Genomic DNA, 57346 nt, shown 5'->3' with positions numbered 1-57346 from the left:
AGTCCCTGTTTCTTTACAGAACGGTTCAAAATTAGTTTTACGCGATCTTTTAAGTTAATTGATTCTAACATCTCTAAATAGAGTTGATTTAATCTTAAAACGGAAACATCGTTTTGCGTTACTAGTATGATCTCATCTGCTAAATCAAGGAATCGGAGATGAAATTCTGAAATGTGTACCGGCATATCAATTAAGACAATATCGAATAGTTTCTTTGCTTCGTTGACGGCTGCTTTCATATGATCCTCTGAAATTCCTTCAAAGAACTCTGGACGGGGAGGAGCGGCAAGAATCGAGACATTGCCCTCAACAGCGGTCATATATTGGTTGATTGAATATTGTTCGCGGCCATATCCTTCCTTTACCCATTCATAAATCGTTTTTTTCGGTTTTATATTATAATACATGGCCACCTCACCAAATTGGAGGTTTCCATCAATTACAGCAACTTTTTTCCCCATTTTTGCGAACGCTACAGCTAGATTAACGGTTACAATTGTCCTGCCCACGCCGCCCTTTGGATTGGTAACGGCAATCACTTTACTTTTTTCTTTTATTAAATTGACAAAGCCTTGGTCCTTCTTTGCTCGATGCTGCATATATTTCTTTGCATGCTCAATTGCATCATTCAGTTCTTCCTGAGTGTACGACGAACGCAAGGAATCCGAAGCCCCCATCAGCATTGCTTTTTTTAGGTTTTCTAAGTTATCAGGTACAATTAAGATGATATAAACATGCGGGTAAAGAACGGATATTTCCTGACAAAAATCAAATACATTGTAAAGTGTATGAGATTTTATAAATAATACAGATTGATTATTCTCAATTAAAAGGGATCGGAGTCTATCAATCTCGTTGGTCGCAGTTAATCGAAACTGCTTCTTTTCTAAAAGTGATTTTATTTCTCCTGGAGGCGTATTCGTATCAGAAAAATAAACCCAGTTTATGTTCATTTCGATTTAATCCCCCTCTTTGATTACTTCTCTAGTTTGCTTAAGGCCGACTTTTCCTATATCTGTGTCCTCTGTATTTCTAAGCATTAAATAGAACCCATCCTTATCTTTGGCCGCTAAACTAAGCATCACGCCTTCTTTTGGAGTAACCTCTAATGTAACGGTTTCATAATGGAGGGCTTCTTCCTTGTTGTCACTGGATTTACCGGAAGATAAGACTTTTACATTTTCAAGGACAAGCACAGCTGATCTATATTCTTTTTTCGTTTTATCATCTTTTTTCGTTCCGTAGGCAATTACATCAACTTTGGAATTCGGGGCAATATACCCTGAAACCCCTTGAGCTGGGTCAACATTGATCGAGATTGCCCTTTTGCCATTACTTACATCGACGAGCGGATTAGTGAATTCCCTTTTTAGCGCTTCTTCTTTTTTCGCTTGTTCCTCATCTGTTTTTTTCTCATCGTTATTCTGAGCAACCGCTACAGTTGTTGTTGTTGGGACTTTCCCCTTTGAGAATACCGATAGATATGCAATACCTGCTACCCCAATCCCCAAGAGTAATGAAATAATCCATATTTTTTTTGTGTTCATAATGTCCTCCCCTATTTCAACGACTTTCCAGTATTACTCTACAAGCTTGACGCCTTTTAAATAATTGTAGCCACCGGATTCACCTTTTTCCCCCGTAGTGACGGAACTAATAAATTGTCCTACGATGCTTTTGTTTTTACCTTGACTCTCATATTCCTTGACCCAAAAGGGAGCAAAACCTATTATTTCAACTTGTTTTTTACCATTTATACCTTCCCAGGAATCAATAATAGGGATATAAATTACTCGTTTACAAGTATTATCAGCTGTAGCTGCAGACTGACACCACTCTTTGTCTTTGTCGCTATTAATTAAAGAGTCAGAGTCAGTTTCAACTGCCTTTTTAATGGGTCCATTCATATCACCTGTTTCTGTAAAAACTTTTTCACCTATTGAAACAATCTTTTGGCTGCCATTTTTAATTCCATCTTCCACATATGGCGCTCCGTTTCCATCTATACTAAGAAACCCGCAATTTCCAGGGCTATTTTTTCCCGATTCATTTTCTACATTGCCACAAGTGATGTTTGTTTGATCTGGAACTGCGCTTTTCTCTACTGCAATCGGGGCGATTCCTTTAGCGGATTTTAAGGGAGTAACAACCGCTTTTGCTGTAGCACTAACATCTGCATTATTTATTCCCAATACACTCGTAAAAGTAAGTGGAACATTAATTTGCTTAATCGCCTTAATAGAATCATTTGTTAAGGTTAAATTGTCTTTTTTTAGTGGATAGCCATTTTTTTGTGAAACATCTTCAGCATTTTCGATTGCCCGCGCCTGATTTGTTGTTAATCCCTGAGCTCCTGCTAGAACAGCCGCATCAACAGCCTTTTTTAACTTGCTCTTCTCTAAATAAAGCCTACCGCCATCTATCACTAAAGCAGTGAAACCTAGAAGAGCAACCATTGAAATAGCCACTATTACTAAGGACGTACCGCTTTCATCTCGCAATTTTAACAAGCTTAAAAATCTTTTCATTTATTCCACCCTCATTACAGTGGTATCTGTTAATGTTATTGGTCCAACAATATCTCCAATAACAGGAGTAAGAAATGTAATAGGATAATTAATTGTTATACTTACATTTGATCCAGATGCCTTTGTTCCGGAAGGAGTAACTCCTACTTTATCTGCTGTTAGGCCAATGCTTGATGCATCGGAAACAGCTGTACTTTTGATTGTACTATCATCTTTACCAATACTTGCTGCACGTGCTGCTTCTCTTCCCGCATGATCCATGGTCAAATACACATGAAATACCCTTGCAAAGTCAATAATTCCGAATAACAATAACACTAAAATAGGCAGAATCAGTGCAAATTCTACCAGAGATTGACCTTTTTCTGATTTCATTAAAATCCACCCCAGACAAGCGTACATAAAGTGCCTAACACAATGGGCACCCCATAAGGAAAGGAGATAATACTTTCTTTATCTTTTGCAATAATCATCGATCCAAGATCATTTCTGAAAAAAACTACATTGAATAATGTGGATTTAATTATGTTGATAAAACCTTTTTTCTTAATAATTAGTACGAGTGCAATAGCTCCTCCGATTAAGGCGGTGTATATAAATGAGTAAAAAACAAAGATAGTTCCCATTAGGGACCCAATTGCTGCCAGTAGTTTTACGTCACCCGCTCCCATACCACCTAATAAATAAGGAATGATAAGTAATCCCAGTCCAACAAGAAATCCTTTTCCACTAAATAGAAGTCCACCAAACCCATTTGAAATTAAATGATAAAGGAAAGCAATTAATATTGAAGGTAAAGTGACACTATTTAAGATTTTTCTATTTTTTATATCCGTAATAAGTGAAATTAATAACATGATCACTAAAACTATTATTATCATCATAATTTACCTCAATTTTTAAGGGATAAGCCCTACTTATACAAGCAGGGCTTCAGTTGAAATTTAATGATTGCTGGTTTTTATTACTTTTTTATGATGCTGCTTTTCCACCTATTGCCGTAACAATACTATTAAATACAGTTTTGATTTGAGTTCCTAGTACAGTCACTGCACCAATAACAACAACTGCAACTAAACCAATAATCAATCCATACTCTGATAATGCTTGTCCTTCTTCTTGTACTACTAGATTTTTAATTTTTTTCAACATGTTTCATTCCTCCTATATATTTTGTTAGTTTTTAAGATTAGTTCACTGTATCGAACAATACCTCCAACCTATTTGTTCTATATCTTCCTGTTGTTTGTTCTTTTTAATGAACAACTCTTGAGTTAATAATAGTACCATTGTCCCAAAATGTAAATAGTTTTTCCTATTTTTTGTTCTAAATAAAAAACGACATCATTCAACATTTTTCATTATTGAGAACAAATTATTCTTATTGTATATTCAATATATCGAACAAATTGAATGATAGGAGAGTATAAAATGGAGCCATTAATTAAAACCATCCCTTTTTCTATTAAGCTTGCAGATTCTTTTTTTGCTAGACTAAAAGGATTAATGTTTCGAAAAGAACAGTTAATTGAGGAAGGATTATGGATTTCCCCTTGTAATTCAATCCATATGTGTTTCATGCATTTTGAAATCGATGCCGTATTTCTAAGCTATAAAGGAGAAATTGTAAAAGTGGTTGAAAGATTAAAACCTTGGAGTTTTGTAAAGCCCATCAAGGAAGCCTACTCCGTTATTGAACTTCCAGCAGGGGCAATTTCACAATTAGGCCTAAAGCAGGGAGATATCCTATCACTTTAAAGAGACAGATGCTGTCTCTTTTTTTTTGCCTCTAAAACGAAAATATAAATTTAAATCATGGACAGACAAAATCCCCCTCTCCATAACATACATTTTCATATGTGAAAATTTCCATAAACTAATGGAGGTGAAGGCTGATGTCAGGTGGTCTTAAAGCCCTGCTATACATTTTGTCCTTTTTCATTCCTGTCGTTGGTATTATTTTAGGAATCATATGGTTGAATGATCAGGGACCTGATAAGAAACAAGTTGGAAAAACTTGCTTGATCGTCGGAATTGTCTCCATTGTCTTAAGTTGTATTTGCTGGTTTGCTGCATCCGCGCTCTCAATTAGTCCTGCCTTTATGTCCGGATATTAAATCATTTTAGAACCTAATTCACCTTGTGGATTGGGTTTTTCTTTAGGAGTGGGTAACAATAATGGTTCAAGAATTATTTCATTTTTTAGGAAGAGCGATTTGTCATCAGCTTGAGGAACGTTCACTCCATGCTTCCGGTGAAACACTGTCTGTTTGTGCCCGAGATACAGGAATCTATATCGGGATCTTTTCATCCCTTATTTATTTGCATTTTACTAAGAGGAAAAAAAGCTTAACCATCCCTTCTGTAAAAACAAGCTTTTTACTTTTGTTGTTTCTCGTTCCATTGATGATTGACGGGTTGGGGTCCTATTTGCATTTATTTGAATCAAGCAATATCCGAAGACTACTAACAGGTATTTGCTTTGGGCTGATTTTGCCTTACTTTCTCTATCCCCTGCTTTCTGTAAAATGCCTTGAGGAGACCAGTGAGGCTGTTATCATGAAAAGCAAGGATCTGTATTGGCCAATTATGATTAGTGTCATTTTAGGCGTGGCGTTTTTTGGGGGAGTAATGCCCTATTATTTGTTGGACGGGTTCATCATTGTGACAGTGGTTATTTGGTTTAGTTTATGCGCATCATTTTTATTTTCACGAACGGGCTCCAAGTATTTAAGATGGTTTTTTTCGGTATTTGCAAGTTTAACCTTTCTATCCATCCTATCCATCCTGCATTCATGGATTTTAACGATAACTTAAAAAAGGGCTTGAAACTTAAAAGTTTCAGCCCTTTTTCATTAAAAGTTTTTATGTTTGTCGCCTGATTTCGATTTTTGCAAAATGACACCTTCTGCTTTTTCATAAATAGCAAGCAGTTTGTTTAAGATAGAAAGCTTCGGAGCAATCAAGTAAACAAACAAAGCAGAAATGATTCCAATAAGAGCACCTGTCAATACATCCAGAGGATAGTGCACGCCAACCATTACACGGGAGATGGCTACACAACAGGCCAGAATAATCCATAACCAGCCTTCTTTTTTACGAACCAACAGGATTGAAAAACAAATCGAAAAGAAGATAATCGAGTGGTCACTCGGAAACGCATTATCTACAGCATGGCTTACAAGCTTATTAACATGCGGCAGCTCGGCAAACGGCTGATAATGCGAATAAAGCTTACCGGCAATTTTTCCGATGACCTCAGCCACTACTACAGAAATAACGGACAGGATAATCATCATTCTGTTTTTATCAGTTCTAGTAAACCAATAAACTAACATTCCTAAAATTAAAAAATATAGCATGTATTCCGCAAGAAAAACGGCAATTGGATCTAAAAACAAATGGTCTCTTCCGAGATTATTAATCGCTCGAAACGCTTCAATATTTAATTGAGACATTTTCCTACTCCCAACCTAAAGTTATTTAATAAAACAGTTTTCCACCAAAATAGTATACCTTCCTGGACATAAAATGGCAAAACATTTTATGAGTGGGCTTCTTTTTGCTTCATCATCCAATTTAAACGTGGCAAAATAACTGGCTTGAATAGATTGAGAATAAACTTTCTTGTCAGCAGCCAGCAGACAATTGAAGCAAATAGGATGGCTCCCAAAATGACAAATCCTTTATGGCTGACAAGCTGCTCTGGTGCTATTACACGGTATACTCGGACAATATTTGTATGAATCAAATAAATAAACAAGGAATTTACTCCGAGTTTATTAAAGAAAACGAGTTTCTTTTCCTTTGGAACAAGCAGCATAAGTGATATGGAAAGGACGACAACAACTCCATAGTAAGCTAGATGAATAACTGCTCCCTTTAAGATTGACCAAGTAAAATAGCTGTAGGAGCTTCGTAAAAATAAAAATTCTGTTCCTGATGGCAATTGGTTAAAAAAGATCATAAAAACAAGGAATACGGCCACGATCGATAAGGCTCCCCAACGTAGTGGTATTTTCCAAATTTTTTCCCTTTGGCTAAGGCTGATGAGAACATTTTTCTTCGCAAGGCTATAGCCAATTAAGAAGAATGGATAGAAATTCACTAACTTTCTCATTGAGAACCAGGTTGGGACATGGTCAACATAACTAATGGCTACAGCAAAAATAAGCGATATGATGATAGGGTACCTCAAGCGCAGGAAGTATGGTGTTACAATACTCCAAACGACGATTCCAAGTAAGTACCAGAGCGTCCAGTAAGGGTCAAAGATATCTAAAATTCGCCCATCAGGCGATAAGTTGACTAGCGTATGATCTTGGATTAATTTTTGCAAAAAGCCATTGGCAATTTGCCAAACTAAATACACTGAAATTAATTGTATAATCCGTTCAAATTTTTGCGGACGAAAGAAATACCCACTCACCATAATGAATAATGGCATATGAAAAAAGTAAATTACATTGTAAAGATATAGAATGATTCCCGGATGTGAATGATTTCGATATGATTCAATAAAATGCCCAAACACTACTAAAAATATTAAGAGGCCTTTTACGTTATCGAACCATGGTATACGTTGTTTTATCATATATACCTCCTTCAATAACTTTTTTCGACACTTCTCGACATTTATTAATTATAACGAACCCCAAAATATCCTTCAATAGAACAAAAGGGCAAAATTCGAGGAAATATAGGAGGATATTCCCTCAACGAATGACCTGATTTATAAAGTTAGGACAAATAATGAAAGAAAGGAATTTCTAAATTCGGATGATTTTCCAAGACTGTAAGATAGTTGAAAATTTGTAGCTTTAGTATTAACATAAAATAGAACGTATGTTTCTATTTTTTTAGAAGGGGTGCACCACAATGGAAGGTTGGGAAGCTGCTTATATTGCTGGCATAATTGATGGTGAAGGTTCTATTTCGTTAACCAGAATGCATGAAAATGAATATAGAAGACCATGTATTTCAATTGCTTCAACAGATAAAGAACTATTAATTTATGTTCAGACTTTAACTCGTGGAATACTCAATACCAAAAAGAACTATAATCCAGAACGGCATAAAAATTCCTTCACATTAAATATAAAGAATAAAGATGATGTTTTATCGATATTAAGACAAATCTCTCCTTATTTAAGAGTAGATAAAAAACGAAAAAGAGCACTTTGGATACTCAAGAATTATGAAAAGGTGACTCCTAGGAATGGAAAGTACAATACAGAATTATTAGGTAAGAAAATAGACTTTGAGGAAAAATTTTTTGAAATATAAAAAAGACCAGCATTATTTATGCTAGTCTTGTATCCACCTATGTATGGTGGAGACGGCGGGACGTGCGTTTCCATGCTTTCGTCATGGCACTGACTATATCTTGAACCTGCAATCTTACAGGTCCTCCGGCGTCTTATGCGAACCATAAATTTACCTTTTAGGTGAGGATTCGCATCCTAGTACTACCACTCTCATCATGGCAGCCTATAAGTCGATACACGGCTGTTAGATTACTCCACATACCGCTCGGCATTGCCTTATCGCATTTATGCGACTTAGGTTTCACCGATAAAGCCGGATTATCACTTGTGTGTTACCACACAAGGCGACTAATTACTAATCGAACCCGCGTCCAAAGATATCGGCACTTAAGCTTCTACGAGTGTAGTCGACATATTGGCGCTTCGCTAATCCATATGCCTGTCGACAGGCGTCCGGTCAGCTAGCCTGGTTGTTCTCTTCCTTCATCCTCAGGCGGTGGAATCCGGCGTAGCCCACTTAGAGTGAGTCCCTTACCCTACCACATGGGCAATGGAGGGAGGAACCGCTATGCAGTATTAAGCTGCGAAAGCGAGGTTGTTGTTAGTTTTGCCAGTTATGGCTTTGACGTTTTAACGAGGCCGATCCCCTCGACTCGCAACCTAAGCTCAAACTACCCCTGTCGAATCCGTAGCGTCCCCATTATAAAATGAGCTTAAAATCTAATGAAAGATTTTAGCAGACGTTCGGGTGCTCAAGAATTAGTTAAGAGCAAAAGTTTTCGTCGCTCCTTAGCGACAAACTTATTATAACACACTGAGAGAAAAATTCAATTGTAAGTATTTGTAAACTACATCTTTTGACGTTCGCGGAAGGCACGCTCAATTTCACGCTTTGCTTCTTTTTGTTTCAGAGACTCACGCTTATCATAATTTTTCTTACCCTTTGCAAGGCCAATTAAAACCTTACAAAAGCCATTTTTCAAATAAAGCTTTAATGGTACTAATGCATAGCCCACTTCTTTCGTTTCTCCAAGAAGCTTGTTAATTTCCTTTTTATGAAGCAGAAGCTTCCGTGTTCTTAACGGGTCATGATTGAAACGATTTCCTTGCTCATATGGGCTTACATGCATCCCAAACAATACGGCTTCACCATTCTGAATTCTTGCGTAAGCATCTTTTAAGTTTACTTTACCAGCGCGGATCGATTTGATTTCCGTTCCCTGCAAAACAATTCCGGCTTCGTAGGTTTCTTCGATAAAATAGTCATGATATGCTTTTTTGTTTTGTGCAACAACTTTTCCTTCACCTTTTGGCATAGTTTCACCTCTTTTTCCTTTAAATTGTAGCAGAATTTGGAGGGCTGTACAATTGAAACGAGTATTTGACGTGGTTTTAAAAACCTTTTGGAAATTTATCTGCGGTATTAGCACTTTTATCTGCGAACCTGGTTTATTCAAAACTTGTATTCAAAAAGGCCGTCTAAAAAGTCGTTGAATTGACCTTTTACGACAGCCTCCACAAAAAATTATCTTCTCTTTTTCCGCTTTGTACTTTTGTTTTTCGGCACATTTTCGTAGAATTTTCGCTTCTTTTTCGACTTCGAACCGTTGCCGCCCTGGCCGCCTTCACCTGACTTTTGATTGCGGTCGCCCTGCTGCTTGTTTCTACGAGGTTTATTGGTATCACTGCCGGTCTTAAAGACCTTCGGTGCCTCTGATCGTTCGCGGCGTGGTGTTCCCTTCATCCCGACGATTTCAAAATCAATCGAGCGCTCCTCTTTATTCACCTTCACAACTCGAACCGTGATTTCATCACCTATACGGAACACATTACCCGTACGTTCGCCAATCATCGCGTAATGGCGTTCGTCAAAACGGTAATAATCATCCGTCATATAGCTGACATGAACAAGTCCCTCGATGGTATTTGGAAGCTCAACAAACATCCCAAAATTGGTGACCGAGCTGATGATTCCATCATACTCAACCCCGATCTTGTCCTCCATGTACTCCGCTTTCTTCAATTCATCCGTTTCCCGCTCTGCATCAACGGCACGGCGCTCCATCCTTGATGAATGGGCTGCAATTTCCGGAAGCTGGGCATTCCATTTTTCCCTTGTCGCTTCATCCAGCTTACCTTCAATCAAATACGTGCGAATTAAGCGATGGACAATCGTATCCGGATAACGGCGGATTGGTGAGGTGAAATGGGTATAAAATTCCGTTGAAAGACCAAAGTGCCCTAAGCTTTCCGGGTCATACTTCGCTTGTTGCATTGAGCGCAGCATCACCGTTGAAATAACCATTTCCTCAGGCTTTCCCTGAACCTCTTCAATAATTTCTTGAAGGGCCCTCGGGTGCACTTCATTTGCTGTACCTTTTACAATATAGCCAAAATTGGTGATAAACTCGAAAAATTTCCGTAGCTTATCTTCCTTCGGATCTTCATGGATACGGTAAATGAATGGAACTTCCATCCAATGAAAATGTTCCGCAACTGTTTCATTTGCCGCTAGCATAAATTCTTCAATCAATCTCTCGGCAACGGAACGTTCTCGGAGAACCACATCTGTTGGATTTCCTTCCTCGTCGACTAATACCTTCGATTCTTTAAAATCAAAATCGATGGCGCCCCGTTTCATTCTTTTATCGCGTAAAATCGCAGCCAGTTCTTCCATTAACTCAAACATTGGAACTAGCGGTTCATAACGTTTTCTTGTTTCCTCATCTTTATCAATCAAAATTCGGTTAACATCATAATAAGTCATCCGCTCTGTTGTCTTGATGACACTTTGAAAAATTTCATGATCCACCACTTGGCCTTCAGAGGTAATTTCCATATTACAAGAAAGAACTAAGCGGTCCACTTTTGGATTCAACGAGCAAATTCCATTTGAAAGCCGGTGAGGGATCATCGGGATTACTCGGTCTACTAAATAAACACTTGTTGCCCGGTCCTCAGCTTCTACATCAATCGGTGATCCTTCTTTCACATAATAACTGACATCCGCAATATGTACACCAAGCTTATAGTTTCCATTTTCAAGTTTCGTAACAGTTACGGCATCATCGAGGTCCTTTGCATCTGCACCGTCAATCGTGACTATGGTTTCGTTCCGTAAATCACGTCGGTTCTCCAGTTCACTCTCGTCAATCGTATCCGGTGTTTCATTTGCCTGCTCCAGGACATCCTCCGGAAAGGCCATTGGTAAGCCATGCTTGTGGATAATCGAGAGAATATCTACTCCCGGGTCATTTTTATGTCCAAGAATTTCAATGACTTCCCCTTCGGCACTTTTGCGTCCCTCTGGATAGGTAGTTAATTTTACCACTACCTTATGTCCTTCCACTGCTCCCTTTGAAGCAGCTTTCGGGATAAAAATATCACTAGCAAACTTTTTATCATCCGGAATCACGAAACCAAAACTTTTACTTTCCACATAGGTTCCGACCATTCGCTGAATTCCTCGTTCAATGATCCGGATAATACTGCCCTCTCGGCGCTGACCGGAGCTCTCTGATGACACGCGGGCTAATACCGTATCGCCGTGCATGGCCGTGTTCGTTTCGTTTGGAGGAATAAAAATATCGTCCATTCCCGGCTCATCCGGAATCACAAAGGCAAAGCCCTTTGCATGGCCTGTTAATTTTCCACGGATTAGGTTCATTTTTTCCGGCAAGCCGTATCGGTTACTGCGAGTCCGGACCACTAATCCTTTTTCCTCCATTTGGACTAATGCCTTAACGAATTCCTTAAAGTCACTGGAGTCCTGAATTCCAAATGCTGCTTCTAACTCTTGTACAGTCAGCGGTTTATAGGCTTCGTCTTTCATATAATGCAAAAGTTTGTCAATATGCTTTTGAATAGTATCTTCCAAGCAAATCCCTCCTTTTCGGGTGCTTTAATCGTTCCATTCCAATGTTTCTAAAAAGGCATATACATCTTCATGAAGCTGTTCCTTCTCTTTATCTAGAGTAATCACATGTCCGGAATCTTCGAACCATTTGATTTGTTTTTGAACAGATTCGATATTGTTGTAAATAATGTTGGCGCTATCCGTGTTGATCATGTTGTCATGGCGAGCTTGAACCACAAAGGTTGGAGCATAAATTAAATCAACGTGGTCCCGAACATCTGCGATTTGCTCCTGAAGAGCGCGTAAGGTTTGCATGGGAGTTTTCGCAAACTCGTTCATTTCCAATTCGATTTGTTCCTCTGTTTTTCCTTCTCGTTTTTTAAATTCGCGGGCATATTCTAAAACTCCTTGGTACATAACCTCTTCACTTTTAATATACATAGGCGCACACATGGTTACGATGCCTTTTATAGGTACAGTGTAACCCAATTTTAAAGAAAATACCCCGCCAAGGGAAAGACCGGCAACCGCAATTTCTTCGTGCCCTTTATTTTTCAAAAATTCATAGCCATTCAGTACGTCTTGCCACCAATCCTTAGGACCGGTATGAACAAGCTCCTCTGGTGGGACTCCGTGTCCTTTATAATGTGGGGCATGGCAAGTATAGCCCTTTTTTTCAAGAAAACGGCCCAGCATCCGCACATCGGAGGAATTTCCGGTGAAACCATGAAGCAGGAGAACGGCTCTTTTTCCTCCTTCAAAGGTAAATGGCTTTGGTAATGTAATTCTCATATGTAAAAACTCCTTCTTAATCTCTAGCTTATCTTAGTTTAAGCAATGGGATGGGGAACATTCCAGAAAAAAGGCTTACAGTGAGCTTGGAAAAGCGTTATTTTTGCGATATCAACAATTTTCAGCCGGATATCAACACTTTTTGGAGGGATATCGACACTTTTTGAGATATATCAACACTTTTTGGAGGGATATCGACACTTTTTAAGATATATCAACACTTTTTGATCAGATATCGACACTTTTAAGATATCAACACTTATTGACCAGATATCGACACTTTTTCAATCGATATCAACAATTCTTCCCAAAGCACAAAAAAACCTGGCCGGCAGCCAGGTTTAGACTTTAAAGTAGGTTACAGCAACAGCTAGTACAAAAAACAACACCGATAAAACAACGGTAATACGATGTAGGATTAGATCGATACCGCGTGCTTTTTGCTTACCGAATAGTGATTCAGCACCACCTGATATGGCACCGGATAAACCAGCGCTTTTTCCTGATTGAAGTAAAACAACAGCGATAAGTCCGATACTTACGATTACTAATAAGATTACGACTAATGTATGCATAAGGCCACCTCCAGTTACACGTGCATCACAGTATCTTAAATTTACCATATTATTTCCCTTTTCACAATAGAGTTGTTATGACAGCTTTTGGGAGATTATACATGCAATCATTTAAAAGGTATATTAAATTAAAAATACTTCAAAAAAAGAAGCTCCCACAGAGAAAAAACGGCTTAAACATAAGTTTAGGCCGTTTTTTTGATCAAATTAATCTACCGGACGATCATCAAAATCATAATCAACCGTGCCTGGAGCCACGTGTGCATTTACCAAAGCCGGTGTATCTGGACGAGCAATTTGATAAGCTGCAGCTCCCACGATTGAAGCAGCTTGCTGAAGCTTTTCCTTGCTAATTTTATCAAGTGTATCAGTCGGTTGGTGATACCAAGGCTCAACCGGTGAGTGGATAAATAGTGCTGAAGGAATTCCAAGCTCATGGAATGGTTGGTGATCACTTCGACCTAATTGTCCATATGGTATCGCTACATCCATCGTTCTTGCACCAGCAGAGGATCCTAAGTCCGTAACAAGATTTTTCTTACCGTCGATTGTATACATGATTAGGCCGCCTGCGGGATTATCTTCCCCTGCATCACGCCCGCCAATCATATCCATTTGGAAGTGGGCAACCATACGATCCACATCACTCTTTGGTAGCTGTGCAGCATAGAATGAGGAGCCAACCAAACCTCTTTCCTCTGAACCAAAGGTAAGGAATCGAACTTCTGTGTCAATCGGAGTTTTAGAAAATATTCTTGCTAATTCTAGGACAGCGGACACCCCTGAGGCATCATCATTAGCTCCCGGACCGCCTTTAACAGAGTCATGGTGTGCCCCAATGGTGAAACTTTTATATTCGATCTACTCCGAAATATCTACACTTCGACAAAATTTAGTCTAGTAGTATCAACTACTCGACATCTACCTACAAAATACAGGTGGATATAAAAAAACTCCTATAAATGTGAGGTTTTATCACATTTATAGGAGTTTTCAATTCAAAAAGAACTATATTATTTACTCAAGTTATAGAAAGACTTAATTCCGTTAAACTTAGATGTTTCGCCTAATTGGTCTTCAATGCGAAGCAATTGGTTATATTTCGCTACACGGTCTGTACGTGATGGCGCACCAGTTTTGATTTGACCTGCATTTGTTGCTACTGCAATGTCAGCAATTGTGCTGTCTTCTGTTTCACCAGAACGGTGAGAAATAACAGCAGTATAGCCCGCGCGTTTTGCCATTTCAATCGCATCAAAAGTTTCAGTAAGAGTTCCGATTTGGTTAACTTTAATTAGGATTGAGTTACCAATTCCTTTTTCAATACCTTCAGCAAGCTTCTTCGTATTAGTTACGAATAAGTCATCACCAACTAATTGAACTTTTTTGCCAAGACGCTCTGTTAAAAGCTTGTGACCTTCCCAGTCGTTTTCGTCTAAGCCATCTTCGATTGAAATAATTGGATATTTAGAAGAAAGCTCTTCGTACCAATCTACCATTTCTGCAGATGTTTTCACAACGCCTTCACCTGCAAGATGGTATTTTCCATCTTCTTTGTTGTAGAATTCAGAAGATGCAGCATCCATAGCTAACATTACTTCTTCGCCTGGTTTGTAACCAGCTTTTTCGATTGCTTCCACGATCGTTTGAAGTGCTTCTTCGTTAGAACCAAGGTTTGGAGCAAATCCACCTTCGTCACCAACAGCTGTGTTAAGGCCTTTGCCTTTTAGAACTGCTTTTAAGCTATGGAAAATTTCTGCGCCCATGCGTAATGCTTCTTTAAAGTTTGGCGCACCAACAGGCATAACCATGAATTCTTGAATATCAACGTTATTATCAGCATGCTCTCCGCCGTTTACGATGTTCATCATCGGTACTGGAAGCTGCTTAGAGTTGAATCCACCAAGGTATTGGTATAAAGGAACATCTAAGTAATCCGCTGCAGCATGGGCAACGGCCATAGAGACACCAAGAATCGCGTTTGCTCCTAATTTACCTTTATTTTCAGTTCCGTCTAACTCGATTAAAGCTTGGTCAACACCAACTTGATCAAGAACGCTGAACTCTTCTCCAACTAAGAATGGAGCAATAATTTCATTCACGTTTTCAACGGCTTTTAAAACACCTTTACCAAGGTAACGACCTTTGTCACCGTCACGAAGCTCAACTGCTTCGTACTCACCTGTAGAAGCACCGCTTGGTACTAATGCGCGGCCGAATGCGCCTGATTCAGTGAAAACTTCCACTTCAACAGTAGGGTTACCGCGGGAGTCTAAAACTTCACGTGCATAAACATCAACAATAAATGGCATTTGTATCTCTCCTAAAAATAAATTTAATTATTTAACTAATGATGTTCCTGTCATCTCAGCTGGTTTTTTTACACCTAATAAATCTAACATGGTTGGGGCTAAATCGCCAAGTATTCCATCTTCACGTAATTCTACACCTGGTTTTGTTACAATCACAGGTACCGGATTTGTTGTGTGGGCCGTCATTGGCTCACCTTCTAGCGTGATGACTTCATCGGCATTTCCGTGATCAGCGGTAATAATCGCTTTTCCACCTTTTTCAAGTATAAGATCAACAATTTTTCCTAAACACTCGTCAACCGTTTCAATCGCCTTAACCGTTGGCTCTAGCATTCCTGAATGGCCAACCATATCAGGGTTAGCAAAGTTTAGTAAAATGGCATCAAATTTATCTGCCTGGATTTCTTTTAACAGTGCGTCCGTTACTTCATAGGCACTCATTTCAGGCTTCAAATCATAAGTGGCTACTTTAGGAGAATTAATTAAGATCCGTTCTTCCCCTGGAAACTTATCCTCACGACCGCCGCTCATAAAGAATGTCACGTGTGGATATTTTTCCGTTTCGGCAATTCGCAATTGCTTTAATCCATTTTGCGATAAGACCTCACCAAGGGTATTATCAAGGTTTGATGGTTTAAAAGCAACATATCCATCAACCGATTCACTAAAATGTGTCAAACAAACAAAGAATAAATCCTTTGGATGCTTAGGACCACGGTCAAAAGCACGGAAATCTTCGTTCGTGAACGTATTTGAAATTTGGATGGCACGGTCTGGTCGGAAATTATAGAAAATCACGGCATCATTGTCCTGAATCGTTGCCACAGGTTGTCCATCTTCTTTTGTAATCACAGATGGAATAACGAACTCATCGAAAATGCCATGTTCATACGAATCCTTGACAACCTCCAATGGATTTGTGTACGAAGGACCTTCTCCGTAAACCATTGCACGGTAGGATTTTTCAACCCGCTCCCAGCGTTTATCACGATCCATTGAATAGTATCTTCCAGAGATGGTAGCAAATTCACCGACACCATACTCCTTCATTTTGTCCAGCGTCTGCTGAATATATGTTTCCGCTGTTTTCGGCCCAACATCACGGCCATCAAGGAAGGCATGAATATATACTTTTTCAACGCCCTCATCCTTTGCAAGCTTCAATAAAGCAAACATATGGTTGATATGACTGTGAACCCCTCCATCTGAAAGTAATCCAAACAAATGAAGACTTGTTCCATGTTTTTTTACATGTTCCATTGCTCCGGTGAAGGTTTCATTTTTTTCAAATTCTCCTTCACGGATTGCAATATTTACACGAGTTAAGCTTTGATAGACAATCCGGCCGGCACCGATATTCAAATGCCCGACTTCAGAGTTTCCCATTTGTCCCTCAGGAAGACCTACTGCTTCACCAGAAGCCGTTAAATGGGAATGAGGGAAGGTTTCCCAATAACGATCAAAATTCGGTTTTTTTGCATGATAAACAGCATTCCCTTTCTGTTCATCACGGCATCCAAAGCCGTCTAAAATAATGAGCGCAACAGGAGATTTACTCATTGCTTCCTGCCTCCAATAGCTGCAGGAATGATTGTGCTTCAAGGCTGGCACCGCCTACTAAAGCACCATCGATATCAGGTTGCGCCATGTATTCTTTAATATTGCCAGGTTTCACACTTCCGCCGTATTGAATTCTTACCGCGTTCGCAACATCCTCCGAAAATTGCTTTGCAACCACCTGACGAATATGTGCACACACTTCGTTTGCATCTTCTGAAGTAGAGGATTTACCTGTGCCAATTGCCCAAATTGGTTCATAAGCAATAACGGTTTGTTTTACTTGATCAACTGTTAAACCAGCTAGCGCCTTTTCAATTTGACCTTCGACAAAGTTCATTGTTTCGCCGTTTTCACGCTGTTCAAGTGTTTCACCACAGCAAACGATTGGAGTTAAATTGTAATGGAAGGCTGCAAGAACTTTTTTGTTTACAGACTCATCCGTTTCATTAAACATTTCACGACGTTCCGAATGCCCGATAATTACATATTGCACTCCTAAATCAGCAAGAGCTTTGGGACTAATTTCTCCAGTAAAGGCTCCGCTTTCTTCAAAATGCATGTTTTGAGCACCAATTTTTACATCGCTGCCTTTAACTGTTTCCACTAAGCTTTGTAAAAATAACGCAGGTGCGCAGATGACGGATTCAATTTTGTCTTGTGCAGGAACTAATGTTTTTACTTCTTCTGCAAAGCTTTTTGCTTCTGAAAGTGTTTTGTGCATTTTCCAGTTGCCTGCAATGATTGGTTTACGCATGCTGACCCATCCTTTCTATCGTTAAAAAAATTATTTATCGTTCAATGCCACGACTCCAGGTAATGCTTTACCTTCCATAAACTCAAGAGAAGCACCGCCGCCTGTTGAGATGTGGCTCATTTTATCTGCTAAATGGAATTTTTCTACAGCCGCTGCAGAGTCTCCACCGCCAATAACGGAATACGTTCCTTCTGCTTCCGCAAGTGCTTCGGCAACTGCTTTTGTTCCGCCTGCAAATTTATCCATTTCGAATACACCCATCGGTCCATTCCAAATGACTAATTTTGATTTTTTGATTACTTCACGGTAGATCTCAGCGGTTTTAGGGCCTATATCAAGTGCCTGCCAATCAGCAGGAATCGCTTCAATTGAAACAACTTGTGTATTCGCATCCGCTGAGAATTCATCTGCGATAACGGCATCCACCGGCATGTAAAAATTAACGCCTTTTTCCTTTGCTTTTTCGATAAAAGACTTAGCTAAGTCAATTTTATCTTCTTCCAGCAGCGATTGACCGATTTCATGTCCTTGTGCTTTTACAAATGTATAAGCAAGGCCGCCTCCGATGATTAGATTATCTACTTTTTCTAAAAGATTCTCGATTACACCAATTTTATCTTTAACTTTTGCACCGCCAATAATCGCTGTAAAAGGACGCTCAGGATTAGAAATTGCTTTTCCTAAAACCTCTAATTCTTTTTCCATTAAGAATCCGGCAACAGCTGGAAGATGGCGGGCAACACCTTCTGTTGAAGCATGTCCTCTATGTGCTGCACCAAATGCATCATTCACATACACATCCGCAAGTTCTGCAAATGCCTTTGCGAGCTCTGGATCGTTCTTTTCTTCACCTGGATAAAAACGAACGTTTTCGAGAAGAAGAACATCCCCATCATTCATCGTTTCAATCAAGACTTTTACAGATTCGCCATGTGCTTCATTGGCAATTTTAACTTCTTTGCCAAGCAAATCCGCAAGACGTCTGCCAACAGGCGCTAACCGCATTTCTTCTACTACTTGTCCTTTTGGACGGCCAAAGTGACTCGCTAAAATAACCTTTGCCCCTTGTTCCCTTAAATACTGAATGGTTGGCAATGCAGCTCGAATCCGCGTCTCATCGGTAATTTTTCCATCTTGCATTGGAACATTAAAATCCACTCGGCAAAAAACGCGTTTCCCCTTAACATCCACATCTTTTAATGATTTCTTGTTCATGAAAGGACCTCCTAATATGTACTTCGGATAACGATCAATGGTACATCCATTTACATTAAAAAAAGGAGGGGGAATCTTCCCCACTCCCCTTTGTCACACCATTTACCATTATAGACTGCCCTTGGCGTTTTTGCCAATCCCGTCCAAACGGAAATGTTCTATGATTAAAGTCCTTTTTGAGCGATGTAATCTACTAAGTCAACAACACGGTTAGAGTATCCAACTTCGTTATCGTACCAAGAAAGTACTTTAACCATATTTCCTTCAAGAACCATTGTTGATAAAGCATCAATAGTAGATGAAACAGTTGCGCCATTATAGTCGCTAGAAACCAATGGAAGTTCACTGTAAGCCAAGATTCCTTTTAATGGACCTTCAGCAGCTTCTTTTAACGCTGTATTCACTTCATCAACTGTTACATCTTTTTCTAATTCTGCAACAAGGTCAACAACAGAAACGTTTGGAGTTGGAACACGCATAGCCATACCATTTAATTTTCCTTTAAGCTCTGGTAAAACTAGAGAAACGGCTTTGGCAGCACCAGTAGATGTTGGAATCATATTTTCAGCAGCTGCACGGGCACGACGGTAGTCCTTATGTGGTAAATCAAGGATTTGTTGGTCATTTGTATATGAGTGAACAGTTGTCATCATACCGCGTTTGATGCCAAATGTATCGTTTAATACCTTTGCAAATGGTGCAAGGCAGTTTGTTGTACATGATGCATTAGAAAGTACGTGATGGTTAGCGGCATCATATTTATCTTCGTTAACGCCCATTACAATTGTAATATCTTCGTTTGTTGCTGGAGCAGAGATGATTACTTTCTTAGCACCTGCTTCAAGGTGTTTAGCAGCATCTTCGCGTTTTGTAAAGCGGCCAGTAGATTCAACCACTACTTCAACACCAAGATCTCCCCAGCCAAGTTGTGCAGGGTCGCGCTCAGCGATAACTTTCACTTTATGTCCGCCTACTACTAAATATTCACCATCAACTGTTACATCCTCAGTAAGAGTTCCGTGAACAGTATCATATTTTAAAAGATGTGCTAACATGTTAGCATCTGTTAAGTCATTGATTGCTACGATTTCGATATTTGAATTGTTTAATGCCGCACGGAAAACATTCCGTCCAATACGACCAAACCCGTTAATTCCTACTTTTACTGTCATGATAATTTCCTCCTTTAATTGGTTAAGGATTTATATTCAAAGGATTACCCTTTTAATAACTTCTTTGCTGCACCTTCATCCGTTATTAAAATCGTGGATGCGGGTGCTTGCTTCATATAGGCTCGAATGGCCTTAGCCTTTGATGCACCGCCTGCTACTGAAATGATTTCCGGAATGCGGGCCAAATCACTGAGTTGAATACCAATGGTAAATACCTTGTGTACAATATCACCCAGCTCGTTAAAATAATAACCGAATGCCTCCCCAACAGCATTCCCCTCTTCAATTTTCTCGAGGATTTCGGAGCTTGATTTTCTACGTTCAGCCATTGTCATAGCGTCCCCAATCCCATGGAGAACCATGCTCGCCGATTTGATTAACTCTAAAACCTCATGAATCCCAGGTTCTTTAATAAGTGAATCATAAATCTCTGGGCTAACCTGATCGGGCACATAAAAAACACGATGCTTCGCTTTCATGTTTGCCGCCATAATCGAGCAAATGGTATTGGCTTGATTATGAACATCCTCACCGACACCACCCCGCGCTGGAACAAATAAAATCTCTTTTTGGTCCGTTTCCGGAGAAAGCTCATCTGCAATAGCCGCCATTGTGGAACCACCGGTCACAGCAATAATATTTTTCCCTCCAAGATGTTTTTTCATGTAAGAGGCACTTGCCTTACCAAGGTCCTTTTTCACCATCGGAGAGTCTTCACTATCACCCGGGACAATAATGACGTTTTTAATACCCAAACGATGCTTTAATTCTAATTCCATCACATCAATGCCCTTAAGTTCACGCATGAGTCCTTCCAAATCTTCAAGTAAATTTTTTCCATCAGATGTTAGACTCATTCCCACACTATTGGTGAATATTAAGTTTTGATCCTTCAAAAAATCCACTTCACTTCGGAGAATTCTCTCCGTATACCCAAGGCTTACGGCTAAGCTTCTTCTTCCTACCGGCTGCATAAACCCGATGTATCTCAGAATATGATGTCTTTTCTGCAGCATCTGTAGAATATCAGGAACTAGCCTTTTTTGAATGTCGATGATTGATTGCATGAGCATAAGCTCCTTTTATATTATGTAGTTGGCCATAAAATGTCCACCCGTGACATATTATGTCCCGCTACAGCTAAAAAAAATCACTCCTTTATTGTAGCAGGAGTGAAATGTAATTTCAACAATTAAAATTCAGATTTTTCTTGCAAACGGTTACTTATATCAAATTTATCAACATAACCAAATCCAACTTCTTCTCCATCAATATGAACAACTGGAATCATTAAGCCATAACGTTCCGTTAGTTCATCACTTACCTCTATATCAATTTCTTCCAGAGAAAAATTCCAGGTTTCTTTAAGTTCCATTAAAGCATTCTTTGCTTTATCACATAATGGACAGCGTGTTCTGGTATATAAGGTAACAAGAATTGGTCCCATGTTTTACTCCTTTAATTAAACCGCTTTCTTTTGGATGAAGAAGGAATTCCTAATTGTTCACGATATTTCGCAATGGTTCGTCTCGACACGACCATCCCTTCGGCATCTTTTAACTGTTCTACAATTTCTTGATCAGAAAGTGGCTTTTGCTTATCTTCTTTTTCAATCATAGAGGAAATTGCTTTTTTTACTAATGTTGATGAAGTATTTTCGTTAGATGTAGTCTGAATGGTACTCGTGAAAAATGATTTTAACGGGAAAGTACCAACTGGTGTTTGCACAAACTTTTCACGAACAGCACGGCTGACTGTCGATTCATGAATTTCCAGTTCACTCGCAATATCCTTCATTGTCATCGGCGATAAATAGTTTGGTCCCTTTTGGAAAAAGATTACCTGCTTTTCTAATATTTTTGCCACTACTTTTGTTAATGTTTCTTTCCTTTGTTCAATGCTTTTCAATATCCACTGATAATCTTGCATTTTCTCCTGTAAAAATCGCGTAACACTCGGATCCTGCCCTTGATTACCAGAAAATTTCTTGTAGTACCCATCATTAAATGAAAGTCTTGGCAGGGAGTCATCACACATCCGAATCGTATACTCGTCCCCATTCCGTTCGACTATGACATCAGGAATAACATAAGTAGTAGAATCCCCAAGGCCTAATTGCGCTCCCGGCTTAGGATCGAGCAGTTGAATAAGATCAAATACATCTTGAATATCCTTTAGTGATACCTGCAGCTCTTTTGCTATCTGTTTCCACTTCTTATCTGCAAAGGGAACAAAGTAATCGGAAATAATTTTATGAGCCAATTCTTCATCAGGATATTCCCATTCTATTTGAATCAATAAACACTCTTGTAGATTCCGGGCACCAATTCCGACCGGCTCAAGTGTTTGAATGATGAGTAAGCATTCGCGGGCAAGCTCTTCCGGCACTTTTAACGCTTTAGCCATATCAGTCAGATCGCCAAACAAGTAACCGTTTTCATCGAGATTGTGAATAAGATGACGGATTATCCTTAATTGCTCAGGTGTAAGAGTTTTTAAGTTTAATTGAGAAATTAATTGATTCTCAAGTGAATTGCTATTCTTTCCGGCAATCTGTTCAATCCAGTCTTTTTCTGCCTTTTGGGATTTTTTCCGGTTTCGGTCAATCAACGGATTCATCGGTTGAACATTCCCATTTTCAATCTGCATTAGGGGATTTTCAAGCGCTTTATTTTCCAAAAAAGCAGTTAGTTCCTGAGCATTGTATTGCAATAGCGCAATAGCCTGCGAGAGCTCCTGCGTCATGGTTAATTTTAACGTTTGCTGTTGCCATAAACCAGCCTTTAAGTTCATTCCAATCCCCCCATAGTTCTATTTTACATGATTGAAGGGATTTGGTGTATGGCAAGAAATTGGTATATGGAATGTTTTTTCAATTGAATTGCGATTGGATTGCGAAGAATACAGGATTTATAAGGGTTTTAAAGGGCTTGGATATTTTTTCGAAGGTTAAATTATTTCAGATATTTTAAAAAAAGTGTCGAGATTCCAGATAAATAAAAACCCCCTGTCGTTTATAGAACAGGAGGCTTTTATGACGCCCTCGGCAGGAATCGAACCCACATCTCAAGAACCGGAATCTTACGTGCTATCCGTTGCACCACCATTTGATGCTTTCGAGGGTAAACGCTTATACATTAAATTCACGGCAGTTTTACATTTCCACTGCGCAGTATTTCGTACAAAACCGAACGATTACGGTAATATCATAGTAAACGATACTAATAGACTTGTCAACGCCAAATTTACGAGAGGCAGTCGAAAACGAAGACGGTATTTGTATAAACGCAAGCCTTCTTATTCATTATGATTTACGATTAATGTCTTAAATTCACGAATACTCTTCGCTAGGTCTTCGAGTAATTCTATATCATAACCATAAATCGCCTGAATACCGTAACGGTAAATAATTTCTCCTGTTGCTTTAAAAGTTTCTTCATTAATATTTCCATCTTCTTCGAAGGTTAGCCCGCATTCGATATTATCGCCTATTTTTTGCTTTAAAAAGATAAAGAGCTCTTCCGCTAATCTGTAATTATGATAAAGAACGTAAAAATCCACGTATGTATTTGGGCAATGATTTTCGTCATATTCTTTCATTAAATCTTTTACGAATTCTTTTACTTCATTCGGTTGGCTTGGGACTATGAATTTTATAATATCATTAGCAGCATGTCCGCCTCCTTGACAACTATTCATTGTAACAAAGTCGTCTATTTCGTTAATCGCATCTACTACTTCCTTTATTCCCTCGTCTATTTCTGCACCTTCAAGAAAAAATTTCTTGTCTTCCTCATTAAACATTGTTACATATTTAAAAAAATTCTTTTTTCTTGTATTCATATTTACTATCTCCTTTCGATGTTTAACAATAATTGTTTTGCTTAATTAAAGCATTCCACGCCCAAGTTTTCGTTTATACATGAGTAAGATTTCGTTATTGACTTCATTCCTAATATATTCAAGAGCGCCGAAGCGCCCTACTTTCATTTATAACATAGACTTTCTTCCATGTTCTTCGATTGATTATACCCTTAATACTTCGTAGTGAGATTTCATACTCGGCTGCAAGTGCTTGCAGTGTTACTTTGTCTTCCAGATACTTGGCACGAATTGCCCTAACTTCGTCCGCTTTTAGTTTGGAGTGTTTCTCCCCTTTTGGAGCATTTAAAAGCCCTAGCTCTTTTGCGTGCCGTAAGTTCTCCGCCATACTGATACATTCCAGGTTAACCGCTCGGTTATTGCGTTTGTCTCCATCGATATGATTAACCGTTTGATTGAGTAAGTCGTATTCCTCAAAGAAAGCGACTAGCTCATGAACCCTGTAACTGTACGCTTTGCCCTTATGATATAGCTTTATTTTCTCGTAACCATTAACTAAGTATGGTCTCATTGGCTTTCCTTTGGTGCTTATAACCGTTCCTGTAGCGGTATCTACGCAATACTTGCCGTGACCCACAATTTCCAATAACCTAATTAGTCTTCTTACGTTCATTTCGATTACCCCCGTTTTAATTTATTTGTCTTTCGACGGGGATATAGGCGCCGCCCTCTCGCATACTTGGCATAAAAGAGCAAAAAAAAAGAGACGCAGCTATTAAGCCTGCGCCTTTTTATCGAAGTATGCCTTCGGGTTGTTGACATACTCGTACGCATTCATACTGATTTCCTTAAGCATATCTTGGACATAACCTGTTACGTACCATGCGCCCTTTAAGCCATTGATTGTTTCAAGCTGCCCTCTCGCTTCGTCCGCTCCCTCTACTTGCGCCCTTCCGTCTAGCTCCTGATACATTGAGTTTAGGCGGTATTTTATGGCTGCCTTATCGTTACCGACTACTTGGGCTAGCACTGCTTGGGCTAGCGGTAAGAACTTTTCTTTTGCTTGTTCCGCTAGGGCAGGCTCGCTAGCTGCTTGTACTAGCTCTTCTAATGCGCCCATAGCTTGGTTGTCGTTTAGCGCAAACGTTATTTTTCCTTCTGCGCCTTTTAGTGTCTTATCGAAAAGCTTCTGCTGCGTTTCGTCTACTGGCGGAAGTGCTGCGGTAAGTACCTTCTGAGCTTCGTTCTCGCTTTCGTCTAAAAGTGTATTAATCATTTCGTCTGCTTTAAGCATGTTACCTAAGAAAATCTTTTCGTATTGTTCTTTTAATTTCTGCTCTTCTACCTGCTTCCCTTGGTAGGTAAGAAGTTGATTTTCTTGTAATCTTGCTTTTTTCTCTCGGAACTCTTCACGTACTTGTAGCATATATTTAGGAACGTTCCCTCTAATTTCCCTTACACTTTGGATATTTTCGTTAAAATTTCCCATGTTTGTTTTCTCTCCTGTCGTTTAATAATTTTATATTTCGCTAAGTATGCTTTCTTTTCGTTTCTGTGCGTCCTTGGCTAGTGCATACAGTTCCTTGTTATCCCGTTTTAGTGGGCTATTGCTAGCGTATACCTTTAGGCGCTTCTCTTCGATAACGTCCTTAATAGGTGAGTAGCTTAATAGATACGCATGTGTGCCTATAAACTCGCCTGTTAGTGATACTGTGCTATTTTCGGGTATCTCTCGCAATAATTGCGCTATCCCTTGCTTAGTCGCCTGTAGTCTAGTCTTTTCATAAATGTAAAGGCTGCCTACTTTGATTAATACGCTTGGAAGGCTCGTTCGATAGATATTAGCGCCCATTCCGTAGCTGCGTCCTGCTTCGAATGCTACCGTTTTTATCGTAATAGAAAAGTGCTGCTTCGTTCCCATACTGCCGCACTCCTTAAAGGTTCGCTTGCTTGCGCATTTTTTCCGCTAGCTGCTTGCGCTGCTCACTAATGAATATCTCTGTGATTTCGGCGGTAGTCTCTTCGGTCAAGCCTAAAACTTCTTTAATGCGTTTTTCTGCGCTCGGCTTCGGCTTTTGAAGGTTATTTTCCCACCGTGTAACGCTTAGCTGCGTAGAATTTACTAGTATAGCTAGTTCAGTTTGCGTTAGCCCATGTACATGCCTTGCGTAGCGAATAATCTTTCCTTGCATTCGTTTTCCCCCTTCGGTTCGTGGTCTTCGATATATTCGTATCGCTTATAATTAAAATAAAAAAGAGCTATGCCAACGCCTTAACATAACTCCGTGTAATGTATCCCGTACGTAGTAAAGGAAGAGACGAAAGCTTCCTTATCTCTAGGTACTTCAAACGCCCCGATACTTGTATATATTTATATACTTTTACTTGCTGCGCTTCGTGCCGTTCCTCGCATTTTCTTCGTTTATAACTAGAGTTGCTTCTATTTGCGCTTCGTATGTGTTTATTGGCTTCGCTCCCTTTCGTTTAGGTCGCTTCGGCTGCGGTATCGGTCGCACATCTTCGTTAATGACTAACTTTAACTCTATTCCGTCTTCGAATATCATAGCTAGCGCTCCTTTCGTTTAGTCTAGGTTGGCGCAATACTTACTAATATAGCCCTGCGCCCGTGGCTTAGTGTGCGGCTGCTTGGGACGTAGATAATATCTTTCTTTTGCTATCGCCTTTATCGCTTCTTTCGTTTCTTTACCCTATCGCTATCTTTCATAGTTATATATGCGTATGTTTTTAAAGAAAAAGGAATAGTTTATAATTCTCGTTAGTAACGCTAGTTCTTAAAGCTAGTTTACCTGTAGCTATTACCGTACTCATCTAACCGTATTACTGTATCCGTCTAACCTTATTACCCTACTTGTCTAACCGTATTACCGTACTCATTAACTACCACTCCATACTACTATAGAGGTCTTCCCAATCATTCGGGTCATTCTTCGGCAGTCTGCCCAAGTCGCTCGCTGCAAGACGTTCTTTGTCCTGTATTACCTTCTCGTATCTCTCGGCAGCTTCGGGATACTTTGCGAATAACTCTTCTTTAGAAAGCGGCTTTAACGGCTTGTAGTGGTTTACTCTCCCTCTGCCGTTACTTACTACTTCGATTAGTCCTACCCTCTTTAGTACCTTTAAATGCTGTACTACTGTCTTCTCTGCCTTGCCGTAGTATGCTGCAAGCGTGTACTGGCTTGGAAATGCGTAGCCCTTTTTGGCGTTGTAGTAGTCTACTATTAGCGCATAAAGGTAGTTCATTTCCGTTTTGTACCCATCCATAAAAACGTAGTGTCGAATATCCGTCGGCAGCCTAAAAAAGTGCCCCTCCTGTTTAGTCTTGTCGTATACCTTTTGCATTTCTGCGCCCTCCTATTTTGCTTCGAAAGTACGGTAATTCCTACCGTCTATCTTATAAGGCGCAGCAGGTTCGAAAGTTTGGTATAGTATCGCAAAAAGCCTATAGCGGTGCAGTTTTCGCCCCTAATGACAATTTTTCTATTCTATGCGTGCGAAAAAAAGAGCCGCTAGCCTACGAAAGACTAACGACTATGAAACGAAACTGCTTTAATATAATAGGAGGGTATCCGTTCCAGTTATCACAATTGAAAACGGCTTGCAGCATATTTCCGTACTCTACAAAGAGATAGGCGCAGCAACTTCGAATAGTTGGTATAAAAAAAGCCCCTACGCTTTAATGCGTAAAGACTATCGTATAACCTTATAGTATCTCTGCGTAAGTTCTGCCGTCTAAGATACCGAATTCAATTTTCGAAGGAAGCAGCTTAATACCTTGCATGCTCATAAGCATAGTGTTTTCTACCCATCCATTAAGCCCCTCAGGTAGTACATACGCTACGGACTTACCGCCTTCCTTTACGGTAGCTATTGGCGTTCTTGTACCGCCGTGCATACCTACTGAAAGCACTTCGTAAACTGCGCCCTCTGCTTGCTGCGTAAGAAGAGTTGGTATAGGTAGAGTTTTATGCTTGGTAATATCACTGAATATTTTTGCGCCTGCTTTGTTTACTACGTAGTCTGCCATTATTAACGCTCCTTTTCATAGTTTCCTACCAATATATTACACTATTCCACATAATTTGTCTCGTACATCTGTTCGCTTAATTAAGACTTCCACGCAAATGTAAGTCTATAGGTATATCCCTTTTGTAGGTCTAAAGAAGGTATACAACTACCTTAAGTCGAATTTAAATAAGGCAAAAGGGAGGGATATCTTTGAACAAGAGTATCGAAGTAGCAGTAGCTGAATTATTACAGAGACTAAACGAAGAACGGAGACTCAAAAGGATAAAAGTAAAGCGGATAAAATCTCATAGTGGAGTACCATCCGGAATACACCGTCCCTATAAACATCAACTACTACTAGATAGAATTGGAAATGTAGAAGTAAGAATATGGAATAATGACCATCCACCACCACATTTTCACGCTATTAGTAGAGGTCATTTTGATGTGAGGGTATCTATTGAAACTTCTACTATACTGACTGTAAAAAATGGCAAGATACGTAATAAAGACGCAAGGGTTATCGAGTCTTGGGCGGAGGATAATAAAGAACTACTGCGAGAAAGATGGAAAGAAAGTCGCCCAACCGAGGTTTATGCAACCATATAATTAGTCTCGTAGAATGAAAAGGTATTGAGATTAAAAAATATACTCGCAATTTCTGAACAGCAGAAGCGGCAGCGGCAGCGTGGGGGCTTGGGGTCGCTGCTTTTCGTCCTGCTAGACGCATTAGAAGACTGCTCTCGCTTGCGCAGCTCGTTCTTAGCGCTTTGCCTTTCGCTACTCTTAACGAAGCTTTACGGCTTTCTTTGTGCGTTCTTTGAGCGATTGCACTTACTCTTTGATAGCGATAGTTTAAAGTAGCCGCTTTCGCCGCTCTTAATGATAGCGATTGATAGCTAATACTTTTGTTACGAAGAAGACACGGCAGCAGCGCCCCGTATAGCCCGTGTATGCGCCTGTTATCTTTTCGAATGAGATACGCACGCAGCGAGTTCTAATCACATTACGGCGCATTTGTAAATCACCCCTATTTAATGCGATTATAGAGCAATTTCTAGGCGTTCTAGCAGCCGCATATAGTAAGCCTATAACGTATGTAGACATAGCCCTATGCCGCCGTATGTGCCACCCTGTAGCCGTGTGTATGCGCCTACGTAAGCCCCAAAAAAGAGCGCTCTATGCGCCCTAATTTTACTTAACTTTTCTTTCGTTTGGGCGTTGTATCTCGATATATTCGCCCGTCCATTCGCTATCGTCGATACCTACTCCCCCATTAGGAAGCTCGCTATCTTTCTCCCATTTTTCGTGAATTGTAAGCGGCTCTTGTTCTTCGTTCTTCTTCCGCAAAATACGCCCCCTATAAAACAAAGTCTATGCTTTCGTCTATTTCGTCCTGTGTGATTCCAATATAACGCTTAGTAATGCTAGGCGCTGCATGAGAGAATATCTCCTGTAGTATTGCTATATCCTTATTACGTTTGTAGTGGTGATAGCCGAACGTCTTACGCATTGTGTGCGTTCCTATGTCTGTACGGTCTATGCCTTCGCCTGCCTTCACTAGCGCCCTGTATGCCTGCGTTTCGCTTATTGGCTTGTTACCCTTGCGACTTGGGAATAAATAGTCTTCGTCGCTCATTCCTTTTGTATAATTGTCGATTTCAGGCGCAAGCTGCTTTAAAGAAATGCGTCTAGGCTTGCCGTTCTTCTGCTGTACTACGTTTACATGCGTCTTGCCCCGTATGTCTCCGACTTTAAGCGGCAGTATGTCCGATACTCGCAGCCCTGTATTAATACCGAATACGAAAAGAAAGTAATCTCTCTCGCTACAATGTCTGCGCAAGCTCCATTTCATTTCTTCGATTTCTTCTTTCGTTCTAAGCGGTTGTACGTCGTATGTAGTTTCCTTATTCTGCTTCATAAGTTCGCCCTCGCTTTTTAGTGCGCTGCCCTTTTCTTCGTCCATATGAGCAGCAAGCCTTTTGATAGGCTTTTCATACATTTAATGTACGAAAACATCATATAAAAACGAGTATAAACCCAAAAACTAGTAAAGTCAACGATTTCAATGTAAGAAAAGATATATTTTCATACATTCATATAGAAGCGACGCCTATTTCTTGAATATAAATTTTCAAAAATGCGTCCTAACCCCGTGAGTTTTGGCGACTGTCTCCGGCAGGAAAAGGCAGCGTATGAATAACGGTATGTTTCATATATTTGTAAACGAATGTAATGCGAAAACACTGATACACCAACGCTTTATCACACTAATGATGGTTTACATTAGTTAACGCTGTATCATTCGAAAAATACGCCTCCCATATAAGCAAGCTACGAGCCTTCAATTCCAATCCTTTTTATTTCTCTCGCTAACTTAATCAATGATTGTAAATTTTCCATTTTAATGCGCTTTTCGTCTTCTGTGCGTGATTGTCCGAAAATATCGGTTAAATGTTCTTCAACATTCCCGAATTCATTATGACGTTCTTCCACGCATAAACCCTCCTTTATTTATATATTTAAATTGATAATCCTTAAACCACCCTACCTTGTATTTTCCCCTCCTCGTCAATATAGAACTCTATACTCATTGAGTCTGAACCATCACAAAATATTAATGTTATCGAATAATCTTCGATATTGTACGACACTACTTCATTGCCATCTTTAATTAGCATATAAAGGCTTTCCTGAGTAAGTATTCGCTTTGCTGATTGATAATTTTGCCTAGCTAACTCATAATCTTCATTCAATTACTAAACACTCCTTTAAAATCGATTTATTTAAAAGCATGTCCTGCCCTAATTTTCGTTTATACATGCGCAGCTAGACGTTTTTAGTTTAGTAATATTCGTTTTTTCAATCGTAAAGCCTTCGTAGTCCTTTCCACGCCAAAAAGAGCGCTACGTTATATAGCGCCCCTTTATAGTTGTTGAACTTGAATTATGTTTCAATCTAGTTTGAAATCACGAATAGCTTGTTTTTCTTCTTCATTCAATTTAAATAATGACATTACATATTCATCAATTTCAAAATCTAGTTGGTCCATTTGTTCTTTAATTTCCTTTGTTACTTCAGGAGAAGCATTAAGTTGTAGATGTTTTTCAACTAGTTCATTTAAATATTTCTTCTCTTCTTCATTTGCATTAGGAATTGGTAATTCTTTTATCTGATACAAACGCAATTGAGGGAAAGTTTTCCGTTGAAGAAAATCATACTTATGAATAGCAAAGTAACTAACAACCTTTGAATTTAATACACCTAGTGCAAAGTATGGTTCAATTTTAAGGTTACGAATTGAAATTAAGCTACGTTCATGCATGATTAGCTTATCAGTGTACATTACAGTTAAAGAATAAGCAGCTTTCCTAGGAATTTGCCGAATTAGTAAGCGTTCTCCCATAAACATTTCAGGTGTACGTGGTTCTGCTAGATAACGCCCATATCTTATGTATTCTGTTCCTTTGGAAATTTTATAACGTTCAATGTGTTCACCTTTAATGATTTCCCAATAATTTTCATCCTTTTTATAATCTGAGAACCATTCCCTGTCAGCTTTTAATTTTTTAAACTCTTCTTCATCTTGCGTTTGCTTAGGTTCACCTTTCCCTTTTTGATATACTTTTAAGCCATCTCGGACAATAGCATAATTTGGTTCAAGTGGTTTGGAATTATCCTCCAAGGTTTTAATTATTCCAGAAACCATATTAGGGTTATTTCCTTCTTTAAACGCAGAAAGATTGATAACATTATGCTCCAACAATTGAACGGGAGAAACTTCATTGATTAAGTTAACTTCTTCATTATTCAATTCAGCTAATTGAACTAAAGTTGGTGATGAAATTTTAGCATTTATAATGCAATTATCAACAGATGCATCTTCAAAAATTTTATCCATTGAATTTAGAATAAAGACTTCCCCAGTTCTTTTCAAAATAAATCGACGCATTATTTCGTACTGATTTACAGTTAAAAAAGTATTAGGAATAATCATCGAAACATACCCATTTGGCCGAAGTAATTTAAAGCCTAATTCCAAGAATAAGCCAAAGGAATTCGCCTGATATGTAATAAGACGATAATGCTTTTCAAAATATTTTTTCTCCAAATCACTGAAAAAACCATTCTGAGAATAAATATAAGGAGGATTAGCAATTACCACATCAAATCCAACAAACTTCCCCTCATTATCCAATATTTCAGGGAATTCCATACGCCATTCCAAACCATTTTTGAACAGTGGGTTGGAACGAGCGAATTCTAGTTGTTTTTCTGCATCCTTGATTTTCCCTTCAATTTCTGCGATTTTTTTACGTTGTTCCTGTTCATCCTTTTTAGTTGCAAATAATGAAGTCTGCCCAGCTTTCATTAATTGGACATGCAAGTTCCTCAATCTTCTTACTTCTGGAATATCAAAGCTTGTAAAAATAATCTTCTTAATTTCTTGGAGCTTACTTAATAATTCCTGTTTTATGCGCTTTTCTTTAGTTTCTTTGTATGAAACTACTAAGTCGTAGTATTCTTTAATTCTAAAGATATCCATTCGCTTCTTGTCTAAATCAGTATCAAGAGGAATGTTGTGAAGCAAACTATTTCCAACTTTAATGTTTATGTCGATATTTGGAAGTGTGATTAATTGTTGCGTATTTGATTCTTCATCCAAATAATAGTAGGAATTTTTCAATAGTTCTATCCATAACCGTAAACGACATATATTTACAGAGTTCGGGTTAATATCAACACCAAATAAGCAATTTTCAATTAGTTTACGTTTTTCGTGGAAGATTGTTCTTTGAATACGTTCAGAATTAGAATTACCTCTTGTATAGGTAAAGTTATCACCATTAAAGTCCTGAATAATTAACTCATCATTAACTACTTTACATTTGACGTCATTCATCGAACGACCATCAATATCTATCAATACACGCAATTCACTTTTAATAGCTATAAGTTCATTTAATACTGATACTAGGAAATGCCCGGAACCAACTGCAGGGTCGCAAATTTTAATTGTATCAATTATTGCGCTGATGTCTTTTGCTTCTTCGAGTGATGATATTTTGAACTGCACATCATAAATGTTCTTACAGTTCCATCCTTTAACTTCGTTAATTTTCTGAATAACAGCTTTTCTAATGATATTTTTACTCATATACATAGTAATTCTACCAGGGGTATAGAATGAACCTTCTTTGTAACCGTTAATCTTTTCAAAAATAAGTCCAAGTACTGCAGCGTTAATTAAATTATTTTTATCTTTTTCTTTATGTTTGATTGATGTTGAAAAATCATAAGCATTAAGAAATTCAAATAGATAAGTCAAAAATTCAACACTACCAGTTTTTCGTTTCCCATCATTTCCTTTTAGAGCTGTCTTTGAGAAGAATTGGATTTGTTGTTCACGTAATCGGTCAATCCCCATTCCATTACGTGATAATTCTAATTCTGTTTCTTCAAACAAACTACTATTTAAATAAGGGACTTGGGGAAACTTCTTTTTCATTTCATTACTTCTTTGATGCACTTTTTTAGCTAGTACACCAAAGAACAGGTAATAAATATCGTCGAATGTTGGAAGCAGTTCCTTTGTTAGGAATTTATATTTTGCTTGATTATTAAATGTTACTAACTGACTTTCTAACAGTTTCAGGAATAAAATACGGTTAACCCAAACTACAGTTAGCTGAATAGCTATATCATATTGCAGTTCTTCAGGAACATCATTCATTTGAAGTCTATCAATAACATTTTCTACGAAAGAACCGATTTGACGTTTGCTTTCAGGTAACCGTTTGATTGCTTTCTTGTTTTCAACCTTTACCTCTTCCAATCCCATAAGATATAGCAATTCATCATAAAATCCTTTGTTTAGTTTATTTGAGTCTGTAAGAATTTTTTTGTTCAGAAGGTTTTCAGGTGTGAAAAAACGATATAATTGCGTTACATTGTTGTGCTTTAACTCAATGTTAGCAGCCTTTTTCTGTTTGATAGCATCAGTCAAATTAAAATGCGCAATTTGAATTTCTTTTTCTATAGCTGTATCGATTGCAGGTGCAATAACTTCTGTATATAGAAAGTCAGTTTTAGAAGATGCAAGTTGTCCTAATCTCCACTGGTCGAATTGTTTAACCAGTTTATTATTTTTAACAAAGTATTTTTCAAATTCCGATGCATTAATAACGAACCATGACATTCCATTTGTAATAATACATTTTTTTATTTCAATATTTTTTCCAACTAAACGTTCAATAAGATAATAAGCCACTGTTTCTTGAAACGCTTTAGTATTTAGATGGTTAGTTGTCATCATTTCCGATTTATTAGTAGTACTCTTTACTTCAATTAAGATACCAACGGAACTATCAGGAGAAGCACCATTATAAATGGCTAAGTCAGTCCTACCACTAGTATTGATATAGTTATCAGGAAAAACGGTACGTTGTAGAAAATCTTTCAATAAATTTTTCTGATGTTCCTCCGATTCATTGAATTTTAATCGTAAATTGGTTAGATATTCACTCAGTTGATGTTCAAAAAAGCGCTTATCTTCTTCCTGCGGCATAATCGCTTGAATACTTTTAGTCATACTTCCAACTAAAGTAAGTTGTTTTATTGCCATTATTCTTCCTCCTATGGTTCTTCATTGAAGAATATCCTTAATAAACCATCCAATTCATTCAGTTCCTCTTTATCCAATCCAAAAATCTCTTTTTTGGTTCCATAAGAACTAAAAATTCTTCCTTTTATAAAGATATTTTACCATTCAAATCAAAAATCTTGAAAATCATTTTAAAGTAGGTAGATAAAAGGGAATAAATGGTAATTAAACACTGCACATGTTGCGTGATTAATGCATTGTTCGATTTTAATAAAGGCATCGCAATTTTCGGAAGACAAACCAAGTAAACTATTATAAGGGAGAATATACCTCTTCTTCCTCTTTTTTGAACACAACATTAGTTTACTGACTGTTGAAAAGTGTTACTAGATTGCTTTTTAAAAGGGCAGCTCTTCGTAGTCGGCGCAAGATTTGCGTTTTATAAGATAGCTTTCGAAGTTACCGCATCCCCAACGAACTACCTTACGGTCTTCTATACGGGCTTGTACTATGTTAAAAAAGCGCTCTTCAAAGTTAGTATTTACGTCTAATATAGTGTCTTCGTACTTTTCATTTTGTATATCGTTAAAGAAGTTTAGCGAAGACTTATACAGGTAGCCGTATAAAGAGCCCTTTATTGCGCCCCTTTTGTATTTAAGTATGCAGCCTGCTAACTTATGGCATAGTCTACGTTCTATTTCGTCGTTAATGCGGCATAACTGTTGCAAGGTCATAGTAGCCTTTGCATCTATATCACTGTTACGGTACGCCCATATGATACGTGTCCATATTGCGTTTACCTGTTTGCCTTCGAAGGCAGAAAGACGCATTTGTACCGCTTGCGGTATGTCTTGGAAGACGTATTCCTTTTCTAGCTGTTCCAGTTCATCCACTTTTCGATTATTAAAATCTTTTAAAGAGGTAATACAAGGTAAATTTATGGTAGCGTCCTTTTTTACGTCGTCGTACTTAGTGTCGCAAGCGGTCTCGGCGTTTTCTTCTACGTCATGAAGTACGTCATTTTCTACGACACAAGTAGGCGTAGCTAGTTCTAGAAACTCGCTCCAATGGCTAAAATACTTATGCGCTGTAAACATTACTACGGGATTTTTAACGCTGTTCCCTTTTGGATTACGTCTATATATTATTGCAAGTACGCCCTTTTCTCGTAGCTGCTTAATTACACGCTCAATAGTGCGGCGTGATACTTCTAATTCTTTGCTAAGGCTGTTATAAGAAATGAACGCAAAGCCCCTGTCTGTAGCTAAAAATGCGAGCTTGTCCAAAGCGTCCTTTGTTCCTTGCTTCAAACGGCTGTATAAGTCGCCTAGAGCGCCCTTAACTGCGTCCATTAGTTCACACTTAATAGCCGCCTGTTCTTTACGGTTGCTAGCTGCTGGCTTATACGCTTGCATATATGTAAACTGTTCGCTTGTAAGAATAATACTAGCTGTCATTTTCTCTCTCCTATTGCAGCATAGAGAAGCGAGCGCAGCCTAAAAAGACAATACTTAAGAAGCCTTGCATAATCGATTTTTTTTCGATAGAATGAAGGTAAGTTATGTTTATATTTGTACTGCGTTTGCGGCGCAGTATAATAAGTATTGTCCTGCGTACTTGGTTGCGCAGGCTTTTCTTATGCCTTTCTTTAGTCTTCTAATTCGTTTGCTATCGCTAAAAGTTCGCTACGAAACTGCTTAGATTGCGCAGCCGTTAGTTCTATGTGTTTGTCATTGTCAATTGTGAACCGTAAGGCTTCACCCCTACTGCTAATAACGTTTGCAAGTGAAAGCAGCCCTGCGGCGGTGTATGTGCCGAATACCGCCCTTCCTGCAAGCCCTCGCATTATAAAGCGATTGTCTTCAAAATATCCGTCCACTATTTTAAGTGCATCTAAAGCGCTCATATATGTTCCCCCTCTGTTATTAAAGACCCTCGAACCCTTTTTCTATCGCTGCTTCAAGGTCTTTCGAATATATTTCAACATAGCGGCGCAATATCTCTAGTGATTGATGTCCAGTTAGACGCTGCAAGACGAATATATTCGTGCCTGCCTCCACTTTTAAACGGCAAAATGTGCGCCTAAAAGCGTGCGGGCTAACCTTCACTTCTTTGCCTACTCCCGTTACTACTCCGTATTGGCGTAGTCTGTCTTGGATTGACCTTCCGCTAAGAGAGTGATTTTCAACGTTGATAAATAAAGAGTCATGGTCTAATACACCCCGTTCTTCAATATAAGCACGTAATACCGTTCTAAGACGGGCTGTAAGGGGTATACGTCGTCCGTAACGATTTTTAGCACGTTGTACGTTTATTTCTCCCTTCCCCTCGAAAGATACGTCTTGTACACGCAGCGAGGTTAATTCAGTAAGTCTTATACCGGTATGTGCAAGCGTCAACATTACGGCTAAGTCTCTTAGACCTATAAAAGAAGTTGTGTCTGGTGCGTCTAATAAACGCTTAAGCTGCCGTTTGGTAAAGGTTGCGCCTACTTCGTGTCTTTTTCGAAGCTGCTGCACGTCATCATATGGATTTGCGTTTATATATCCTTTGCGTAAGCAAAAGTTAAAGAACGTACGTCCTGCTCGCAGTCTTGCGTTAATTGTATTTACCGCTCTCCCTAAGTCCTGTAAATACTCGATAAACTTTTCAATATGACTTGTATTCAGTTTACGAACGTCAATAATCGGGGCGTCTATTTCAACGAATGCCCTAACCGTTTGTTTTAGCTCCTTCTGATAAAATTTAATCGTTTCAGATGATAGCCCTTTAATACGGCAGTGCTTTAAAAATTCGGTGGCTGCTTCGTGGTAGTTTATTTTTTTCTTCGAGGGTTTAGAGATGGTATCTAGCTGCTGCGCTAGTTGGTTGGTAACGCCTTTTCTTCGTCGCATAAGAAGACCTCCTTCGATTAGACTCGTAAGGACGGCTTGTACTTGCGTAGGAGTATACGGGGTATTATTCGTAGTATTCTTGCGAAAAAAATATCGGTAAAATAAAAATGCCCCTACGCTTCAAAAAGCGCAGAGGCACCGCAAACTTAACGTATACTATGACGCCCTCGGCAGGAATCGAACCCACATCTCAAGAACCGGAATCTTACGTGCTATCCGTTGCACCACGAGGGCAAATATTAGCGACTTACCTATTATATGCGATATCTGTCCTAAATGCAAGGGGAAAATAGGTTTAAATTTAGGAGAGATGGAAATGATGAAGGAAGGAAAGTTGTCGAACAATTTTACAATCGAAGTGTTTGACCTTTATTGACCATCAGTGTATGATAACAGTACATAAGTTTTAAAATTTCGTACTTAGAGGAGGAAGAAAAATGAATTTGATTCCTACAGTTATTGAACAAACAAACAGAGGGGAAAGAGCATATGACATCTACTCTCGTCTATTAAAAGACCGGATTATTATGCTTGGCAGCGCCATTGATGACAATGTATCAAACTCCATTGTTGCCCAATTATTATTCCTTGAAGCAGAAAATCCTGAAAAGGACATTACCCTTTACATCAACAGCCCTGGCGGAAGTATCACAGCTGGAATGGCAATTTACGATACAATGCAATATATTAAGCCCAATGTATCAACTGTATGTATCGGGATGGCTGCCTCAATGGGCGCATTCTTACTTGCTGCAGGGGAAAAAGGCAAGCGTTTCGCGCTTCCAAATGCAGAAGTTATGATTCACCAGCCACTTGGCGGTGCTCAAGGGCAAGCAACAGAAATTGAAATTGCTGCAAAACGGATTCTATTCCTCCGTGATAAATTGAACGGAATTTTAGCAGAACGCACTGGCCAGCCGCTTGAAGTGATTGCCAAGGATACAGACCGTGATAACTTTATGACAGCTGAAAGAGCAAAAGAATACGGGCTAATCGATAACATTATTACCCGCAATTTATTGGATGAAAAAAATAAAAAGTAATGTTTAAAGCAACCGGTCTTTTGACCGGTTGTTTTTTTAAAAAAAGGTTTGGCTTTTATCCAGCCAAACCCTTTTTTACTTAATGGTGGTGTTCATTTTCGACAAAATCAGTTAAGGTCGTAATGGCATTTTCTTCATCAGTACCATCAGCAATAATATTAATGACCACTCCTGAACCAACAGCAAGACTCATTAACCCCATAATGCTTTTTGCATTCACCTTCTTGCCATCCTTTTCAAGAAAAACATCTGCCGAAAAACGGTTAGCCTCCTGTACGAATAGGGCTGCAGGACGGGCCTGAAGACCGGTTTTCAATTTTACCTCCACTTGTCTTTCTAACATTTCTAGTATCCTCCTCAAAAGTATTATCTATTTTTTACAGCTATTTCACCAAGGCGCAGTTTTTCTGCAATCTCATCAATTTTTCTTAAACGATGATTAATTCCTGATTTGCTGATTGTTCCTCCGGAAACCATTTCACCAAGCTCTTTAAGTGTAACATCTGTATAGTTGATACGGAGCTCCGCAATTTCCCTAAGCTTTTCCGGTAAGATATGAAGTCCAACCGTATGATCAATATAACGTATATTCTCTACCTGGCGGATGGATGCACCAATCGTTTTGTTTAAGTTCGCTGTTTCACAATTGACAAGACGATTAACTGAATTCCTCATATCCCTCACAATTCGGACATCTTCAAAACGTAAAAGGGCATTATGAGCACCGATGATATTTAAAAACTCGGTAATTTTCTCTGCTTCCTTCAGGTACGTAATAAAACCTTTTTTCCGCTCAAGCGTTTTACTGTTTAATCCAAATGTATTCATTAATTCGCATAAAGAATCGTTGTGTTCCTTATAAAGCGAAAAAATTTCCAAATGATAGGAAGACGTCTCCGGATTGTTCACGGATCCCCCCGCAAGAAATGCACCGCGCAAATAAGAACGCTTACAGCATTTCTTTTTGATTAAATCGTTTGAAATATCATGTATAAAGGTGAAGCCCTCACCTAAGATTTTCGTATCCTCTAGAATTTCTTTTGCTTGATCCGCTAACCGGACAATATAAACATTATTTTTTTTCAAACGCATTTTTTTTCGAACGAGCAACTCGACTTGAACATCATAGCTTTTTTTTAACAATGTGTAAATTCTTCTTGCAATTGCCGCATTTTCCGTTTGAATATCGACAACTAACTTCCGGTTTGAAAAGGAAAGGGAACCGTTCATTCGAATTAAAGCAGAAAGCTCTGCCTGAATACAGCACGTTTTCACTTCCAAGTTGGTTAATTCCTTTTTTGTTTCCGAAGCGAAAGACATCCCTTCACCCCCCTCAAATTTCTTGCCTGCTATTATTTACGATGATAACGCTTTTTAGTTTCATCTATAAGCAAATTGTATAAGATGTTTGCTACTTTTTTCGGGTCATGCCTTAATGCCCCGTTTTCCTGAATGGCAATATCAGCATGAACCACTTCTAAACCGAGCTCGTAAAGAAGCGGAAAATCATAGAGAACAGGGTCCGCTAATTCTTCATTATAACGGAGCTGTACTTCCGGTGGAATTTCTTCATTATTGACCAGCACTGTATTAATAAACGCACATTTCATGTGATTGTAAATCGCCTTTACATGATCACTTGCTGTAAAACCGTGCGTTTCCCCTGCTTGCGTCATCAAATTACAGATATACACCTTTTTTGCATGTGCCTTGCATATTTCATCACCAAGCTTTGGAACAAGAAGGTTTGGCAAAATGCTTGTAAAAAGGCTTCCCGGGCCAATGATAATTAGATCAGCCTGGCGTATCGCCTGAATGGATTCAGGTAATGGACGAATATCATCTGGTGTCAAAAAAACCTTTTTTATTTTTTTACCGGAATACGGGATCTTCGATTCACCTGAAACGACAGTCCCATCTTCCATTTCAGCATGCAGAACTACGCTTTGATTGGCAGCGGGTAATACCTTGCCGCGAACATTTAAAACCTTACTCATTTCTTGAATAGCATGCACAAAGTTGCCTGTAATCGATGTCATAGCAGCAAGGATGAGGTTCCCAAGTGAGTGTCCCGATAACTCATTTGAGGTTTTAAAACGATGCTGAAACATTTCCTCGACAAGCGGCTCTACATCCGACATGGCCGCTAACACATTACGAATATCTCCGGGCGGGGGAATATGCAAATCGTCCCGCAATCTCCCTGAACTTCCGCCGTCATCCGCAACGGTAACAATCGCAGTGATGTCAACAGGATATTGCTTCAACCCTCGCAACAAAACAGGCAATCCAGTTCCTCCACCAATGATGACGATTCTTGGCTGTCCGAAATTGCTCATGTAGTTTTTTCCTTTCTCCTTTCAATGTCACGGTGCGAAATACAAGTCTTGTAATCCTTCTCGAAAAACTTCCCAATATATTCCGCAAGTGCTACCGAGCGGTGCTGCCCGCCCGTACAACCAATCGCAATAATCAATTGTGCCTTTCCCTCGCGCTTATAATGAGGAAGCATAAAGGAAAGCAAGTCCGTAACCTTTTCTAAAAACTTTTGGGTTTCACTCCATTTTAAAACATAACTGGAGACTTCCTCATCCATTCCTGTTTTAGGGCGCATATGGTCAATATAATGTGGATTTGGCAAGAAACGCACATCAAATACAAGGTCAGCATCGATTGGAAGCCCATGCTTAAATCCAAATGACATGACATTAACAGTAAAGATATGTTCTTTATTCGCAGTAAATTCCGTTAATATTTTTTCCCGCAATTCGCGCGGTTTCATCTCTGAAGTATTATAAATTAATTGGGCCCGGCCTTTTAATTCCTCTAATAGCTCTCTTTCCAGCTTAATTCCTTCTAACGGAAGCCCTTCATGGGCAAGCGGGTGTGACCGTCTTGTTTCTTTATACCTGCGCACTAAAGTGGAATCATCTGAATCTAAAAATAAAATCCTTGGTGTAACCCATGAGGTTTCGGCTAGGTCATCAAGAGCTTTAAAAAGATGATCAAAAAACTCTCTCCCACGCAAATCCATGACTAAGGCCACTTTATTCATTTTATTCCCTGATTCCTTCATTAGTTCAAGAAACTTTGGTAATAATGTCGGGGGTAAATTATCCACACAGAAGAACCCTAAATCTTCAAAGCTTTGAATGGCAACTGTTTTTCCTGCTCCAGACATTCCTGTAATGATGACCATTTGAGTATCGCCCGTAGACCCGGTACTCATTTTCAATTCCCCCTATAAATTAGCTTGGATCTAATCGATAACTGATTAGTTCAAAATCCTTTGTATACGTGAAAGTGCCGTAAATGATTCCTTTTCCGTGAATCATATAATCGATAATATGATAATCACCCGCTGCCATTGGCAGATTCTTAATCTGATCCAATGTATGCCATTGAAGAATTCCTTCTTCTGACTCCTCGACATCCATGCCATCTGAGTCATTGGCCAAAAATGAAAACATCATCCATTCAGATTCCACACAATCATTTTCTCTGATAATCATCGTAAAAACGCCTTTTAATTGTGGGTTTTTCAAGTAGATTCCCGTTTCTTCACGGTATTCACGAATACAGGAATCTCTGACAGACTCACCCGGCTCCATTTTGCCACCCGGTGCCACCCACCAGCCACGCCGTGGCTTTTGCAGCAGCAAAATTTGATTATCCCTTATTAAAACACAATTGGTGACTCGCTGCACTTTTTTCACCTTCTTTCACAAACGTAACCGCCTAACCCCACGCACTAAAAACTAGCCTCTATCGATGAATTTTTCTTCAAAAAAATTTCCGTGTTAATGATTCATTTCATTATACTATTTTTAATATCCAGTCACAATGAATACAAATTTGATAATTATCTAAAAAATTCCTATTATATTTAAATCCTCAGAAAAAGCAAAAAAATAGCACAGGCTTCAGCCTGTGCGCAAAAAGGTATATTTTTAAAGGGGGTCAATTACTATCTCTATCTTACCCCATCAATATTTCACTACTGTTACAGAAGAATTAAAACAGAGTTACTTTTTTCCATTTTCTTTATTGTTTTTGTTTTAATTCTTCCTTTAGCTCCTCGACATAATGCTGAGCAGCTTGTGCGGCAATACTGCCGTCACCTGTAGCAGTTACGATTTGGCGCAATGTTTTTTCGCGAATATCTCCAGCAGCGAAAATTCCAGGCACTTTTGTTTCCATTTGTTCGTTTGTTTCAATGTAGCCATTTTCATTCGTAATCCCAAGGTTTGTAAATGGTTTCGATAATGGCAGCATTCCGACATAAATAAATACACCATCCGCCTTATATTCCTGCTCCTCACCATCTACCGTAGAAACCAATGTAACACTGCCAACCTTGCCATCCTTTTCGTTAATCGATTTGATGGTGTGATTCCAAATGAAGTCCACTTTCTCATTGGCAAACGCTCGGTCTTGAAGAATTTTTTGAGCGCGAAGCTGATCACGGCGATGAACAATCGTTACCTTTGATGCAAATCTTGTTAAATAAACACCTTCTTCAACAGCAGAGTCACCGCCGCCGATTACAACAAGTTCTTTGTTTTTAAAGAAAGCACCATCACAAACTGCACAATAAGAAACACCACGTCCGCCTAGTTCCTTTTCTCCAGGTGCGCCAACCTTTTTATATTCAGCACCAGTCGTAATAATGACCGAATAGGCTTTATATTGTTTTGATCCAGCATTCACTACTTTATATTCACCATGGTCCACAATTTCTTTAATATCACCATAGGCATATTCTGCACCAAACTTTTTAGCATGCTCAAACATTTTGGTGGATAAATCCGGGCCTAAAATACTTTCAAATCCTGGGTAATTTTCAACATCTTCCGTATTGGCCATCTGCCCGCCCGGCATTCCGCGCTCAATCATAAGTGTTGAAAGGCTAGCACGTGAAGTATATACTGCAGCGGTCATACCAGCTGGGCCGGCACCCGCAATAATGACATCATAAATTTTCTCTCCGGACACTTTTTTCACTCCCTATAAAAAATACGATTAGGTTATATCATTCCCTTTCCCTAATCGTATAAAACAAATAGATTATAGTCCAAAAATATGCTTGTTAAAAGAGCGGAAATCCTTTGTTTCAGTTTAAAAAGTTGTTCACCAATTTTACATATTTTCCGACAGTCGCTGTGGAAAGGCCATACCGTTCTGCAATTTCCTCACGCGTTACTTTTTCGCTGCGAAGCTTGTTCCAAACATATTCAATTGCTCCAGCCCAGGCCTGCTTATTTTTCAATTTGACATCCGACTTCGAGATTTCTACAAATGTCGAAAACCAGATTAAATATAATCCCGATTCAATCGGACCAATTGGTTGATGATTTTGGTATAAAAGTTCGGCAATTTCATGCGCATCAGCCGAAATCGATGGGGCACCGGATTTGATAAACGACATGTATTCTTGTTCCATCGGCGTCAGCTTTTGGTTATCCAAAAATCGTTTGGATGAAAAAATATCTTCCGCTTTATCTGATAAAGCTGTAAGAAATAGTGCAAATAATCGTTCCTCAATATAGTCACTGTCTAATTTTTGAAAAATGGAACTTGGATGGTCCTCAAATCCGTTCCCCTGCACTTTGTCCGTATTCCATGGCTCAAATCCTTCCTTTTCAGGATTGATTTCAAGAACCTTTTTCCAAATATTTTGAGCAAAGGGTTCATTACCGATTTGGTAAGCGGCACTCGAGAGCCAATAGTAGAATGGACCGTCTCCATCAAAGCCATTTTTATATAGCTTTTTAAGCCAAAAGTAGGCAAGTTCATATTCACCTACTAAGGCAAACGTTGCCCCTAATTTAAACTGTTGTTCAACAAGAAGCGGTTTTATTTTTTTCAAGGATTCCATTAATCTTTCAGCGCTCTTATATTGCCCTTGATAATGGGCAAATACCAGCCGGTTGCAAAGGGCATGAAGATTCCCCGGATTTCTCACCAAAACATCCTCTAAAATCGATTCTGCTTTTTCCGTTTTTCCTAAATAAAAATAGGCAAGAGCTAAATTATTATAGGCTGACCAATACTCTGGATATTCTTCGACAACGTCTTTTAATAATTCGATTGCCTTTGGAAAATATCCTGACTCTAGTAAATCTCTGGCTTGTTCTTGTTTTACAATAAGATCATCCTGCTGATAAAGCTCATCTTCAAGATCCTCTTCTTCAAAAAGAAGTAACTCGAGCAGGTCTTCTGTATCTTCAATAAATTCACCGTCGGGCTCAATCTCTATATAAAGTTTTGCATGGTGATAAGCATCTTTAAATAATCCCATATGGGCATAATTATTCGCTAAAAAATAATGGCATTCTACCATTTGTTCATCAAGTTCTTCAAGAATCTGATGCAAAAGTCGATTTGAATTTTCAAATTCACCTAGTTCTGTCGATACAATCGCCAACTGGCAAACAATAATCGGCTCACCCGGTTCAAGCTGCATAGCACGTCCTAGGTATTTCTTTGCTTTGATAAAGTCACGTCGATAGTAGGCCTTTAATCCCTTCTTGAAGTAATATTCCCCTGTTGGGACAAATGAGAGAATTTTTCCCTTTTGAATTCTTGCTTTCGAGTCTTTTCCCATAAAGTCCTCCATCTTTCAGTAAACTTACATAACTAATGTAGTATAACATAATAGGCCCTTGTACGAGAAGAGTCTGGAAAGCAAAGACAGTAGGAATTCGACAAAATTCGGGCGGTGACAGGCACCGCCCGAATTTTGTCGAAAAGAAAAAACCAGCCAACTTACGACCGGTCTTTGTGTCTTTCTTCTAATGTTTTCAATACTTCTTTAAACGGAAGTTCTTGTTCAACCAATAAAACTTGAAGGTGGTAGAGTAGGTCCGAGGCTTCCCACTTTAGTTCTTCGTGGCTTCGATTTTTTGCCGCAATGATGACTTCTGCTGCTTCTTCCCCTACTTTTTTCAAAATCTTATCGACGCCTTTATCAAAAAGGTAGGTCGTATATGCCCCTTCAGGACGTTCCCGCTGCCGGTCTAAAATGACTTTCTCAAGTGTTTGGAGGATTTGATAATCGCCTAAACTTGATCCGCCTTCATATACTCTTTCGGAAAAACAACTGACCGCACCGGTATGGCAGGCAGGGCCTTTCGGATAAACAAGTACTAAGAGCGCATCTTGATCACAGTCATAGTTAATGCTCACAACAGACTGTGTATTCCCGCTCGTTTCCCCCTTATGCCAAAGCTCCTGGCGCGAGCGGCTGTAAAACCATGTTTCTCCTGTTTCCAATGTTTTCTTGAGCGATTCTTCATTCATATAAGCAAGAGTTAATACTTCTTTAGTACCTGCATCTTGGATAATCGCAGGAACAAGTCCCTTTTCATCAAATTTCACCTTCATCGTACCGTCACTCCCTTTTCCCTTAAGTAGCTCTTCACTTCATGTACAGACGTTTCTTTATAGTGAAAAATTGATGCCGCAAGTGCCGCATCCGCTTTTGCTGTTTGAAATGCATCTTCAAAATGGGCTGCATTTCCCGCGCCGCCTGAAGCAATCACCGGAATGGATACTGCATCGCCCACTGCTTTTGTCAGTTTAAGGTCGAAGCCATTTTTCTCGCCATCGCTGTCCATACTCGTTAATAAGATTTCCCCAGCACCAAGGGCAGCTGCTTCCTGTGCCCATTCTACTACTTTTTTATCTGTTGGTGTGCGGCCGCCATGTGTATAAACACGCCACGTCCCGATCTCTTTATCAAATTTTGCATCAATGGCAACAACGATACACTGAGATCCGAAAAAATTAGCGCCTTCTTCAATCAGCTTGGGATTTAAAACGGCAGCTGTATTTAATGATACCTTGTCTGCCCCGGCCCGAAGAATTCGTTTCATATCCTCTAAAGCATTGATTCCCCCACCAACCGTAAAAGGGATTGCAAGTTCCGAGGCAACTGCTTTTACAACCTCAACCATCGTTTTTCTGCCTTCTACCGATGCAGAAATATCAAGAAATACAAGTTCATCAGCACCTTGTTCATCATAAAATCTCGCCAGTTCCACAGGATCACCGGCATCGCGAAGCTCGACGAACTGGATTCCTTTTACAACCCGGCCTTCTTTTACATCCAAACAAGGAATAATTCGTTTTGTTAAGGCCATACTCTCACCTCATCAAGGGCTTCCTTTAAAGTAAACCGTTTTTCATAGAGGGCCTTTCCAACAATGGCACCGCCTACGCCCTGATAGGAAACCGATTTTAAGGCACTGAGATCAGCTAAACTGCTCACGCCTCCGGAAGCAATCACATTTTTGCCCGTCACTTTTGCCAGTTCGCAAACCGCGGCAATATTTGGTCCAGCAAGCGTTCCATCTGTGGCGATATCTGTAAAAATGAACGTCTCGGCACCTGCTTCAGCAAACCGTTTTCCTAAATCAACCGCCTTTACCTTTGATGTATCAAGCCAGCCGTGTGTTGCCACAAAGCCATCCTTGGCATCAATGCCGATTACAATTTGCTCTCGGTATTTTTTAATCATTTCAATTGCAAAATCAGGATTAGAAACAGCAATGCTCCCAATAATCACCCGATTTACCCCATTTTCAAGGTAGTGGGCGATATCTTCTTCAGAGCGAATACCGCCGCCGATTTGAATGTTCACGGACAACTGTTTTGCCGCCTCAATGACAAAACGATCATTAACCCGTTTTCCATCCTTGGCCCCATCAAGATCTACCATGTGGATCCATTCTGCCCCATCTGCCGCAAATTGCTGTGCCATCGCAAAAGGGGAATCCCCATAAATCGTTTCTTTATCGTAATCTCCCTGCAGAAGGCGTACGCATTTTCCGCCCCGCATATCAATCGCAGGATAAATTGTAATACTCATCGTACAGCCTCCTTTTTATCAACCAATTGTAAAAAATTATTTAAAAGTGCCATGCCAAGCTTACTGCTTTTTTCCGGATGAAACTGCATTCCATAAATATTGTCCCTGCCAACAACGGCGGATACTTCCTCATGATAGTTTGCCTTCGCCAGTAATACTTCGGAGCCGGATGCATCCACATAATAGGAGTGAACAAAATAAACGTAATCTTCTTCAAGATTTTTTAATAGAGGGGAAGCCTTTACAAATTCGAGGCGATTCCAGCCCATGTGAGGAACTTTGTATGTTTCTCCTTCTGGAGTTTCTCCTGAAAACCTGCGCACCTTTCCAGGTAAAAGCCCTAACCCTTTTGTTGGCCCATTTTCTTCACTTTCCTCAAAGAGCAACTGCATGCCAAGGCAAATCCCAAGCAGCGGTTTACCTGTTGCAGCAAATTCCTTAATCGTTTCTGCTGGCAAGAGCTCCATTGCATCTCGGAAAGCACCTACGCCCGGAAGAATTAACGCATCCGCTGTAAGCAATTCACTTTTTTGGGCGGAAATAAAATAATCTGCGTCTAAACGCTCAAGCGCCTTACTGACACTAAAAAGATTGCCCATTCCGTAGTCAACAATGCCAATCATCGATAACACTCCCTTCGTTGTGGTTTTATTGTTACTACAACATCCCTTTTGTCGATGGAACCCCTTTGATACGTGGGTCAACCGTCGTCGCTTCATCAAGCGCCCTGCCCAATGCTTTAAAAACAGCTTCGATCATATGGTGCGTATTTTTTCCGTAATGTACAATAACATGAAGGTTCATTCGCGCCTCTAGTGCCAGCTTCCATAAAAACTCATGGACAAGTTCGGTATCGAAAGTCCCAACCTTTTGACCTGGGAACTCCGCACGCATTTCAAGATGCGGGCGATTGCTGAGATCGACCACGACTTGCGCCAATGCTTCGTCCATTGGGACAAATGCATTTCCATAGCGCTTGATTCCCCGCTTATCACCAAGTGCTTCCCGAAGTGCCTGTCCGAGGCATATTCCGATGTCTTCTGTGGTATGGTGATCATCGACTTCGATATCGCCCTTCGCATCCACCATAAGATTAAATTGCCCATGTTTTGTAAATAGGTCCAGCATATGTGTAAGGAATGGCACCCCTGTTTCAAGTTCTGAATGTCCTTCACCATCGATTGCTAAAGAAAGTTTAATTTGTGTTTCATTTGTTTTCCGTTCAATTCCTGCCACTCTTTCCATGAAGGGGCCTCCTACGTTGTTTTTTTCTAGTTTAGTTTCTATGATATAGTCGGAATCCGCTTTTATTTGCGGATTTAAGGAACTTATTTGCGGATTTACAGCTTTTATTTGCGAATTGCCTCAGTTTATTTGCGAAATTGCTATTTTTATTTGCGAATCCACAAAATTTGTCCCAAAGTTAGTTTTTCAGTCTCATTTCTACTGCCCTTGCATGTGCTTCTAGCCCTTCCATGCGAGCAAACGCTGCGATTTTCGCACCGTTATCCCTTAACGCTTTTTCACTGTATACAATGACACTGGATTTCTTTTGAAAATCATCCACATTTAATGGGCTAGAAAACCGTGCCGTTCCATTTGTCGGTAAAACATGATTCGGACCGGCAAAATAATCGCCAACAGGCTCTGAACTGTATCGTCCGATAAAAATCGCCCCTGCATGACGGATTTTCCCAAGAAGCTCCATTGCATTTTCCGTGATAATTTCTAAATGTTCCGGCGCAAGGACATTGATTGTCTCCACTGCCTGATCTAGATTTGCGGCCACATAAATGACACCATAATCTGCAATGGAACGCGCTGCAATTTCTTTTCGAGGCAGCAAAGCCAGCTGCTTTTCAACCTCCAAAGAAACCTCGTCTGCCAATCGTTGTGATGGTGTAACCAAAACACTGCAGGCACGTGGATCATGCTCTGCCTGTGATAATAAATCGGCTGCAATCTCTTCGGCCCTAGCTGTTTCATCCGCAAGAACTGCAATCTCACTAGGTCCGGCAATCATATCAATATCGACATCTCCAAAAACCTCACGTTTTGCAAGAGCTACGAATATATTTCCCGGTCCGGTAATTTTATCAACGGCTGTAATTGAAGCTGTTCCATAGGCAAGTGCAGCAATTGCCTGTGCCCCGCCGACCTTAAAGATTTCCTTCACGCCCGCTTCCTTTGCGGCTACTAAAACGGCAGCAGGCAGCTTCCCTTCCTTGTCGGGCGGCGATACCATGACAATCCGTTTAACCCCTGCGACTTTAGCTGGAATTACATTCATCAGCACTGATGAAGGGTATGCGGCGGTTCCTCCCGGTACATAAACACCGACGGAATCAAGCGGTGTGATTTTTTGTCCCAAGATTGTTCCATTTTCTTCTGTTGTCATCCAGGAAGGACGCAGCTGTTTTTCATGGAAGGAGCGGATGTTTTCCCCTGCTTCCCGAACAATTTCAACAAAGTCCTCATCCACCGTCCTGTAGGCTTCCGCGATTTCCTCTTCCGTTACGGAAAAAGAAGCTAATTGTACACGGTCAAATTTTTCTGTATACTCCCGTAACGCTTCATCGCCGCGGGTGCGGATATCGGAGAGAATATTTTTTACAATCGACAGCTGTTCCGACGTACCGGTTTCAATCGAACGTTTAATGGAAACCAAATCATCCACTTTTTGAATTTTCATTATAAATCCACCTCCGCTGAAACCACTTCATTAAGCCTCGATACGAGTTCATTTATTTTTACATCCTTAATTCGATAACTAACAGGATTGACGATGACCCGTGAAGTCACATCGACAATTCGTTCATATTCCACAAGACCGTTTTCTTTTAATGTCCGGCCGGAAGAAACGATATCAACAATCCGATCGGATAAACCAATAATCGGGGCAAGTTCAATCGATCCATTTAAACGGATAATTTCCACTTGTTCCCCCTGCTCGCGGAAATAGGCAGCCGCCACTTTCGGATATTTGGTGGCTACTTTTGGAGCCACATCGTTCATTTTCGTGTTTGGCAGACCCGCCACTGCCAAATAACAGCTGCTGATTTTCAAATCGAGAAGCTCATAAACGTCTCGGTCTTCCTCAAGCATAACATCCTTCCCGGCAATACCGACATCAGCAACCCCATGTTCAACATAAGTAGGGACATCCATTGGCTTGGATAAAATAAACCGAAGACCTTCTTCCTCAATATCGATGATTAGCTTACGGGAATCTTCAAATTCCGGCGGCAGCTTGTAGCCTGCCTGGCGAAGTAATACAACCGCCTCTTCAAAAATCCGTCCTTTTGGCATCGCAATTGTCAGTAAATCACTCATCTGCAGGCTCCTTTCCTGCTTTCCCAATTAAATAGATGGTGTTAGAAAATTTCTTTGAAAAAGCATCTAGATTTTTCACACCGGAAATATCCTGAAGCACGACCCGCTCCCCTTGTTCCTGCATTTTTTGAGCTAACAGAAAGCCCTCTTTCCGCCGTTCCTGGCTGAAGAAAATACACTGCAGGTCATTTTGGGTTTCAAATTCGCCCATAGCTTCTAATACCCGGTCAAGCTGAAGTGCAAATCCGGTCGCACTTGCTTTTTTACCAAACTTCTCAATTAAACTATACCGGCCGCCATTACCGATCGGAAAACCAACATTGCCTGCATAGGCTTCAAAGAAAACTCCTGAGTAGTAACTCATATGGCTGACAAGGGTCAAATCGAATCTCACCTGATCCTGCACTCCATAATCACTGAGGACATCCCATAATTCTTTGAGTTGGAGGATCGCTTGCTTGCCTTGTTCATTTTCAATTAAATCAAGTGCCATGCCGATCACTTCTGCCCCGCCGCGTAATTCTAGGAATTGCAGAAGCCTTTGTTTATCAATTGAGGACAATGAGAGTGCTTGAATATGCTCACGATACCCGACATAATTTTTTTCAAATAAAAATCTCCTTAGTGAATCTGCCCGTTCCTCTGTACCTAATATTTGTAAAAATAATTCCTCGGTAAAAGACGTATGGCCAATTGATACTTGAAATTTATCCAAACCGGCTTGCTTTAAAGAGGAGACTAAAAGTGATATCACTTCACCGTCACACGAGACGGTCTCATCATTTATAAACTCCACGCCAATTTGTTCAAATTCTGCTGGCCTCCCGCCTTCACGGCGCTGAGCCCGATAAACATTTGCCGTATAGGCTAACCTTAATGGCAGGTCGTCCTGCAATAGCTTAGAGGCTGCAACACGTGCAATCGGGGCGGTCATCTCCGGCCTTAATACAAGCGTATGGCCATCTTTATCAAGTAATTTAAAAAGTTGACGGTCCGGAATCGCTGAAGCCGCTCCGACCGTTTCATAGTATTCAAGAGTAGGGGTTTCGATAAATTGATAGCCCCAAAGCTTAATCGTTTCAGCTAATAAAGATTGAACATGATGTTTTTTTTCAAATAACTCTGGAAGTGTATCTCTCATACCCAATGGTTTCTCAAACATAAACAAACGACTCATTATGCTCATCCTTTTTATGGAAATCCTTTAGTCTGCTAATATGGTAGTAAAGTAAAGTTATTAGTAGTTTAACGCTAGGGTTGCAGTTCGTCAATGAAAAAATCTCATTGAATAGTCTGTACAATAGGAAAGAGCCTAGTCTAAAACCGGGCTCTTTCCTAAAATCTTATTCATTTTTTTGATAAATCGGATCATCTGCCCAGCGCTTTTCCAGTTCTTCTCTTGTGTAGATTACCCTCATTGGATTGCCGCCAACAAAGCTCCCTGGCGGTACGTCCTTATGTACAAGGGTCCCGGCTGAAACAATCGCCCCATCTCCTATTGTAACTCCGGGGAGAATCGTCGAATTCGCGCCAATCATGACTTCACTGCCAATGTCAATCGGCCCAAGCCGATATTCTTTGATTAAATATTCATGGGCCAGGATGGTGGTATTGTAGCCAATCACCGTATTGCGGCCAACGCTAATCTTTTCCGGAAACATGACGTCGAGCATCACCATTAACGCAAAGGAGGTTTGCTCCCCCACCTTTACCCGAAGGAAGGTGCGGTACAGCCAGTTTTTCATCCCGAGAAACGGGGTGTAACGGGCCAGCTGAATGACAATAAAATTTTTAACCACCTTCCAAAATGGCACCGTCTTATAAACATGCCATAGGGAATTCGCCCCTTCAACCGGATAGCGGGTTGTATTTCTCATCCTTCTCACTCTCCGAGAATGGTTAATAAGTCTGCCATGTTCTCTAGCATATAATCTGGTTCATATTTGGCAAGATAGTCTCGGCCTTTAATAGTCCAGGCCACTCCTGCTGTTTTTGTTCCGGCATTTTTCCCAGCCAAAATATCATGGAAATTATCACCGACCATAATGGTTTCCTCAGGTTGGGAATTTAATTGCTCCAACGCTTTAAGAATTGGCTCCGGGTCTGGCTTCACTTTTATCACATGATCCATCGCAACAACGACATCAAAATATTCCTCGAGCTTCATTAAGCGCAGACCCTTTAAACTCGTATCGTGACGCTTGGTTGTGACAACGCCAAGCTTATAGCCTTTTTCCTTCAAGGTACCGATGGTTTCCAGCACATTAGGAAATTCTTTCACGAGTAAATCATGGTTGGCAAGATTATAGGTCCGATATTCTAATATCATTTCCTCAACACGATCGGGGTCAACGGTTGAAAATGCCTCATGAAGGGTAGGACCCATGAACGGGAGGACGTCTTCTCGCTTATATTTGTTTGGATAATATTTTTCAAGTGTGTGTAAATAAGTCGCAATGATTAATTCATTCGTATCGATTAATGTCCCGTCTAAATCAAATAGAAGGGTGGTAATGTTGTTCTTCATGGTTGCTTCTCACACCGCCTTATGATATGGATTGATCTAAATAACGTTCTTCTGACAGATGCTTTTTTCGTCGAATCAGCAGGATTGCCAACGCACCTATGACCAGGACAATGGAAATCATTTGTGCCATTCTAAGGGAGCTAGTCAGCATGAGGCTGTCGGTTCTCATCCCCTCAATGAAGTAACGGCCGATGGAGTACCAAATAACGTAAGAGAGGAATAACTCCCCACGGCGCAGATTAACACGGCGAAGCAGCATTAATAAGATAAAGCCAATAAAATCCCAGACAGATTCATATAAAAATGTCGGATGATAATAAGTTCCATTAATATACATTTGATTGATAATGAAGTCTGGTAAATGTAAATTTTCTAGGAAGCTTCTCGTGACTTCCCTGCCATGAGCTTCCTGGTTCATAAAATTCCCCCAGCGGCCGATAGCTTGGCCGAGAATGAGGCTTGGAGCAGCGATGTCGGTAATTTTCCAGAAGGAAATTCCCCGCTTTTTCGCAAAAACATAGGTGGTAATAACGGAACCGATGAGGGCTCCATGGATAGCAATCCCGCCATTCCATATAGCTGGAATTTCACTTGGATGCTGTGCGTAGTACTTCCATTCAAAAATAACATAATAAATCCGCGCTGAAATAATCGCAATCGGGATCGCCCAGAGCATTAAGTCTGCAAAGGTATCCTTTGGCAGGCCGCGGCGATTCCCTTCCCTGATAGCAAGGAACAACGCAAGCGCCAAGCCTGAACCAATAATAATTCCATACCAATGCACTTGAATGGGTCCAAGTGTAAAAGCAATGGGATTAAGCGGCTGAATATTTTCTTTCATGTTCTAGTCTCCTTATTTCCCTTAAATGTCTTCATGTTCCCCTTCTTCAATGACCTCGGAGAGACGCTCAGTAAATTGCTGGGCGGCATTGACACCCATCCGTTTAAGCCTGAAGTTCATCGCAGCAACTTCGATAATTACAGCGATGTTTCGTCCTGGGCGAACAGGAATGGTCAGTTTGGTGACATCTGTATCAATAATTTTCATTTTTTCTTCATCTAAACCAAGACGGTCATACTGCTTTTGAGAATCCCAATTTTCCAGACTAATGACGAGCGAAATCTTTTTGTTACTGCGCACAGCTCCCGCACCAAATAGCGTCATAACATTGATGATTCCGAGCCCGCGGATTTCTAATAAATGCTCGATTAATTCTGGAGAAGTTCCAACAAGGGTATCTTGATCCTCTTGGCGGATTTCAACACAATCATCTGCCACTAAGCGGTGCCCGCGTTTCACCAATTCCAAAGCAGTTTCACTTTTACCAACGCCGCTTTTACCAGTAATTAACACCCCGACACCGTAAATATCGACTAATACACCGTGAACAGCGGTCGTTGGCGCAAGTTTACTTTCTAAAAAATTGGTTAACCGGCTGGAGAATCGAGTGGTTTTCATGCCACTGCGGAGGACAGGAACAGATTCGCGTTCGGACGCTTCAATCAGTTCTTGAGGAACCTCTAATCCACGTGTGACAATGATTGCCGGAGTAATATCGGTGCATAGCTGTTCCATTCGGGACATCCGTTCACTTGGTGTGAGTTCCTCAAAAAAGGAAAGCTCTGTTTTTCCCAACAGTTGGATTCGCTCTGCAGGATAAAACTCAAAGTATCCAGCCATTTCAATTCCAGGGCGGGAAATATCACTTGTGGTAATCGGGCGGTTAATTCCTTCTTCACCACTCATAAGTTGTAGATGAAATTTTTCTAAAATTTCCTTCGTGCGTACCTTTACCAAGTAGGTTCCTCCTTTTTTAGAAAAGCGCAAACTTCTATTGATGCTGATGAGTTGGTTATAAGTGCTGATGCTAGTGGTATTAATTAAAATAAGTTTCCTCTTATTTTAGCATTTTTTAAACAAGAACCAAATAATTTAGACAATTTCTCTGAAATGACACCTAGGAGAAAGAGACAACAAACAGATGCAACTCTATTAAATTCCCACACAACCATGTCCATTTTCCGAACAAGATTATGCCGAAGAACTGACGTTTTTATTGATTTTACTGCAAAAAAATAGCGCAGGATTCACTCCCGCGTTATTTTTCATTTTATTGTTTTTTAGAAGGTTCCAAAATCGTCTTTTGAATAATCAGGTTAACAATTGCCATGATAATGGCAGCAAACAGAGCCATTCCAAAGCCGGATATTTCAAAGGCCGGTCCCATAATGGCATCAGTAATCTCAAGGGTAAGCGCATTAATCACAAACAAAAATAAGCCAAGTGTTAAAATGGTTGCCGGCAGGGTTAACAGGATTAACAGTGGGCGTACCAGAATATTTAGTATGGAGAGCAGAAAACTTGCTTGAAGGGCAGCTGTAAAACCTGCCAGTTGGATACTTTCGCGAAAATATCCGGCAAGCGCCATAAATAAAAAAGCATTAATTAGGACTCCTATCAGCCATCTCATTTTCTTGCATCCTGCTCATTTGGTAATATTGTTTCTTTCATGTAAACTCCCACCTATTTAAATGGAATAACTCCGTCTGATTTATGAATGGTAATAGAACCCGTTTTTGTATCGGCAAATACCTTTAACTGTCGGTCAGGATGATTAATCGATTCGAAACGCAGTAATTTTTGTATCATTTCGCTTTTTTCCTCGAGAATTTGGACCCCCTCCAGCTTCATATTAAAGCCGCCGAGATTGGTCTTTAATTCCCCATTAACTGGAATACCCTCAGGAACATAAAGATCAATACTGCCTGTGGTTGCCTTTGCTGAGATTAACTCACAGCGATTGCCATTCAGACTGTATGTTACATTGCCATTGAATGTCTGCGTCGCCATCTTTCTAAAATTCCCATCCAGCTTAATTGCCCCATTAATGGTCTCAGCCTCAATATCATCAATAATACTATTTTGAAGCTTTATATGACCATTGGCTGTTTCGATTTCCGCCCGCTTTCCAGTTACCCTTGCTAGGTCAATTTTACCATTAGCGGTTTTGACGCGAAAATCGGTTACATTTAATTCTTCACCTGAAATCGGTCCATTAAACATTCTCACACGAATTCGTTCATACTGTGCCTGCGGGATATACACAACCGCATCGACCTTCATCCATTTTTGCTGGGTCGTAAAGCGCAGCTTTTCCCCCTCAATGGCAAAAAGGACATCCTTTAAGAAGTTTTGTCTTGCCTGCTCAGGTGTATCAACCCGATATACCTTTGCCTGACATTCAATCCGAACATCCTTCTGATCCCATGCAGCAATTTTTAATGAGCCGTTGGCCACATCTAAATCCATATCCTTTAAATAAACGTCGCCATGATGAAAAATATGGGAGATTTCTACGGATTGTCCGAAGTTTAAATCAAGATCAAAGTCTTTAATTTTTTTCAAAGCGGAATCAACAAAATCAAATATTTTTTCTTTTGTAGATTGGAATCTGTTTCCACCTTCATTTTCTTGATTTTCCTTATTCGCTTCCTCAAATTTGACGGCAGTGGAAAGCTCACGAACGATTTGCTCCTGCTTTTGCTCCATGGTCTGCTGTGCCTTTTCTAGCTCCTCAAGCAAGGATAGTGCCTCGTCAACCTTCAATTTTCCCTCTTCAACCATTTGTAAGATCCGTTTTCTTTCCTCTTTCATGTTTTTCACCCCGAATCATTTATTCTATTCATCTTATTCCGTTCCTGGGAATTTTACGCCTTCTGTACTACCTTATTAATACGAATTGAGTGGAATTAAAGTTTCAGTTTTTCCCATGCAAAAAAGCTAGGGCACCTGGCCTTAGCTTTTTGCAATCATTTCTTTTTCATCAATTTGCTTTTTCATCCGCAGGCGGTCACGTTCAAGGATTGGTTTTAAATATTTTCCTGTATAGGACTCAGGGACCTCTGCGACCTTTTCCGGTGTACCGGTCGCTACAATGGTACCGCCCTTGTCGCCGCCCTCCGGACCTAGATCAATTAAATAATCCGCTGCTTTGATCACATCAAGATTATGCTCGATGACGAGAACGGTATCGCCATTCTCTACTAAACGCTGAAGCACAACAAGTAACCTAGAAATATCATCCACATGCAATCCGGTTGTCGGCTCATCCAAAATGTAGAAGGACTTTCCTGTTGAACGTCGGTGCAGCTCAGAAGCCAGCTTCACCCGTTGCGCTTCCCCGCCAGATAAAG

Annotated in this window: 65 protein-coding genes, 1 tRNA gene and 1 other RNA gene (2 of these 67 only partly in view); 7 read left to right on the top strand and 60 right to left on the bottom strand. The window is 39.9% G+C overall.

The annotated features are described in order from the left end of the window. From M028_RS0123360 to M028_RS0123335, 6 genes are all read right to left on the bottom strand, one after another. Window positions 1-953, bottom strand: partial view of an AAA family ATPase gene (locus M028_RS0123360; protein WP_026575998.1) — the 5' portion only. 259 nt of this gene lie to the left of the window's left edge; only the first 953 of its 1212 coding nucleotides appear in the window; it begins with the start codon at window positions 951-953; the stop codon falls past the left edge of the window. Between the two features lie 6 nt (window positions 954-959). Beyond that, window positions 960-1547 (bottom strand): Flp pilus assembly protein CpaB, encoded by a 588-nt coding sequence (gene cpaB / locus M028_RS31670; RefSeq protein ID WP_026575997.1) that lies wholly within the window; start codon window positions 1545-1547, stop codon window positions 960-962. 33 nt (window positions 1548-1580) lie between these two features. Continuing rightward, complete coding sequence (locus tag M028_RS0123350) at window positions 1581-2528, bottom strand: TadE/TadG family type IV pilus assembly protein (RefSeq protein ID WP_026575996.1); 948 nt, start codon at window positions 2526-2528, stop codon at window positions 1581-1583. Continuing rightward, the gene (locus tag M028_RS0123345; RefSeq protein WP_051591216.1) at window positions 2529-2903 is read right to left on the bottom strand and encodes a TadE/TadG family type IV pilus assembly protein; all 375 of its coding nucleotides are present in this window, start codon (window positions 2901-2903) and stop codon (window positions 2529-2531) included. Continuing rightward, window positions 2903-3412, bottom strand: a complete 510-nt coding sequence (locus M028_RS0123340) for an A24 family peptidase (RefSeq protein WP_026575994.1) — start codon at window positions 3410-3412, stop codon at window positions 2903-2905. Before M028_RS0123340 ends, M028_RS0123345 begins: the two co-directional genes overlap by 1 nt. 88 nt (window positions 3413-3500) lie before the next feature. Then, window positions 3501-3680, bottom strand: a complete 180-nt coding sequence (locus M028_RS0123335) for a Flp family type IVb pilin (RefSeq protein ID WP_026575993.1) — start codon at window positions 3678-3680, stop codon at window positions 3501-3503. A 279-nt stretch (window positions 3681-3959) separates the two neighbouring features. Here M028_RS0123335 and M028_RS0123330 point away from each other — a divergent pair, with 279 nt between their 5' ends. The 3 genes from M028_RS0123330 (at window position 3960) to M028_RS31665 (ending at window position 5345) form a co-directional block, all read left to right on the top strand. Next, on the top strand, window positions 3960-4286 hold the full coding sequence (locus M028_RS0123330) for a DUF192 domain-containing protein (protein ID WP_051591215.1): 327 nt from the start codon (window positions 3960-3962) through the stop codon (window positions 4284-4286). A gap of 137 nt (window positions 4287-4423) precedes the next feature. Continuing rightward, a complete protein-coding gene (locus M028_RS30925) occupies window positions 4424-4645 on the top strand; it encodes a hypothetical protein (protein ID WP_035424556.1) in 222 nt (73 codons plus the stop codon). Window positions 4646-4706: 61 nt separating this feature from the next. Beyond that, complete coding sequence (locus M028_RS31665; protein ID WP_051591214.1) at window positions 4707-5345, top strand: DUF2085 domain-containing protein; 639 nt, start codon at window positions 4707-4709, stop codon at window positions 5343-5345. A gap of 38 nt (window positions 5346-5383) precedes the next feature. Here M028_RS31665 and M028_RS0123315 read toward each other — a convergent pair whose 3' ends face one another. Together M028_RS0123315 and M028_RS0123310 are read right to left on the bottom strand one after the other, a co-directional pair. After that, entirely contained in the window at window positions 5384-5986 is a 603-nt protein-coding gene (locus tag M028_RS0123315; protein ID WP_026575991.1) for an undecaprenyl-diphosphatase, read from the bottom strand. 86 nt (window positions 5987-6072) lie between these two features. Beyond that, window positions 6073-7122, bottom strand: coding sequence for an acyltransferase family protein (locus M028_RS0123310; RefSeq protein ID WP_026575990.1), 1050 nt, complete (start codon window positions 7120-7122; stop codon window positions 6073-6075). 284 nt (window positions 7123-7406) lie between these two features. Here M028_RS0123310 and M028_RS0123305 point away from each other — a divergent pair, with 284 nt between their 5' ends. Beyond that, the gene (locus M028_RS0123305; protein WP_026575989.1) at window positions 7407-7814 is read left to right on the top strand and encodes an LAGLIDADG family homing endonuclease; all 408 of its coding nucleotides are present in this window, start codon (window positions 7407-7409) and stop codon (window positions 7812-7814) included. A 337-nt stretch (window positions 7815-8151) separates the two neighbouring features. Here M028_RS0123305 and ssrA read toward each other — a convergent pair. The 14 genes from ssrA to rpoN form a co-directional block, all read right to left on the bottom strand. Next, window positions 8152-8486, bottom strand: a transfer-messenger RNA (tmRNA) gene (ssrA, locus tag M028_RS32340). A 157-nt stretch (window positions 8487-8643) separates the two neighbouring features. Further along, on the bottom strand, window positions 8644-9111 hold the full coding sequence (smpB, locus tag M028_RS0123300; RefSeq protein ID WP_026575988.1) for an SsrA-binding protein SmpB: 468 nt from the start codon (window positions 9109-9111) through the stop codon (window positions 8644-8646). A 209-nt stretch (window positions 9112-9320) separates the two neighbouring features. Beyond that, window positions 9321-11627, bottom strand: coding sequence for a ribonuclease R (rnr, locus tag M028_RS0123295; RefSeq protein ID WP_442852805.1), 2307 nt, complete (start codon window positions 11625-11627; stop codon window positions 9321-9323). Window positions 11628-11696: 69 nt separating this feature from the next. Then, the gene (locus M028_RS0123290; protein WP_026575986.1) at window positions 11697-12443 is read right to left on the bottom strand and encodes an alpha/beta hydrolase; all 747 of its coding nucleotides are present in this window, start codon (window positions 12441-12443) and stop codon (window positions 11697-11699) included. 341 nt (window positions 12444-12784) lie between these two features. Next, a complete protein-coding gene (secG, locus tag M028_RS0123285; protein ID WP_026575985.1) occupies window positions 12785-13018 on the bottom strand; it encodes a preprotein translocase subunit SecG in 234 nt (77 codons plus the stop codon). A gap of 207 nt (window positions 13019-13225) precedes the next feature. Continuing rightward, window positions 13226-13858, bottom strand: coding sequence for a M28 family peptidase (locus M028_RS30915; RefSeq protein WP_231510881.1), 633 nt, complete (start codon window positions 13856-13858; stop codon window positions 13226-13228). Window positions 13859-14031: 173 nt separating this feature from the next. After that, window positions 14032-15330, bottom strand: coding sequence for a phosphopyruvate hydratase (gene eno, locus M028_RS0123275; RefSeq protein WP_026575984.1), 1299 nt, complete (start codon window positions 15328-15330; stop codon window positions 14032-14034). Window positions 15331-15357: 27 nt separating this feature from the next. Continuing rightward, complete coding sequence (gpmI, locus tag M028_RS0123270) at window positions 15358-16890, bottom strand: 2,3-bisphosphoglycerate-independent phosphoglycerate mutase (protein WP_026575983.1); 1533 nt, start codon at window positions 16888-16890, stop codon at window positions 15358-15360. Then, window positions 16883-17644, bottom strand: coding sequence for a triose-phosphate isomerase (gene tpiA / locus M028_RS0123265; protein WP_026575982.1), 762 nt, complete (start codon window positions 17642-17644; stop codon window positions 16883-16885). The genes gpmI and tpiA overlap by 8 nt, the downstream gene beginning before the upstream one ends. Before the next feature lie 30 nt (window positions 17645-17674). Beyond that, a complete protein-coding gene (locus M028_RS0123260) occupies window positions 17675-18859 on the bottom strand; it encodes a phosphoglycerate kinase (RefSeq protein WP_026575981.1) in 1185 nt (394 codons plus the stop codon). 164 nt (window positions 18860-19023) lie between these two features. Continuing rightward, on the bottom strand, window positions 19024-20031 hold the full coding sequence (gene gap, locus M028_RS0123255; RefSeq protein ID WP_026575980.1) for a type I glyceraldehyde-3-phosphate dehydrogenase: 1008 nt from the start codon (window positions 20029-20031) through the stop codon (window positions 19024-19026). A gap of 44 nt (window positions 20032-20075) precedes the next feature. After that, on the bottom strand, window positions 20076-21098 hold the full coding sequence (locus M028_RS0123250; RefSeq protein ID WP_026575979.1) for a sugar-binding transcriptional regulator: 1023 nt from the start codon (window positions 21096-21098) through the stop codon (window positions 20076-20078). Window positions 21099-21223: 125 nt separating this feature from the next. Next, window positions 21224-21478: a glutaredoxin family protein gene (locus M028_RS0123245; RefSeq protein WP_197031462.1), complete on the bottom strand. Its 255-nt coding sequence runs from the start codon at window positions 21476-21478 to the stop codon at window positions 21224-21226. Between the two features lie 11 nt (window positions 21479-21489). Next, on the bottom strand, window positions 21490-22824 hold the full coding sequence (gene rpoN / locus M028_RS0123240; RefSeq protein WP_026575977.1) for an RNA polymerase factor sigma-54: 1335 nt from the start codon (window positions 22822-22824) through the stop codon (window positions 21490-21492). A gap of 241 nt (window positions 22825-23065) precedes the next feature. On the opposite strand from rpoN, the gene M028_RS0123235 reads away from it, so the two are divergent. Next, a complete protein-coding gene (locus tag M028_RS0123235; protein WP_026575976.1) occupies window positions 23066-23341 on the top strand; it encodes a hypothetical protein in 276 nt (91 codons plus the stop codon). On the opposite strand, the gene M028_RS0123230 is transcribed toward M028_RS0123235, so the two are convergent. The 7 genes from M028_RS0123230 to M028_RS0123195 all read right to left on the bottom strand — a co-directional run bounded on the left by M028_RS0123230 (window position 23329) and on the right by M028_RS0123195 (window position 27898). Next, window positions 23329-23874, bottom strand: a complete 546-nt coding sequence (locus M028_RS0123230; protein ID WP_026575975.1) for a hypothetical protein — start codon at window positions 23872-23874, stop codon at window positions 23329-23331. The genes M028_RS0123235 and M028_RS0123230 overlap by 13 nt on opposite strands. A 118-nt stretch (window positions 23875-23992) precedes the next feature. Continuing rightward, window positions 23993-24526 carry an HNH endonuclease gene (locus M028_RS31660; RefSeq protein WP_051591213.1) on the bottom strand — a complete coding sequence of 178 codons (534 nt, stop codon included), beginning with the start codon at window positions 24524-24526 and terminating at the stop codon, window positions 23993-23995. A gap of 102 nt (window positions 24527-24628) precedes the next feature. Next, a complete protein-coding gene (locus M028_RS0123220; RefSeq protein ID WP_026575974.1) occupies window positions 24629-25342 on the bottom strand; it encodes a hypothetical protein in 714 nt (237 codons plus the stop codon). A 30-nt stretch (window positions 25343-25372) separates the two neighbouring features. Continuing rightward, entirely contained in the window at window positions 25373-25774 is a 402-nt protein-coding gene (locus M028_RS0123215) for a hypothetical protein (RefSeq protein ID WP_026575973.1), read from the bottom strand. A gap of 13 nt (window positions 25775-25787) precedes the next feature. After that, the gene (locus tag M028_RS30900) at window positions 25788-26045 is read right to left on the bottom strand and encodes a helix-turn-helix domain-containing protein (protein WP_051591212.1); all 258 of its coding nucleotides are present in this window, start codon (window positions 26043-26045) and stop codon (window positions 25788-25790) included. Between the two features lie 706 nt (window positions 26046-26751). Further along, a complete protein-coding gene (locus M028_RS30895) occupies window positions 26752-27213 on the bottom strand; it encodes a helix-turn-helix domain-containing protein (RefSeq protein ID WP_051591211.1) in 462 nt (153 codons plus the stop codon). 361 nt (window positions 27214-27574) lie between these two features. Next, window positions 27575-27898: a hypothetical protein gene (locus M028_RS0123195; protein ID WP_035424555.1), complete on the bottom strand. Its 324-nt coding sequence runs from the start codon at window positions 27896-27898 to the stop codon at window positions 27575-27577. A gap of 191 nt (window positions 27899-28089) precedes the next feature. Between M028_RS0123195 and M028_RS0123190 the strand changes: the two genes are divergently transcribed. Then, entirely contained in the window at window positions 28090-28488 is a 399-nt protein-coding gene (locus M028_RS0123190) for a DUF4160 domain-containing protein (protein WP_051591210.1), read from the top strand. 585 nt (window positions 28489-29073) lie between these two features. Here M028_RS0123190 and M028_RS33050 read toward each other — a convergent pair. The 9 genes from M028_RS33050 to M028_RS0123145 form a co-directional block, all read right to left on the bottom strand. Then, window positions 29074-29229 (bottom strand): hypothetical protein, encoded by a 156-nt coding sequence (locus tag M028_RS33050; RefSeq protein ID WP_155925762.1) that lies wholly within the window; start codon window positions 29227-29229, stop codon window positions 29074-29076. Window positions 29230-29239: 10 nt separating this feature from the next. After that, entirely contained in the window at window positions 29240-29800 is a 561-nt protein-coding gene (locus M028_RS0123180; RefSeq protein WP_026575969.1) for a site-specific integrase, read from the bottom strand. A gap of 413 nt (window positions 29801-30213) precedes the next feature. After that, window positions 30214-30375 (bottom strand): hypothetical protein, encoded by a 162-nt coding sequence (locus M028_RS33045; protein WP_155925759.1) that lies wholly within the window; start codon window positions 30373-30375, stop codon window positions 30214-30216. Between the two features lie 41 nt (window positions 30376-30416). Beyond that, window positions 30417-30635, bottom strand: a complete 219-nt coding sequence (locus M028_RS0123170; RefSeq protein WP_026575968.1) for a hypothetical protein — start codon at window positions 30633-30635, stop codon at window positions 30417-30419. 197 nt (window positions 30636-30832) lie between these two features. After that, a complete protein-coding gene (locus tag M028_RS0123165; RefSeq protein ID WP_026575967.1) occupies window positions 30833-34504 on the bottom strand; it encodes a DUF7149 domain-containing protein in 3672 nt (1223 codons plus the stop codon). 377 nt (window positions 34505-34881) lie between these two features. After that, window positions 34882-35940, bottom strand: coding sequence for a helix-turn-helix domain-containing protein (locus tag M028_RS0123160; protein WP_026575966.1), 1059 nt, complete (start codon window positions 35938-35940; stop codon window positions 34882-34884). Window positions 35941-36131: 191 nt separating this feature from the next. After that, window positions 36132-36389 carry a hypothetical protein gene (locus M028_RS0123155; RefSeq protein ID WP_026575965.1) on the bottom strand — a complete coding sequence of 86 codons (258 nt, stop codon included), beginning with the start codon at window positions 36387-36389 and terminating at the stop codon, window positions 36132-36134. Window positions 36390-36408: 19 nt separating this feature from the next. Beyond that, window positions 36409-37377, bottom strand: a complete 969-nt coding sequence (locus M028_RS0123150; RefSeq protein WP_026575964.1) for a tyrosine-type recombinase/integrase — start codon at window positions 37375-37377, stop codon at window positions 36409-36411. Between the two features lie 162 nt (window positions 37378-37539). Next, a tRNA-Arg gene (locus tag M028_RS0123145) sits at window positions 37540-37611 on the bottom strand. 203 nt (window positions 37612-37814) lie between these two features. On the opposite strand from M028_RS0123145, the gene clpP reads away from it, so the two are divergent. Continuing rightward, on the top strand, window positions 37815-38420 hold the full coding sequence (gene clpP / locus M028_RS0123140) for an ATP-dependent Clp endopeptidase proteolytic subunit ClpP (RefSeq protein ID WP_026575963.1): 606 nt from the start codon (window positions 37815-37817) through the stop codon (window positions 38418-38420). Window positions 38421-38499: 79 nt separating this feature from the next. Here the strand turns inward: clpP and M028_RS0123135 are convergent, their stop codons facing one another. From M028_RS0123135 to uvrA, 22 genes are all read right to left on the bottom strand, one after another. Then, window positions 38500-38763, bottom strand: coding sequence for an HPr family phosphocarrier protein (locus M028_RS0123135; RefSeq protein ID WP_026575962.1), 264 nt, complete (start codon window positions 38761-38763; stop codon window positions 38500-38502). Window positions 38764-38786: 23 nt separating this feature from the next. Continuing rightward, complete coding sequence (whiA, locus tag M028_RS0123130; RefSeq protein ID WP_026575961.1) at window positions 38787-39740, bottom strand: DNA-binding protein WhiA; 954 nt, start codon at window positions 39738-39740, stop codon at window positions 38787-38789. A gap of 32 nt (window positions 39741-39772) precedes the next feature. Then, window positions 39773-40759: a gluconeogenesis factor YvcK family protein gene (locus M028_RS0123125; protein ID WP_026575960.1), complete on the bottom strand. Its 987-nt coding sequence runs from the start codon at window positions 40757-40759 to the stop codon at window positions 39773-39775. Next, window positions 40756-41649 carry an RNase adapter RapZ gene (gene rapZ, locus M028_RS0123120; protein WP_026575959.1) on the bottom strand — a complete coding sequence of 298 codons (894 nt, stop codon included), beginning with the start codon at window positions 41647-41649 and terminating at the stop codon, window positions 40756-40758. The genes M028_RS0123125 and rapZ overlap by 4 nt, the downstream gene beginning before the upstream one ends. Before the next feature lie 19 nt (window positions 41650-41668). After that, window positions 41669-42127 (bottom strand): NUDIX hydrolase, encoded by a 459-nt coding sequence (locus tag M028_RS0123115; RefSeq protein ID WP_026575958.1) that lies wholly within the window; start codon window positions 42125-42127, stop codon window positions 41669-41671. A 337-nt stretch (window positions 42128-42464) separates the two neighbouring features. Then, window positions 42465-43415 carry a thioredoxin-disulfide reductase gene (gene trxB, locus M028_RS0123110; RefSeq protein WP_026575957.1) on the bottom strand — a complete coding sequence of 317 codons (951 nt, stop codon included), beginning with the start codon at window positions 43413-43415 and terminating at the stop codon, window positions 42465-42467. A gap of 118 nt (window positions 43416-43533) precedes the next feature. Beyond that, window positions 43534-45027, bottom strand: a complete 1494-nt coding sequence (locus M028_RS0123105; protein WP_026575956.1) for a tetratricopeptide repeat protein — start codon at window positions 45025-45027, stop codon at window positions 43534-43536. Window positions 45028-45188: 161 nt separating this feature from the next. After that, window positions 45189-45806, bottom strand: coding sequence for a bifunctional phosphoribosyl-AMP cyclohydrolase/phosphoribosyl-ATP diphosphatase HisIE (hisIE, locus tag M028_RS0123100; RefSeq protein ID WP_026575955.1), 618 nt, complete (start codon window positions 45804-45806; stop codon window positions 45189-45191). Next, entirely contained in the window at window positions 45803-46564 is a 762-nt protein-coding gene (gene hisF / locus M028_RS0123095) for an imidazole glycerol phosphate synthase subunit HisF (RefSeq protein WP_026575954.1), read from the bottom strand. The genes hisIE and hisF overlap by 4 nt, the downstream gene beginning before the upstream one ends. Next, window positions 46555-47292 carry a 1-(5-phosphoribosyl)-5-[(5-phosphoribosylamino)methylideneamino]imidazole-4-carboxamide isomerase gene (gene hisA / locus M028_RS0123090; RefSeq protein ID WP_026575953.1) on the bottom strand — a complete coding sequence of 246 codons (738 nt, stop codon included), beginning with the start codon at window positions 47290-47292 and terminating at the stop codon, window positions 46555-46557. The genes hisF and hisA overlap by 10 nt, the downstream gene beginning before the upstream one ends. Continuing rightward, window positions 47289-47915, bottom strand: a complete 627-nt coding sequence (gene hisH / locus M028_RS0123085) for an imidazole glycerol phosphate synthase subunit HisH (protein ID WP_026575952.1) — start codon at window positions 47913-47915, stop codon at window positions 47289-47291. The genes hisA and hisH overlap by 4 nt, the downstream gene beginning before the upstream one ends. A 34-nt stretch (window positions 47916-47949) precedes the next feature. Continuing rightward, window positions 47950-48537 carry an imidazoleglycerol-phosphate dehydratase HisB gene (gene hisB / locus M028_RS0123080; protein WP_026575951.1) on the bottom strand — a complete coding sequence of 196 codons (588 nt, stop codon included), beginning with the start codon at window positions 48535-48537 and terminating at the stop codon, window positions 47950-47952. A gap of 178 nt (window positions 48538-48715) precedes the next feature. Further along, window positions 48716-49984 (bottom strand): histidinol dehydrogenase, encoded by a 1269-nt coding sequence (gene hisD / locus M028_RS0123075; protein WP_026575950.1) that lies wholly within the window; start codon window positions 49982-49984, stop codon window positions 48716-48718. After that, window positions 49984-50625 carry an ATP phosphoribosyltransferase gene (hisG, locus tag M028_RS0123070; protein ID WP_026575949.1) on the bottom strand — a complete coding sequence of 214 codons (642 nt, stop codon included), beginning with the start codon at window positions 50623-50625 and terminating at the stop codon, window positions 49984-49986. Before hisG ends, hisD begins: the two co-directional genes overlap by 1 nt. Beyond that, a complete protein-coding gene (locus M028_RS0123065) occupies window positions 50618-51802 on the bottom strand; it encodes an ATP phosphoribosyltransferase regulatory subunit (protein WP_026575948.1) in 1185 nt (394 codons plus the stop codon). The genes hisG and M028_RS0123065 overlap by 8 nt, the downstream gene beginning before the upstream one ends. A 166-nt stretch (window positions 51803-51968) precedes the next feature. Further along, entirely contained in the window at window positions 51969-52502 is a 534-nt protein-coding gene (locus M028_RS0123060) for an acyltransferase (protein WP_026575947.1), read from the bottom strand. A gap of 5 nt (window positions 52503-52507) precedes the next feature. Continuing rightward, entirely contained in the window at window positions 52508-53152 is a 645-nt protein-coding gene (ppaX, locus tag M028_RS0123055) for a pyrophosphatase PpaX (protein WP_026575946.1), read from the bottom strand. Between the two features lie 19 nt (window positions 53153-53171). Then, window positions 53172-53993: a prolipoprotein diacylglyceryl transferase gene (gene lgt / locus M028_RS0123050; RefSeq protein ID WP_026575945.1), complete on the bottom strand. Its 822-nt coding sequence runs from the start codon at window positions 53991-53993 to the stop codon at window positions 53172-53174. Window positions 53994-54014: 21 nt separating this feature from the next. Next, entirely contained in the window at window positions 54015-54950 is a 936-nt protein-coding gene (gene hprK / locus M028_RS0123045) for an HPr(Ser) kinase/phosphatase (protein ID WP_026575944.1), read from the bottom strand. A gap of 313 nt (window positions 54951-55263) precedes the next feature. Next, window positions 55264-55623, bottom strand: coding sequence for a phage holin family protein (locus tag M028_RS0123040; RefSeq protein ID WP_026575943.1), 360 nt, complete (start codon window positions 55621-55623; stop codon window positions 55264-55266). Between the two features lie 53 nt (window positions 55624-55676). Continuing rightward, window positions 55677-56807 (bottom strand): DUF4097 family beta strand repeat-containing protein, encoded by a 1131-nt coding sequence (locus M028_RS0123035; RefSeq protein WP_026575942.1) that lies wholly within the window; start codon window positions 56805-56807, stop codon window positions 55677-55679. A gap of 141 nt (window positions 56808-56948) precedes the next feature. Next, window positions 56949-57346 carry the end of an excinuclease ABC subunit UvrA gene (gene uvrA, locus M028_RS0123030; protein WP_026575941.1) on the bottom strand. It continues 2479 nt past the right edge of the window, so 398 of the gene's 2877 nt are visible here — the last part of the coding sequence; its start codon lies beyond the right edge, outside the window; it ends in the stop codon at window positions 56949-56951.

Source organism: Bacillus sp. UNC438CL73TsuS30 (genome assembly GCF_000482325.1).
GTDB lineage: Bacteria > Bacillota > Bacilli > Bacillales > Cytobacillaceae > Neobacillus.
The sequence above is the reverse complement of the archived record's forward strand: the minus strand, read 5'-3'. Positions and strand labels throughout refer to the sequence as shown.

Coding starts and splice junctions, on each gene's coding strand:
- M028_RS0123290 (WP_026575986.1), bottom strand. CDS start 12,443: ATGAGAATTACATTACCAAAGCCATTTACCTTTGAAGGAGGAAAAAGA.
- M028_RS0123315 (WP_026575991.1), bottom strand. CDS start 5,986: ATGTCTCAATTAAATATTGAAGCGTTTCGAGCGATTAATAATCTCGGA.
- hisH (WP_026575952.1), bottom strand. CDS start 47,915: ATGATTGGCATTGTTGACTACGGAATGGGCAATCTTTTTAGTGTCAGT.
- hisB (WP_026575951.1), bottom strand. CDS start 48,537: ATGGAAAGAGTGGCAGGAATTGAACGGAAAACAAATGAAACACAAATT.
- rpoN (WP_026575977.1), bottom strand. CDS start 22,824: ATGAACTTAAAGGCTGGTTTATGGCAACAGCAAACGTTAAAATTAACC.
- cpaB (WP_026575997.1), bottom strand. CDS start 1,547: ATGAACACAAAAAAAATATGGATTATTTCATTACTCTTGGGGATTGGG.
- rnr (WP_442852805.1), bottom strand. CDS start 11,627: ATGAAAGACGAAGCCTATAAACCGCTGACTGTACAAGAGTTAGAAGCA.
- hisA (WP_026575953.1), bottom strand. CDS start 47,292: ATGAGTATTACAATTTATCCTGCGATTGATATGCGGGGCGGAAAATGC.
- gap (WP_026575980.1), bottom strand. CDS start 20,031: ATGACAGTAAAAGTAGGAATTAACGGGTTTGGTCGTATTGGACGGAAT.
- hisD (WP_026575950.1), bottom strand. CDS start 49,984: ATGAAAATTCAAAAAGTGGATGATTTGGTTTCCATTAAACGTTCGATT.
- M028_RS0123180 (WP_026575969.1), bottom strand. CDS start 29,800: ATGAAGCAGAATAAGGAAACTACATACGACGTACAACCGCTTAGAACG.
- M028_RS0123245 (WP_197031462.1), bottom strand. CDS start 21,478: ATGGGACCAATTCTTGTTACCTTATATACCAGAACACGCTGTCCATTA.
- M028_RS31665 (WP_051591214.1), top strand. CDS start 4,707: ATGGTTCAAGAATTATTTCATTTTTTAGGAAGAGCGATTTGTCATCAG.
- M028_RS0123135 (WP_026575962.1), bottom strand. CDS start 38,763: ATGTTAGAAAGACAAGTGGAGGTAAAATTGAAAACCGGTCTTCAGGCC.
- gpmI (WP_026575983.1), bottom strand. CDS start 16,890: ATGAGTAAATCTCCTGTTGCGCTCATTATTTTAGACGGCTTTGGATGC.
- eno (WP_026575984.1), bottom strand. CDS start 15,330: ATGCCATTTATTGTTGATGTTTATGCACGTGAAGTTTTAGACTCCCGC.
- M028_RS0123215 (WP_026575973.1), bottom strand. CDS start 25,774: ATGGGAACGAAGCAGCACTTTTCTATTACGATAAAAACGGTAGCATTC.
- M028_RS0123155 (WP_026575965.1), bottom strand. CDS start 36,389: ATGAGCGCTTTAGATGCACTTAAAATAGTGGACGGATATTTTGAAGAC.
- M028_RS0123330 (WP_051591215.1), top strand. CDS start 3,960: ATGGAGCCATTAATTAAAACCATCCCTTTTTCTATTAAGCTTGCAGAT.
- M028_RS0123250 (WP_026575979.1), bottom strand. CDS start 21,098: ATGCAATCAATCATCGACATTCAAAAAAGGCTAGTTCCTGATATTCTA.
- hisF (WP_026575954.1), bottom strand. CDS start 46,564: ATGGCCTTAACAAAACGAATTATTCCTTGTTTGGATGTAAAAGAAGGC.
- M028_RS0123345 (WP_051591216.1), bottom strand. CDS start 2,903: ATGAAATCAGAAAAAGGTCAATCTCTGGTAGAATTTGCACTGATTCTG.
- M028_RS0123220 (WP_026575974.1), bottom strand. CDS start 25,342: ATGGGAAATTTTAACGAAAATATCCAAAGTGTAAGGGAAATTAGAGGG.
- M028_RS0123310 (WP_026575990.1), bottom strand. CDS start 7,122: ATGATAAAACAACGTATACCATGGTTCGATAACGTAAAAGGCCTCTTA.
- M028_RS30895 (WP_051591211.1), bottom strand. CDS start 27,213: ATGCAAAAGGTATACGACAAGACTAAACAGGAGGGGCACTTTTTTAGG.
- ppaX (WP_026575946.1), bottom strand. CDS start 53,152: ATGAAGAACAACATTACCACCCTTCTATTTGATTTAGACGGGACATTA.
- M028_RS0123125 (WP_026575960.1), bottom strand. CDS start 40,759: ATGAGCAATTTCGGACAGCCAAGAATCGTCATCATTGGTGGAGGAACT.
- hisG (WP_026575949.1), bottom strand. CDS start 50,625: ATGAGTGATTTACTGACAATTGCGATGCCAAAAGGACGGATTTTTGAA.
- smpB (WP_026575988.1), bottom strand. CDS start 9,111: ATGCCAAAAGGTGAAGGAAAAGTTGTTGCACAAAACAAAAAAGCATAT.
- M028_RS0123105 (WP_026575956.1), bottom strand. CDS start 45,027: ATGGGAAAAGACTCGAAAGCAAGAATTCAAAAGGGAAAAATTCTCTCA.
- M028_RS0123150 (WP_026575964.1), bottom strand. CDS start 37,377: ATGCGACGAAGAAAAGGCGTTACCAACCAACTAGCGCAGCAGCTAGAT.
- M028_RS0123060 (WP_026575947.1), bottom strand. CDS start 52,502: ATGAGAAATACAACCCGCTATCCGGTTGAAGGGGCGAATTCCCTATGG.
- secG (WP_026575985.1), bottom strand. CDS start 13,018: ATGCATACATTAGTCGTAATCTTATTAGTAATCGTAAGTATCGGACTT.
- M028_RS0123260 (WP_026575981.1), bottom strand. CDS start 18,859: ATGAACAAGAAATCATTAAAAGATGTGGATGTTAAGGGGAAACGCGTT.
- M028_RS0123160 (WP_026575966.1), bottom strand. CDS start 35,940: ATGACAGCTAGTATTATTCTTACAAGCGAACAGTTTACATATATGCAA.
- M028_RS0123230 (WP_026575975.1), bottom strand. CDS start 23,874: ATGAATACAAGAAAAAAGAATTTTTTTAAATATGTAACAATGTTTAAT.
- tpiA (WP_026575982.1), bottom strand. CDS start 17,644: ATGCGTAAACCAATCATTGCAGGCAACTGGAAAATGCACAAAACACTT.
- M028_RS0123235 (WP_026575976.1), top strand. CDS start 23,066: ATGACGCCCTCGGCAGGAATCGAACCCACATCTCAAGAACCGGAATCT.
- M028_RS0123350 (WP_026575996.1), bottom strand. CDS start 2,528: ATGAAAAGATTTTTAAGCTTGTTAAAATTGCGAGATGAAAGCGGTACG.
- lgt (WP_026575945.1), bottom strand. CDS start 53,993: ATGAAAGAAAATATTCAGCCGCTTAATCCCATTGCTTTTACACTTGGA.
- M028_RS0123195 (WP_035424555.1), bottom strand. CDS start 27,898: ATGGCAGACTACGTAGTAAACAAAGCAGGCGCAAAAATATTCAGTGAT.
- M028_RS31660 (WP_051591213.1), bottom strand. CDS start 24,526: ATGAACGTAAGAAGACTAATTAGGTTATTGGAAATTGTGGGTCACGGC.
- M028_RS0123335 (WP_026575993.1), bottom strand. CDS start 3,680: ATGTTGAAAAAAATTAAAAATCTAGTAGTACAAGAAGAAGGACAAGCA.
- whiA (WP_026575961.1), bottom strand. CDS start 39,740: ATGTCTTTCGCTTCGGAAACAAAAAAGGAATTAACCAACTTGGAAGTG.
- M028_RS0123165 (WP_026575967.1), bottom strand. CDS start 34,504: ATGGCAATAAAACAACTTACTTTAGTTGGAAGTATGACTAAAAGTATT.
- rapZ (WP_026575959.1), bottom strand. CDS start 41,649: ATGAGTACCGGGTCTACGGGCGATACTCAAATGGTCATCATTACAGGA.
- clpP (WP_026575963.1), top strand. CDS start 37,815: ATGAATTTGATTCCTACAGTTATTGAACAAACAAACAGAGGGGAAAGA.
- M028_RS30900 (WP_051591212.1), bottom strand. CDS start 26,045: ATGCAAGGAAAGATTATTCGCTACGCAAGGCATGTACATGGGCTAACG.
- M028_RS0123305 (WP_026575989.1), top strand. CDS start 7,407: ATGGAAGGTTGGGAAGCTGCTTATATTGCTGGCATAATTGATGGTGAA.
- M028_RS0123340 (WP_026575994.1), bottom strand. CDS start 3,412: ATGATGATAATAATAGTTTTAGTGATCATGTTATTAATTTCACTTATT.
- M028_RS0123065 (WP_026575948.1), bottom strand. CDS start 51,802: ATGAGTCGTTTGTTTATGTTTGAGAAACCATTGGGTATGAGAGATACA.
- M028_RS30925 (WP_035424556.1), top strand. CDS start 4,424: ATGTCAGGTGGTCTTAAAGCCCTGCTATACATTTTGTCCTTTTTCATT.
- M028_RS0123035 (WP_026575942.1), bottom strand. CDS start 56,807: ATGAAAGAGGAAAGAAAACGGATCTTACAAATGGTTGAAGAGGGAAAA.
- M028_RS0123040 (WP_026575943.1), bottom strand. CDS start 55,623: ATGAGATGGCTGATAGGAGTCCTAATTAATGCTTTTTTATTTATGGCG.
- hisIE (WP_026575955.1), bottom strand. CDS start 45,806: ATGAAGGTGAAATTTGATGAAAAGGGACTTGTTCCTGCGATTATCCAA.